Genomic DNA, 57,671 nt, shown 5'->3' with positions numbered 1-57,671 from the left:
GCAGGTACTGAAGTGGTTGAAGCAAAAGCAGGTGGTGGATCAGCGACCTTGTCTATGGGCCAAGCAGCTGCACGCTTCTGTTTATCACTAGTGTCAGCGATGCGCGGTGAAAACGTTGTTGAATATACCTATGTTGAAACAAACAGCGATGACGCACAGTTCTTCTCTCACCCAGTGCGCTTGGGTAAGAATGGTGTAGAAGAGATTTTACCTTATGGTGAATTGAGCGATTTCGAGCAAAAGGCTAAAGAGTCTATGCTTGAAGGCCTACGCGGTGACATCAAACTAGGTGTTGAATTCGTTAATAACTAATTCGTCCCTTAGATACAAAAAAACCAGCGCGAGCTGGTTTTTTTATACCTACTATTCAGCAAATTTATATTGCTGATGTTTTAGGCTGCCATTGGATCTTGACCTAGGGGTTTGGTAGGGCGTGTGGCGATATTCGGATCTTTAACCTGGCCTGCAGTGCCTGCAACAAGTGGTGTATTTGCTGACGCAATACGTACCGAAGCTAACTTCGCATCAATACACTGGCGTATATCGTTGGCGGTGTAGCCTGAGCGTACTTTAATGCGCACATGGGGAATACGTGCCGCATCTAGTGCGCCACTGACGAACCAATCTCGCTGGCGTTTGTAGCCATCTTTACCGTTTTGAGTTGCATGTACCAGATCAATGGCGATGACGGGTGACATATCTCCTTTGGCGCACAGCACAAAATCAAGATGGCGTCCGCTCGTGCGACTCAGGGCACTTTTGGCGGCTTTTTTGTTGAGACTGTCTCGGGTGGCAACGACATCAGAAAGCTTAACGCGGCACATGACTCTAAACTGATTGCCCACCGCTTCATCAATAAGCGCGAGAAAGCTACGTTCTACCGGGGTGAATAAATTTTGTTTTTTCTTAAACGGGAAGGTTAAGCTGGGTTCATTTAATTTTACCGCGCCAATTGCCACTACGATTAATATCATCATTAAGATAATTGCCAATTCCATACCTGCTCCTAGAGACCTGCCAAATATTTGACAGTTTTCGCCTGTGTTGATGTCTATAGGAGATATAGCAAAGAGAGTGCCAGAGCTATTTAATACCAATCCGCATTAATAAGTGACCTCCTCAGATTGCGTCCAGCGGTTTTTGATTAAGGCGTCGCTATGAAGTAATGGTTGTTCCCTTTCGAATAGTGAGAACGCAGAGCAAAAGCCGCTGGGGCATTCCTTGCAGGCGAGTTTTAAAAGGGCTTACACTGCGTTGCATGACTTCGAAAGAGAACAACTATTCATTCAGTCATGCGCCTTGTTTAAGCCCTTTTAAACTCTCGCTGAGTGATCACTTATTAACGTGGAATGGTATAAGTAAGAGTGAAATTGCTAGGGGTTAACGAGTATATCCACTTGGCTGCCAGTACCATCTGGCGAAATCACGATAATGGTCTGATCGTTTGCCTGACGCATTAAAATTCGATTCTGTGACAAGCTTTGATTTACTGGGCCGTCCATTTGTTGACGGAAAAAATGCTCAAGCTCATCGGATGTTTGCTTACTATGATAAGTAAGCGAAGCAGGAAGGTCATCAGCGAAAACATGACATGCACTCGCATCTGTTGTTAGCTGTACGCTATAAAAGTTTGAAGGACACGCAGATTCTGAGACACTCGTTGTTTTCTCGCTTCGACTTTCGCCGTGCAACGTATTCGAAAATAGCAAACTGATGAGTAAACCGCCTAGCGTACGTTTAACGAGTTCTGTTGTTAATAGCATAAGAAACCTTTTCTGATCGATCACCATAATAAATATCTCATGTATGACTGGCAAACTTTGATACCGTATCTTAGGTATAGGATCTTATTGATGGGTATGGCACCGATGAAGGAGGGGAAATGAATATTATTAGAGAGTATTTGCGCTTGGCGGTTTTTGCTATGGGTTTACTTTCAGGTGTGCAAATCCCAGCGTTTATCGACCAGTATCAAAAACGCGTTGACGCCCACTTACTCGAAGCACGACAAAATTTAGCTGGCTTTAAACAAACCGCAGAGCGCTATTTCGAGGGGGATATGACGGCGCTTATTCATCATTATCGTAGCAGCCCAGATGCTGTATTTCAGCAAGATGCTAAAAATGTTCAGCTTATCTATGAGCGAACCACGCTACTACAAAACCAGTGGGATAATTTAAACAGTGGGGTCGTTGAACGAGCTTATTATGTTGCGCGCCACTATAATCCACAGATTTTGCAGGAAACGATCAACCAATATAGTTATACCGTGCCTTTAGAGCCAGTCGCACTCGGATGGGGAATATGCATCGCATTATTATTCGCTGCTGTGTTTGATATATTCATAGGCTTAAGTGCTAAAACGTGTTCAGTGTGTTATCACGCCGCTCGGAATAAAGCGAAATTGAATCATTAATCCTGTCGCTATTTGTGTGTTGATATGAAAAAGCCGGCTCGCTTAGCGACGAGCCGGCCTAATTACCATTTAATTAATGGTGACTATGGTTAAAGACTATTCCGATTCGTGTGGATAACGAACTGAATAACGCATCGTTAATTGCTGTCCTTCAACAAAGGTTTTGTATTCCTGACGACTAATCTTGTCATCGCTGTCCACATCGGCGTTATCAAAGTGCTCTGATATTTCAGCGTCTTTTGCTTCACCTTTACTGATAAAGCCGTTGTTGTCTGAATCGACTTCAGCAAACGTTTGCTCGATAGGCGCTGGCTGTTCAGGGTCCTTTAATGCCGGATTATTACTTTCTAAATCAGAGCTGATCGTTACGTCTGCTGATTCAGCTAAGGTTTGTTCATTTTTACTGGCTTGCTCAGTCCCTTCTGACGACTGGTCTTCAAGCTCTTTATGGATGGCGTTTGCATTGTGGTCCACTGTATCTTGACCCTCAACACTAAGCTCTTTCGCATTATCTAATGCATTTTGCGCATTTGACTCTGCATCTTTCATCGCCATCTCACTATCTTTACTGGTGTTAACGTCATCATGAGCATCATGTTGAGTTAGCTGAGTATCGACTTTTGCATTACTGGTTTGTGCATTGGCGGAAATCGCATCTTGTTTAGCTTGGCTTAAGCCGTCAGTGGCTCGTTCGCCTTCTGCATTATCTATCGTGCTTTTCGCACCAGCCATAGCTTCAGCAGAGTTTGCTCCAGCGGTTTGTTCAAGCGTATCGCCTGCATCAGCTAAAGGCAGATCAGCTTCGCTGTAAATACTGGCATAGGTATTAAACTCTCTTGGGCTAAGTTGGCCGTCTTCGTCTTCGTCCACTTTGACAAAGTAAGTCCATACATTATCTTGGTTCGCTTCTCCCTGAGAAACAAACCCGTCTTTGTTGGTATCTAAGGCGGCAAATGTTTTGTCAGTAGGTGTTGATGCAGATTCTGATACTTCTACTTCCTGCTGTGCTGCTATTGCAGATGATGCCATTACACCCGTAATGATTGTTGCTAAGGTAAGTTTTTTCATAATTTGTTCCTCGGTTCGTGTATCTCCGTAAACCACAAGGAGAAGTTACTTTCAAAGAACTTAATTCATAACCCGTGCCATGAAATTATATTGTTTTATTTCAATGCGTTAGGTTTTGTCTTGCCATATTGTTAACGTTATGTTGCGTAAGTTTGGCGACAAAAAGTGAAAAAAATTCATAAAGGAAGAGGAGGGGGTAGAGGTAATATGAGTGCAAATGAGAGGGGGGAACGTGAGACACTAAAGTGATTGTCTCACGTGAATTTTAACCGAATTCATTTCAACCGAATTTAAACAGTAAACGACGCACCACAACCACAGGTTGTTGTCGCGTTAGGGTTATTCACTAAAAAGCGTGAACCTTCTAAACCTTCAGTGTAATCAACTTCTCCGCCTACTAAGTACTGTAGGCTCATTGGATCAACAACCAATGTCACTTGGTCTTTATCAATGGTGGTGTCGCCTTCGTTGACCTTTTCGTCGAAAGTAAAGCCATATTGAAAGCCGGAACATCCGCCACCGGTGACGTAAACACGTAATTTTAAATTTGGGTTTTCTTCTTCATCGACTAGCGCCTTAACTTTACGTGCGGCGGCGTCGGAGAATTCAATTGGAACTGCTGTTTGCACCGACATAAATTACCTCTGTGTATACAAATAAGTGAATGGGGGATAGCGCGGATCGCAAGATTTTACGGTAAGCGAGCTATATAATGGCGCCATTATCTAATACCTGACTAATCTAATCAACTATTCGCTGCTCGATAGTCGCCAATCGAAGGTTTTATTTAGTTCTCCGAGCTTGCGTTTATACTTATAAACGTCGGCGCTTATCACGACTTTTTCAACCAAGAAGTCTGCAGGTAAGGTAAATTCCTGTTCCAACATTTGAAAATATTTAAAGCGAAACTTGATCGGCGCACCTTGTTCGATCAGATTGGCTAGAGTGTAAGTCGTGGGCTGACCATTTTCACTACCATGCAAAACAATGTGCAAGCTACCATTAAGCGTGGCCTTAATTTTATCTTGTTGCAAGAGCACTAGCTTCAAACGGTAAAAGTGTTCGCTTAGGGTTTTTTCTATGGCAAAACCGTCAATGGCCAGACCCGTTGCACTTAATTCGGGGGCCATCACCTGTTGATAAAAAGTGAGTTCCTTACGCAATGATGCTTCCCTGGCTAATGCCTGTTCAATGGTATCGGTCAATTTATCTTGTGTTGTTTTTGCGATCTGTAATTCGACGCTCATCACGTTTACCTGCTGTGACAGAGCCGCATTCTCAATGCGTAGACTCTCGCTGCTACTATTAAGTTGCTTTAAATGGGTTTGTTGCTCGCTGCTGAATTTATGGCCTAAAGAAAAGGCTAAATAGGCAGTGAATATTAGAACAATTAAACAAAGGGCGTAAAATTGATAAGGGCCGTAACGCTGTTTTAACTCAGAATAATTTACCAATTGCTTAACCTTGCCCGCATAATAAAATCAAAAATTTAAGGTAACCCCTTACATTACAGCGGCTTGTGGTAAGATGATGCCATTCTATAAGGTATTAATAGCGCTAATATATGTCCCTAGATGCATTTCGACAAGAGCTGGCTACACCGCGAACCTCTATTCAGTTGTGTGCTCTAGGCATTATTGGTGGCGTTTGTGCTGCCTCTGTGATCATCTTATTCAGGTTAAGTGTTGAGTGGTTGCAACTCATGTACCTTGATGAGGTGAACGACTTCACATCATTGTCTGCGGCAGAGCGCTTGATCATGCCCATAATTGGTGTATTGCTTATTCTGTGTGTTGCCTACCTTACTGGCTTTAAACATTATCGTATGGGTATTCCATTCGTTATACATCGGGTTAAGCAACGTTTTGGGCACATACCGTTTCGTACCACTATCAATCAATTCTTTGGTGGGGCATTTGCCTTAGCGAGCGGCTTTTCCGTAGGACGTGAAGGGCCTTCGGTACATCTTGGTGCTGCTGGTAGTAGCTTCTTCGGACAATGGTTAAAGTTACCGCATAATAGCATTCGTATTTTGTCTGGTTGCGGAATTGCAGCGGGTATTTCTGCGTCATTTAACACGCCTTTTGCAGCGGTTATTTTTGTAATGGAAGTGGTGCTCAGAGAATACAAAATTCATATTTTCATTCCTATCATGCTGGCAGCCGCATGTGGAACCGTTATGACAAGAGCGGTCTTCGGCCAGGCACAAGAGATCGATTTTATTGAGTTCTTTGAATTTAGCCGCTGGATATACTTGTACTTGATCTTGTTTGGTATTTTGCTCGGTGGCCTGGCTACCTTGTTTAACAACGCGTTGATGAAAGTGATGTACATGTTTCAGCGCTTCAACATGATAAAGCGTTTACTGATCGCTGCATGTATCACTGGGGCTGTAGGTTATGTGTTGCCACAAGCGCTGGGAGCACACTTCTTTTCGGTGCACGATATGGTGTTACAGCAGCAGAATGTCATGTTGCTTGTGGCAGTCCTTTGCGCCAAGTTTTTCATAACGATTATTGCCATTGGCCTAGGTATTCCAGGCGGAATAATGGGGCCGGTATTTGTGCTTGGTATGCTAAGTGGCGCATTACTGGCTGCGCCGTTGGGCTTAGCCCTAGATAATATGGAGCAACTTAGCGGTAGCTTTGCTTTACTTGGAATGGCAGGGCTAATGACTTCAGTGGTGCATGCGCCACTTGCTGCGTTGTCGGCTGTGATGGAATTGTCTTATAGCCCAGAGCTAATACTGCCGGCTATTTTGGTCATTGTGCCGGCGTATGTAACTTCTACCCAATTTCTTGGTAACAGTTCTATCTTTATTCGCCAACTCGACTATCAAAAGTTGCCTTATAGTACGTCATCAGTCTTAGAGGCATTACAAAAAACTGGCGTGTTAGCGGTGATGGATAAAGAGTTCAAGCTATTTAACAATGCCCAGCAGCATAATATTTTGCAGTTTTTAGAAACCTCACCAACCCACCCTGTAGTGCAGCGCAACAGTGTAGAAATTGATGTGCAGTATGCATTGGTACAATACGACATTAGCCTTAGCCGTGAAGAGTCTTCCTTGGCATTCTTTACCATGCAAGGTGTGTCTTTTCAGTCAACGTTAGCCGAAGTTTACCAGATACTCCAAAGCAGCAGAGAAGGAGCGGTATACGTATATGAAAATGAGCCTAGCAATATTACAGGGGTAATTACTTGGAATATGCTGCGTAGCTATTTACATAAGGCGCAATACTAACACTGTTGTGAATTTATAATTTTCGGAGAACTTCTCTATGAGCATATTGTGGCTCAAAGCGTTACACCTATTTTTTATGATTGCTTGGATGGCTGGTATCTTCTACCTGCCAAGATTGTTCGTATACCACGCTGAAACTGATAACCAAGCGGTGCGTGACCAATTTAAGATTATGGAGCGCAAACTTTGGTTTTTTATTACGCCATTCGCTTTATTAACGTTAGTATTCGGCGTTAGCTTGATATACCAGTACGGCACGACTTGGTTAGCCAGTTCGGGATGGTTGCATGTTAAGCTGTTGCTGGTGGCGTTATTGTATGGTTATCATTTTTACCTGTTTTATTTACTAAAAGCCTTTGCCCGAGACGAGAACACCCACTCATCGCGTTTTTACCGTTTCTTAAATGAAGCGCCGGTGTTGGTTTTACTGGCAATTGTTAGTTTGGCTGTGGTTAAGTTTATTTAGCTTGGAAAGTAGGGACACAACGGCGTACAAAATTAAGTGTGTAAATATTTGTAAAACGAACACGATGAAGTTTGCGTTACATGTGGTTTTTGCTAATCTGAGATGGTGAAAAATTAATCAAGGAATGACATAATATGGATGTTGTACAGGTAAGATTACATACCCTTCTACGACAGACGGATATCGCATTTGAAGAGTATAAAAAACACCCAAACTCTACAGAGCGGGCAAAAGCCTATGAAGCGGCCAAATTAGCACTGGATGAACACATTGCCAGTATGCGCGTTTCTGTTGAGGCGCGTTTGAAATAATTATTCGGGGTGTAAGTTTTTGCTCTATCATCCCCTTGAGTATGTGGATCTACCCCCTCGATTACGTCAACCTTTCTCATCGACTACACAGATATAAGATTCGCCAAAGCGAATATGACATTGATGTGACATCAAGCATTTAACCCCCAGCTAAGAAAATGTTATCATCTGGCGATTATATGGCGCCAACGTATAGCCCTAACCACAAGTTAACTGCTCTGCAACGTCGCCCGTCTATTTCTAATTACAGAGTCAGATTTAATGTCAGAAGATTTAACCCAGCATTACTCGCAAATTCTATCGATTTTAGGTGAGGATACCCAGCGAGGTGGATTAGTAGATACGCCTAAGCGCGCAGCAAAAGCGATGCAGTTTTTAACCGATGGTTATGAAAAGAACCTTGATGACGTGGTTAACGGCGCGATTTTTGAAGCCGACACGGATGAAATGGTTGTTATTCAGAACATTGAATATTACTCATTGTGTGAACACCATATCTTACCCTTTATTGGTCAGTGTCATATTGCATACTTACCTAAGGGCAAAGTACTTGGTTTATCTAAGTTTGCTCGTATCGTGGATATGTACGCGCGCCGCTTACAAATCCAAGAAGGGTTAACTAAGCAAATAGCCGATGCAATTCAAGAAGTAACTGGTGCTGCTGGCGTTGGTGTGATTATGGAAGGTAAGCACATGTGCATGATGATGCGCGGTGTGCAAAAGCAGAACTCTTCAATGGTTACCTCTGTGATGTTAGGTGGAATGCGTAACTCTGACGCCACTCGCAATGAGTTTTTGCGTCTAATCGGTAAGTAACCTTTCAGCCAACGTAAATAGTCTTTTTATTCGTGCCGATATTGATTTAACTTCAGTATTGGCATGAATTTATCATGCGTGCTTCCCCAGCGCGTTTTTACTCGTAAACGACACACTTTTGCTCCAATCTGGTGCGCAGGCATCACTTCTGTATGGAAATTAACATGATATTGAAAACGACTCGTTTTATGCATCCTATTCGTCAAACCCTAAAAACTCTGCTTTTAATCACTGCAGTCGTCTTGCCTAGTGTCACATTGACAGGTCAAGTCAGCGCTAAACAAAGTGACACGTTGGATGAATATGGCCCAAGAACATTTAATGTTGAGAACAAATGGACAGCTATCGTTGCAGCCTATGAACCTGAAATTAAGGCAATTGATGCGGCGATAGCCAAATTACCGGATGCCAAAATCACTAAAACCATCACATTTCAGGGGGTTAAATATCAGTTAGGCACTTACAAAGGTGAGCCTATTGTTATTTTCACTACTGGTATCAGCGTGCCTAATGCAGCAATGACTATGCAAATGGCGTTAGATTATTTCCCCATTGATCGGGTGATTATGATGGGTATTGCTGGCGCGATTAGCAGCGAGTTCTCCCCTGGGGATATTGCTGTGCCAGCTAGATGGTATTTCCACGATGAGTCGGTGTACGTTAACCCCTCTATAGAAAATGATGGGGAATTTGTTTTGCCCGATTACTATGAAAAGTCATTGGCATCATTTCTAGAACGCCGTGAACAAGACCCTCATTCTCCAGCATATGAAAACTTTGGCTTTATTCACCCAGAGGAAATGGCCGTGATAAAAGAGGGGTGGGACAGCCCAAGACAAATGCCTTATTTTACCGCTTCCAGTGAGCTGCTTACATTGACGCAAAAGGCGCTGGAAAAAGTAAGCCCAATCGCCATGCCTTCCGGCAAAGCAATAAAAGTCAAAGTAGGTGGTAATGGGGTAACTGGCTCAGTGTTTTTAGATAACGCTGAATACCGCAAATGGGTGCGCCGTGTATTTAATGCAGATGTATCTGAAATGGAATCAGCAGCAGTGGCTCAGGTCTGTTTTGTGAATGATGTCGATTGGGTGGTTATTCGATCGATCAGTGATTTGGCTGGAGGCCAGCAAGGCAAGAATGTTGAAAACGTATTTGATGGCATTGCTTCAGGCACGGGGGCTAAATTGTTGCTTGGCGTTTTAGACGAAGTGGTGGCACTACCTGCTCAATAGGCTAAAAGATGTTTTATAACAAAAAACACCGTCATAGCGACGGTGTTTTTTTATTACACAATACGATTTATTAAAGCGTTAATTATGCGTCTTCGCGCTCTACTACTGCGTTGTGATATACATCTTGCACATCATCGCAATCTTCTAGCATGTCCATGAACTTGTCGAACGTAGCGACGTCTTCACCGGATACTACCGTTTCTGTTTGCGGCACAAAGGTAATTTCATCAGCGTCGAACTCTAGCTCTGGGTTATCATCAGTTAATGCTGTACGGGTTTTGAAATATTCTGTATGCGGAGCAAACACAGTGATTACGCCGTCTTCGCATTCTACTTCTGTTACGTCTACGTCTGCTTCCATTAGCACTTCTAGTACCGCATCTTCATCATCACCGGGGAAAGAAAATACCGCTTGATGATCAAACATATGGCTAACAGTGCCTGTTACACCGATCTTAGAATTTGTTTTGGTGAAACAGTTACGCACATCTGTAATGGTACGGTTATTATTATCAGTTAAGCAATCGACAATCACCATGCAGCCGCCCGGACCAAACCCTTCATAGCGGGCTGGAGTAAAGTCTTCACCGGCACCACCGGCGGCTTTATCAATTGCTTTGTCTATAACGTGACTAGGTACTTGGTCTTTTTTGGCTTTGTCGATTAATCGGCGCAAAGATAGATTTGCTTGGGGATCGGTGCCGCCGTTTTTAGCAACTACATAAATTTCTTTACCGTACTTAGAATAGACTTTGGTTTTAGCGCCAGCCGTTTTTGCCATGGCAACTTTACGTACTTCAAACTTTCTACCCATTTATGTTCTCTTCTTTATTATACAAATATAAGGATATGACTCAGATTTTACCGATAAATACGTGAATTGTACAAACGCCTTTGTGAGGCGCTTCGCCACGTTTGTATGCAAAATTTAAGGTAAATGCTCAGTCGCTAAATAATCATGTGATTGCATTTCTTTAAGTCTGCTCAGGCAGCGTCGAAATTCAAAGTTCAAGGCCCCCTGAGTGTAGAGTTCCTCAAGAGGTACTTCTGCTGACATGATCAGCTTAACGTTACGCTCGTAAAATTCATCTACCATAGCGATAAAGCGCCTAGCGATATCGTCTACGGCCTGTCCCATTTGCTCGACGTTGGCCAGTAAAATGGAGTGATAGCAGCGACTTAATTCCATGTAGTCTGTTTGGCTGCGGGGACCATCGCACAGTGCGCGAAACTCGAACATAGCGACGCCTTCGGCGTGATGAATAGCAGGGATCTGACGACCTTTTATGGTAATTGGCTCATTGTGTTGACACTCTTCAGGTGCGAGCTGAGTAAAATACATCGACAAGTTGTTGTTTGCTGTCTCATCAAGAGGATAGTGATAAATTTCGGCTTGTTCTAGTGTGCGCAAACGATAATCAATGCCACTATCGACATTCACTACTTGGGTGTGTTGATTTATCAAAGCTATAGCAGGTAAAAAACGAGCTCGCTGTAAGCCATTCCGGTACAGCTCGTCAGGAATGATATTAGATGTCGCTACCAACACTATCCCATGACTGAACATTTCCTCCATGAGTGTGCCTAAAATCATGGCATCAGTAATATCGGATACAAAAAACTCATCGAAGCAAATAACGTTGGCTTCACTGGCAAATTTAGCAGCAATAACTTTTAGAGGGTCAGATTTTCCACCAAGTGCTTTTAGCTCTTCGTGTACTCGGTGCATAAACCGATGGAAGTGCACGCGCATTTTCTTTTTAAAAGGCAGGCAATCATAAAATGTGTCGACCAAGTAGGTTTTGCCTCGGCCTACGCCCCCCCAAAAATATAAACCTTTGATTGTTTGTGCTGGTGTGTCTTTACCGAGTACGAATTTTATTTTCGCCCAAAGGCCCGGCTCTTTGTCAGGCGCCACAAGATCATCAAAAAGGCGTTGTAAATGTTTAACTGCATTGGCTTGGGCTGGGTCAGAATGAAAGTCGTCGCGTTGCAGATCCGATTGATATTTTTGCCAAGGGGTTAAAGCTGACATTAGGCGTGTCTTTTCCTTTTACTGAATGACCTTAAAAATCACTAAGCTATTCTTATTGAGGTATTGAATCCAAATTTAATGACCGCATAAATGCGTGACGGGGGTATAATATCAAAACGTGGTGTTTTTTGCGCTGTATGCCGTGCATAGATTGTTAAATAGTGCAGCTGGCTTTTGTAGATTGAAGTAATTGTGCGCATTATAGGTGCGTGTTGCTTTATAAGCTTATTATTGGAGTAAATATGGATTGGTTAATCGGTGTGGTTTTAGTGCTAGTTGGCGCAGTGCTGGGTTTCTTTGTAGCAAAATATGTCTATGTTGATAAAGAAAAGTCATCTAAAGACAGCCAGAAAGAACAAACATTGAAAGACGTAGTGATTCAACAATCATTAAATCACGTAGCAGAAAGTCGTAAAATTGCCGAGCAACTTGAAAAGCAATGCCAGGTGCTTACGCAAAATTTAGACAATTATGAAAGCTCGCTATCGCTGTTAAATACTGATGTTCAGAGCAATAACGTGAGTTTCTTTGGCGAGCATGCTTCTCCCTTTTTGCAAAATAAAGAGCAAAAAGTGAAACGAGAAAAAGACAGCGCAGATGTACAACCTTTAGATTTCTCGAATCAGAGTTCTGGTTTATTCAGTGGTAGTGACGATGTTCAACCTGAAAAGCAATCGAAATAACTGAACAGAGTGACCTAGGGAACTTTTTAAAGTGCAATGCAGTCTTTGTTGTGTTTATTAAGCTAATAAGTCATCCATGGAGTTATCGTTAAATGAGTAAAGTTATTAACCGCACTGTCATCACCAGTTGTGTTTTTGCGGCAAGCTTAATGATTGCCGGTTCTGCAAGCGCAGCCTTGCCATTTTTTTCAAGTGATAATGAACCCGTCACCAGTTTGGCTCCCATGTTGGAAAAAACCACGCCGGGTATCGTGACTATTTCTGTTGAGGGTACACAAGTATCTAGGCAACAGGTGCCTGAAATGTTTCGTCGGTTTTTTGGCGGAAATGGTGAGCAGGTACAAGAACGACCATTTAAAGGGTTAGGTTCAGGCGTTATCATTGATGCCGACAAAGGCTATATCGTCACCAATAACCATGTGGTCGACAACGCAGATGAAATCACCGTTAAGCTAAATGACGGCCGTGAAGTCAAAGCGAAAAAGTTGGGCGCAGATGAGCAAAGTGATATCGCGCTTTTGAAAGTCGATTCAGACAACTTGAACCTAGTGGCAGTTCCTCTAGCCGATTCTGACAAAGTACGCGTAGGTGACTTTGTGGTAGCGATAGGCAACCCCTTTGGTTTAAGCCAAACCGTTACCTCTGGTATCGTTAGTGCCCTGGGCCGTTCTGGTTTAAATATCGGTGGCTATGAAAACTTCATTCAAACTGATGCGGCCATTAACAGAGGGAACTCTGGTGGTGCATTGGTAAGTCTCAATGGCGAATTAGTCGGTATTAATACCGCTATCTTTGGCCCTAATGGCGGCAATGTAGGGATAGGTTTTGCTATACCAGCAAATATGATGAAAAGCCTTGTAGATCAAATCATCGAGTTTGGTGAAGTGCGTCGCGGCTTATTAGGTATTTTAGGTCAGGATGTTGACTCAGGGTTAGCTGAAGCAATGAACCTAGATGTCAGTCGAGGTGCATTCGTTAGTGAAGTGAATGAAGGTTCAGCCGCTGACATAGGTGGTATACAAGCCGGCGACATCATTATCGAGATTGAAGGACGACCTGTGACAAGTTTCCTTGAGTTGCGTGCAAAAATCGGTAGCAAAGGCGCTGGAACTAAAGTGAACCTAACACTATTGCGTAAAGGCAAAGAGAAAGACGTGCAAGTGACTCTTGGGGATGCAACCCAAAGCACGGTGGCAGCAAAAGAAATTCACCCTGCATTAGAAGGGGCTACGCTAACCAATGGTAAAACCAAGCAAGGCGTTGATGGCGTGGTAATTTCAGAGCTCACAGCGCGCTCACCTTCCGCGCTTATTGGCTTGCAAGACGGAGACGTAATTATTGGTGTTAATCGCCATAAAATCGATAACGTTATTGATTTGCGTAACGCACTTGACGAAGCAAAAGGTGTGATAGCGCTCAACGTTAAGCGCGGAGTTTCAACGCTTTATCTTGTGATCCGCTAGTTTTATTAAATTAATAGCAGCCCTAACACTGGGCTGCTATTAACTTTTTCCCTTCAGTGTTATTCTTAACCTCTGATAAGTAAGCTTTTATTAGCAGGTCCCTTGAAAGATTCATTAACGTTTTTGATTAAATCGGCCTTTGTCGGTGCCATCATCTCTGGGGTGATACTCCTTCTGGTGCCTGATTTACGCCATGGCAGCAGCTTAAACCTATCTATGTTCAACCCCGTTAGGCAGACTTCTGACAAGCTCAGTTTCAATCACGCGGTTAATGTTTCAGGCCCAGCTGTGGTAAATATTTACAGCCAATCAATAGAAAGCGGCAGTATATATAATCGCAGCCAAGCGGTTGAACGCACAAGTCTAGGCTCTGGCGTTATCATGAGTGAAGACGGGCTTATTTTGACGTGTCTCCATGTGATTGCCAATGCCAATAGCATTCTGGTTGGCTTACAGGATGGACGTCGAGCAGAAGCACAGATAATTGGGTACGACCCTTATACTGACCTAGCTGTGCTTAAGGTAGCCGAAGACAATCTTCACGTGATCCCCCAATTAGATGACCCAGGTACTCGGGTGGGCGACTTAGTACTTGCCATTGGTAACCCATATAATTTGGGCCAAACTATCACGCAGGGCGTTGTAAGCCGCGTTGGGCGTAACGGATTAGCTGCGTATTTTGATTTTATTCAAATGGATGCAGTGCTCAACGAAGGTAATTCAGGTGGCGCTCTTATCGACAGTAACGGCTATTTAATCGGTATTAATAACGCCAATTTCAAAACATTGGACAGCCAGCGCCGAGTAAAAGAAGTTGATGGTGTTTCGTTTGCTATCCCTTATGGGCTTGCCAAGAAAGTGATGGATGAAATTGTCGCAAATGGGCGCGTTACCAGAGGGCAGCTTGGTGTAGGCGCTGCAGAGGTTTATGGGCGCTCTGGTATATTGATTACCAGCGTGACGCCAGGCAGTTCTGCTGATAAAGGCGGTATTCAAACGAATGACGTCATGCTTGCGATAAATGGCCAACCTACAGATAGCGTCACCCAAACGTTAGACTTTATTGCTGAAACGAAACCAGGTACTGAGCTTGAAATTGAAGTAAGCCGTGGTGGACAGTTAGTCAACTTAACAGTCGTTGTTGCTGAACTAGGCGCTCAATAAGAGCGCGGCTAGGCTTAAAAAGCTTGGCGTTTAGTGAGTTGTTAGCCAAGCATTTTTCTACGCTATAATTTTATAAGTTATTGAATACGCTGTATATTTGCACCCAAACCATTGAGCTTGGTTTCAATGTGCTCATAGCCGCGATCTAAATGATAAATGCGATCGACTATGGTTTCCCCTTCAGCCACTAGGCCTGCAATGACTAAACTCGCAGAGGCACGTAAATCTGTTGCCATAACCTGTGCCCCTTTTAGGCTGGATATGCCATGACACACCGCACTGTTGGTTTCTAAATCAATTTTAGCGCCCATCCGTTGTAATTCAGGCACGTGCATAAAGCGGTTCTCGAAAATATTTTCTGTGACGACACCAGTACCTTCCGCTACGCAGTTAAGTGCGACAAACTGGGCCTGCATGTCAGTGGGAAAGCCCGGATGAGGAGCTGTTTTAATATTGACGCTTTTTAGAGGATGGCCTTGCATATCTAGCTCAATCCAATCGGCGCCCGTGGTGATCACTGCACCCGCCATAACGAGTTTATCAAGTACGGCATCAAGTGTGTCAGGGGCAGCATTTTCACAGCGAATTTTTCCTCCCGTGACGGCCGCGGCGATAAGAAAGGTGCCGGTCTCTATACGGTCAGGCAAAACGGCGTAACGGCTGCCTTGCAGTCGCTCGACACCCTGTATGCGAATTTTATCACTGCCGGCATGTTTGACCTTTGCACCCATTGCATTTAAGCAATTGGCCAAATCGACAATTTCTGGCTCTCGGGCGGCATTCTCGAGCACGGTTTCACCTTCAGCTAAACAGGCTGCCATCATCAGGTTTTCCGTCGCGCCAACGCTCACCATATCCATAAAGATGTTTGCGCCTTTAAGGCGGCCATCCACTTTTGCGCGAATGTAGCCTGCTTCAACCTCTATTTTGGCGCCCATTTTTTCTAAGCCTTGCAGATGCAAATTAACCGGACGCGCCCCGATAGCGCAGCCACCAGGTAAAGACACGTTGGCTTCGCCATATTTTGCTAATAAAGGACCCAGCACTAGAATCGATGCTCGCATGGTTTTGACGAGATCGTAGGAGGCATTGCAATTATTAATCCCGCTGGGATCAATTACCACTGAATGGCCTGAAATACGTTTCGCGTCAGCACCCAACTCAGCCAATAAGGCTAGGCTGGTATTAATGTCTCTAAGCTCAGGTACGTTATCAAAGTAGCACGTAGAATCGGCTAAAATACTCGACATTAATATTGGGAGTGCTGCGTTTTTAGCGCCTGAAATGCGCACTGAACCTTGTAACGGCTTAGACGCTTTTATGAGTAATTTATCCATGAAAATGCTCTTTTGAATGGTACACGAAGGTAAATAGTAGGGGTGACTTGATGTTGCTAAAGTCGCCTATTGAGGCATATTAAGTAGACGTTCTCGCTTCCATTGCTTTTCAGAGAAGGTTTTAATCGAGATTGCATGCATGGTACCTTGCGCGATAATGTCGCTTAAAGGAGCATAAACAAATTGTTGTCTCTTCACTCGGCTCATATCGTCAAATTGATCACTGACAGCAATAATCTGAAAATGCGAACCATCACCTGTGACGTGAACTTCTGCTAAGCCAAGTTTTTCCATAAGTAATTGTTCTATTTCTGAATTTTGCATAGCGTTCCTAAGAGTAAAATTAAACGGTTATTGTATCGGTAAAAAGCGCTCTACGTCGCTAATTTTAGCTAAATTTAACAATGTAGCGGGTGGGTTGGCTATTTTAAACTGAATATTTTTTTGCTTGGTGTCACGTATTAGGTTCATTATCCAAGCTAAGCCTGCGGTATCAATGTGTTCTACATTATGTAAATCAAGCATCAGCGGTTTATCATCGCTTTGTGCACTAGCAAGCTGTTGCAGGCTATTGCGCCAAAAATAAGGGACAGTATCACGATTTAAACTTCCCGAGAGCACAAAGCACTCTGGGGAAGCAGGATCGTTATCAACAGTCATGCGTGATGTGTTTGAATCACTCACTTAGATTTCCTTTTTGGCTTGCTCAAGGCTGATGGGTTGAGCAATTTTTTCTTTCATAATATCGATCACTTTTTGAATACCATCTTGGCGCAAAATAGATTCATATTCACTTTGTTTGCTAGACAACAAGCTAATGCCTTCAGCAACCATATCATAGGCTTTCCATTCATTCGTTTTGGTATTTTTACGCAGCTTGAATGAAATCTTGATATCCGGACGGCCGTCTTCTTTTACAACGGCGCGCACGGTGGCGGTTTTGTCTTCTGGTGCATCACGCAGCGGCTGAAAGACAACCTCTTGGCCATTGTAGTAAGTCAATGCAAGTGCGTAGGTGGTAATTAAATACTGACGGAAGACTTGAATAAATTCAGGGATCTTATCTTTGGGTACCGTTCTGAAATGTTTACCTAATACTTTAAGTGCTGCAAAGTTGTAATCGATATGCGGCAGTAAATCCTGCTCAATGATATCTCTTAAAATTTCGGGGTTTTTCTGAATTTCAGCGTGCTGGTCTTTTATCCTAGCAAAGGTTTCAGAGGCGACATCTTCCAATAATTTGTATGGGTTAACTTCTTCAGCGGTGGCAACACTGCTAAACATTAATATAAGTACTGCACTAAATATTCGGGTTATTTGTTTCATAAGGTATCTTTAATCCAACGTTATCAATTAATCATTTTTACTGAACAGGAACTGGCCAATTAAGTCTTCTAGTACTAGGGCTGATTTCGTATCGGAAATGTAATCACCCTCTCCGAGATCGGCTATACCGTCAATACTGAAGCCAGGTTGAAAGCCTACATACTGTTCACCTAGCAACCCTGACGTCAAAATTGATACTGAGCTTGTTTCGGGGAACTTGTTGTATTCCTGAGAAATCTTTAACGCGACCACAGGCGTATAACCGTCTGGGTCAAGGCTAATGCTATCAACGCGACCCACTATTACGCCCCCCACCTTAACGGCAGAGCGGGCTTTAAGGCCGCCAATATTATCGAACTTGGCATATAAAGTATAAGTTTCAGCGCCATTTGACATGCCTTGATTGACCGCTTTTAGCGCTAGCAATAGCCCAGCCGCTAAGGTCAATACCACAAACAAGCCAACCATAATTTCCACTTTCCGTGACGACATTACTTTCTACTCCTACTCTATACCAAACATTAATGCAGTTAGGATAAAGTCCAGACCTAACACTGCTAAAGATGAAAATACCACTGTTTCTGTGGTGGCTTTGCTTATCCCTTCAGATGTCGGGATGGCGTCGTACCCTTTGAATATTGCGATCCAGGTAATGACGAAGGCAAATACAAAGGTTTTTATAATGCCGTTGACGACATCTTCGTTCCAATCAACACTCGATTGCATGATAGACCAATAACTGCCGGCATCGACTCCTAACCAATCAACACCAACAACGTGGCCACCTAATATCCCCACAGCGCTGAAAATTATTGCTAACATTGGCATTGATATGATGCCTGCCCATAGGCGTGGAGCAACTATTCGGCGCAATGGGTCAACGGCCATCATTTCTAAACTGCTAAGTTGTTCTGTGGCTTTCATTAAACCAATTTCTGCAGTCAACGCTGAGCCGGCGCGCCCTGCAAATAGCAGTGCAGTGACCACAGGACCTAGTTCACGTAGTAAAGACAGAGCAACCATGGGTCCTAAACTACCTTCGGCGCCGTAGCCTACCAAGATAGTATAGCCTTGAAGTGCCATCACCATGCCGATGAATAATCCTGATACCACTATGATTAACAGAGACTGAACACCGACCACATATATTTGTTTAATGGTCAAAGGAGTATTTTTTATCAGCTGCGGCTTTGCGATAACCGCGCCAAGTAACATTAAAAATGCGCGCCCAAAAGCACCAACCGTGTCGATCGTGTTTCGCCCTATACTCGCTAGCCACTGCATTTATTTCGCTCCTAGAAAAGTGTGTTCAATATCATCACTCGGGTAATGAAAAGGAACAGGACCGTCCGCTTGGCCCTTCAAAAACTGTTGCACTAAGGGAGAATCACTTTGTTTTATTTGTTCAGGTGTACCACTGCCGATAACTTTCTTTTCAGCTAAGATATAAATGTAATCAGCGATAGTGAGTACCTCAGTCACGTCATGGGTAACCACTACGCTGGTAAGTTGTAGCGCGTCGTTTAGCGCCTTAATTAGCTTAACCAACACACCCATTGAAATGGGATCTTGTCCAGCAAACGGCTCATCATACATGATAAGTTCTGGGTCAAGGGCTATCGCTCTAGCCAATGCTGCTCGGCGCGCCATACCACCTGATAATTCGGCCGGCATTAATTGTGCGGCACCGCGTAATCCTACAGCCTGTAATTTTAACAAGACTAAGGTTTTTATCACTGATTCTGATAACTTGGTGTGTTCGCGTAACGGAAAGGCAATGTTGTCGAACACTGTCATATCAGTAAACAGAGCACCGCTTTGAAACAACATGCTCATTTGACGTCTGACAGTAAACAGACGGTTACGTTTCATGCTTTGAATAGACTCGCCCCTAAAACGTATATCGCCGCTATCGGGTTTCAGCTGACCCCCCATCAAACGCAACATGGTGGTTTTGCCGATACCACTTGGGCCCATAATGGCGGTGGTTTTACCTTTCACTATGCGCAGGGAGATATCATCATAGATAATGCGTCCACTTCGAGAAAAGGTTAAGTTGTCTATTTCTAGCAAATTTTCCATTAAGCCTGTTGTCTTCCTATCAGATGAACCAAATACTAAGCATACGCGGATGCGTTAAATTGGCGGCATTATACGTTTTTTCAAGAGCAAACCTCAAAATCTAAAAGTAACAAGTTATATTCGATTTTTAAGAACATTCGGCGTATTGGCATTTTTGCTATGCCTGATGTGGCTCTTGAACTCAACTAGATGACCGACAAATGAGTTTTTTCGTTCATTTTATTTGTGTAGGGCAAGTTTATTTGTCTCACAATGAATAGGCAAAGGCAGTGCTTTTTGCGACAATTAGATATTGGTATAAAAACAAGTGAGTTTTCGTGATAGTTGAAGCGTTATTATTTTTGGTGTGGTTAGTTGTATTGAGTTGGGGAGCGGACCGATTTGTCTTTGGGTCATCCGCTTTGGCTCGAAATATGGGCATTTCGCCGATGATTATTGGTTTGACCATAGTGGCTATGGGCTCATCTGCGCCGGAAATCATGGTATCCGCAACCGCTTCATTCAGTGGCAACACAGATACGGCCGTTGGTAACGCTATTGGTTCTAACATAGCGAATATCGCACTGGTGCTTGGTTTAACCGCATTGCTCAAACCATTGACTGTTGCCTCTACGACACTAAAGCGCGAAATGCCGGTGATGTTAGCTGTGTCTTTACTCGCGACTTACTTCTTAGCTGATTTGTATTTATCACTCAGTGAAGGTGTCATGCTATTTGTCTTATTCTTCATCACTATTGGCGGCTTAGCGTGGATGTCATTCTATATTGAGAAGGGCGACCCATTAACCCAAGAAACTCACGATGAAGTACCTGATGGCGTGCCAACCAAGAAGGCCGTCATTTGGCTTTTAGTTGGTTTAGTATTATTGCCGCTTAGCGCGCATTTTATGGTTGAATCAGCGGTTGAAATTGCCCATTACTTTGGTTTAAGTGATTTGGTGATTGGTTTGACTATCATTGCAATTGGTACCAGTCTGCCTGAGCTCGCAGCCAGCATAGCGGGTGTGCTTAAAGGTGAAGATGATCTTGCACTGGGTAATATTATTGGTTCGAACATCTTTAATATACTCGCTGTTATGGCCATGCCGGGGTTAATCGCACCAGGCAATATTGACCCGGACGCAGCAGGTCGAGATATATACACCATGCTTGGTTTAAGCTTCTTATTGGTTATTTTTTGTTTTAATTTACGAGGTACAAGGCGGATTAATCGCTTTGAAGCACTGGCGTTTCTAGCCTGCTTTTTGGGGTATCAGTACATTGTTTTCAACCAAGGTTAACGTTCAATGAGTCAGCAAGAATATATTCAATCTGCATTGCGAGTATTAAAGATTGAAGGTCAAGCGATTGAACAACTAGCACAATATATTGATAGTAACTTTATTGCTGCGTGCGAGTTGATGAAAAACTGCAAAGGCAAAGTGGTTGTCTGTGGTATGGGCAAGTCTGGGCACATAGGGCATAAAATATCTGCTACGTTAGCCAGTACTGGGACGCCAGCTTTTTTTATGCACCCAGGTGAAGCCAACCATGGTGACTTGGGTATGCTTACCGAGCAGGATGTATTGCTGGCCATTTCCAACTCTGGTGAAACGTCTGAACTTCTGGCGTTGTTACCCGTGGTGAAACGCCGTGGTATTGCCATTATTGCCTTGTCAAACAACCCGCAAAGCTCGCTTGGTAAACACGCAGATGTGAACCTTTGTATTAAAGTAGAGAAAGAAGCCTGTTCACTAGGTTTAGCCCCGACAGCGAGCACTACAGCGACGCTTGTTATGGGGGACGCGCTCGCTGTTGCATTACTCGACGCACGAGGATTTACCCCAGATGACTTTGCCTTGTCGCACCCCGGCGGAGCGTTAGGACGTAAGTTGTTACTCAAGCTTGACGACATTATGTGCCAAGGCGAATTGATGCCGTTAGTGAGTACTACGCATACTATCAGTCAGGCCTTGCTCGAAATATCTCGTAAGGGGTTGGGCATGGCAGGCATCGTTGGCGAAGACGGGCGTTTATTAGGTATTTTTACAGACGGTGACTTACGCCGAGTTCTCGATGCCAGAGTAGACATTCACAGCGTCAGCATCGAAAGTGTTATGACTGCTAATTGTGTTACTGCATCTCAAGGAACATTGGCCGCAGAAGTATTAAATGTCATGCAAAAACGTAAAATCAGTTCATTGTTTATCGTTGATGATAACCACCAACCTGTTGGTGCGATTAACATGCAAACTTTGTTATCAGCAGGAGTTATCTAATGGGCGACATCAATACTCTTTACGGTGCTAAATCATCTGCGCTGATGGATAAGTTTTCGCGTATTAAGCTTCTGGCTTGTGATGTGGATGGCGTCTTCTCAGATGGCCGTATTTATATGGGCAATGATGGTGAAGAGCTAAAAGCTTTTCATACCAAAGACGGTTTTGGGATAAAAGCCTTATTAAAAATAGGGGTTCATGTTGCTGTCATTACTGGCCGTGAATCAAATATTGTGCACAAGCGCATGTCTGCTCTAGGAGTCGAGCATATTATTCAAGGCTGTGAACAAAAAAATGACGCGCTTTTAGCGCTGCAAAAGCAATTAAAAATAGGCAAAGAAGCCACGGCTTCTATGGGTGATGATATGCCGGACGTTGGTATGTTTAGTTTGAGTCATGTTGCTATTGCCACTTGTGATGCGCATCCGTTTGTGAAAAAACAAGCGCTTTATACCACAACGATTAATGGCGGATTTGGTGCAGTGCGCGAAGTGTGCGATTTGATTCTGCACGCTAAGGGACAGCTCAATAAAGTCAGCGGAAGTAGTGTATGAACCGAGTTACCCTAAGTATAGGCTTATTGTTTATCTTGGTTATTGCCACAAACTTACCTGAGTGGTTGGCGGATGACGATATAATACCGCAAACGGAAACTGAGTCAGCTTGGCAACCCAACTACCAAGCCAGTGAAATGTTGAGTACCTTGTTTGATGATGAAGGGCGCCTGAGCCACCAGGTATTTGCCAGTAAAATGGAGCATTTCGACTTACTTGGATTCACTTTGTTTAAACAACCTCAGTATACGATTTTTGTCGAATCGCAGACAACGCCTTGGCAAGTCTCAGCCAAAGACGGCACTTTGTATGAAGACAATCGGATCCAATTAGAGAATAATGTCGAGATACGCAATCAAGATGAGCAAGGATTTGCTCGCACCATTCGCACGGATTTCATCGAAATAAACTTGATAGAAAAAACCATGGAGTCTGACCAACCTGTAAAAATATTCGGTCAACACTATGTGATTAACAGTAACGGTTTTAAAGCCAACTTAACCACCCAACAATATGAGCTACTTGATCATGTGCAAACCATTTATCAACCTCAGCCTTAGCTTAGTTGCAATAGCAACCTTGTCATTCTCTCCTTTAAGCATGGCGGGCAAAGAAGATTTCACACAGGCCATAAAAGTGGACTCTAAGTTTCAGTTTGGTGATGGCAAAACCAAAAAGTCAATTTTTCGCGAAGACGTGCATATTAATCAAGGTAGCTTGAATGTATACGCAGATGAGGTAGAAGTTGACGCCAGTAAAGGCGAAGGGAATGAAATATTCATCGCCACAGGCAACCCAGCTAAGTATTCACAAGAACAAGAGCAGGGGGGCAGTATTGAAGCGTCGGCCAATCGCATCGAATATCGTAGGGATCAGCGTACGCTAACCCTAGAGGGTGATGCGCAGTTGAAGCAAAATAACAGCAGTGTTAAAGGCGAGTCGATTGTTTTCAACATGGAGCTAGAGCAAATTGTCGCCCAAGGAGAAGGTGAAAACCAAGACAGTGGACGTGTTACGACTATTTTTCAGCCTTCAAAGAAATCGGCAAGCCAACAGAAAAAAACGGATGATAATAAAAACGCCGAGCCTAGCGAACAACTTGAACAAGAAGAGCAACCGTAATGGCGACATTGAAAGCCACACACTTGGCTAAATCTTATAAGTCGCGCCAAGTTGTACGTGATGTTAGCCTAGAGGTATCAACTGGACAAATCGTTGGTTTACTTGGGCCTAATGGCGCAGGCAAAACCACCACTTTTTATATGATTGTCGGCTTGGTACCCTTAGACAAAGGTGAAATTTGTATCGATCAGCAAGATCTTACGTTGCAGCCCATGCACATGCGGGCGCGGTTAGGGATAGGCTATTTACCTCAAGAAGCGTCTATTTTTCGTAAATTGACCGTACACCAAAACTTGATGGCAATCTTACAAACACGTAAAGAGTTAAGTTCAGAACAAAAAGAACAGCAGGCCGACTCACTGCTTGATGAGTTCAATATTAACCATATCCGCAACAGTGCAGGTATGAGTTTGTCAGGCGGGGAAAGGCGTCGCGTTGAAATAGCCCGGGCCCTTGCCGCTGATCCTGAATTTATCCTACTTGATGAGCCTTTTGCTGGGGTTGACCCTATTTCAGTTAACGATATTAAAAAAATTATTCAACATTTACGTGACCGAGGTATTGGTGTTTTGATAACTGACCACAATGTAAGAGAGACACTCGATGTTTGCGAGAAAGCTTATATTGTAAGTCATGGTGAGCTCATAGCTTCTGGCACGGCAGAAGAAGTATTAAGTGATCAACGTGTAAGAGATGTATACCTAGGCGAACAATTCAGGCTATAGTTAAGCTTAGATAGCCGCTTATTTTATCGAGTTAATACTCAGGCGCTTGGTGAGACATTTACAGTCAATCGAATCAACCACAGCATATTTATTAGTTTGCAACGGACAGAATAAAGAAGTAAATGAAACCCTCTTTACAATTAAAATTTAGTCAATCACTTACTATGACGCCACAATTGCAGCAAGCGATACGCTTACTGCAATTGTCTACGTTAGATTTACAACAAGAGATTCAAGAGGCCTTGGATTCGAATCCGCTATTGGAAATTGAAGAGCCGGTAGATCAAGAATCTGGCGATAGCGCATTAAATGATAAATCTCTCGACCCTTCCTCTAAAGATAGTAATGAGATAGTTGACACAAGCAGCGACACATTAGACTCAAGTGAAGCATTTGAGAAAAACGAAATTCCTGAAGATTTACCCACAGACACTACATGGGATGAGTACATTAGTGCTTCTTCGGCGCCTGCCTCGAGCATCTCTAATGGTGCAGGCGGTGATGATGAACAGATTTTCCAAGGTGAAACCACAGACGATATTCAAGAGCATTTGTTATGGCAAATGCGTTTGACCCACTTTAGTGATACCGATGTGGCCATCGCGACCGCCATCATTGACTCAATTGATGAGTCAGGTTATTTGACCATGAGCGTTGAAGATGTGCTGGCCAGCATGGATGATGAAGAAATAGAGCTGGATGAAGTCGAATGCGTGCTTAAACGGATTCAAATGTTCGATCCCGTGGGTTCTGGTTCTCGTTCACCACAAGAGTGCTTATTGGTTCAACTGCGTCAGTTTGCCCCAGATACCCCCTGGCTTGAAGAAGCGAAAACCTTAATTAGTGAATACGCAGATTTATTGAGCAGCAAGGACTATCGTACCTTAATGCGTAAGTCACGTCTCAAGGAAGATGACCTTCGTGAGGTTATGCGCTTACTTAAAACACTCAACCCGCGTCCTGGCAGCGCTTTAATTAAAGGTGAGCCAGAATACGTGATACCTGATGTGTCAGTCAGCAAAAAGAACGGCCGCTGGACGGTTGAGCTTAATCCCGATAGTTTGCCTAAGTTGAACGTGAATCAGCAATATGCTGCCATGAGCCGCAGTGCTAAGAATACTAGCGACAGTCAATTTATTCGTTCTCACATGCAAGAAGCCAAATGGTTTATAAAAAGTGTAGAGAGCCGCAACGATACGTTATTGAAAGTGTCAAATTGCATAGTGCAACAGCAAATGGGCTTTTTTGAACACGGTCCAGAAATGATGAAGCCTATGGTGTTGAATGATGTTGCTGAAATGGTCGATATGCATGAATCCACCATTTCACGTGTTACCACGCAAAAGTATATGCATACCCCAAGAGGGATATTTGAGCTGAAGTATTTCTTCTCTAGCCATGTTGCTACTGAGACAGGCGGAGAATGTTCTTCAACAGCAATACGTGCGTTGATTAAAAAGCTGGTCGCGGCTGAAAAACCCAGTAAGCCGTTAAGTGACAGCAAGATTGCTCAATTGTTGGCTGAGCAAGGCATTATGGTTGCTAGGCGAACAATAGCAAAGTACCGGGAATCTCTGATGATACCCCCGTCGAACCAACGAAAAAGCCTATTGTAGGCTGATTAAAGAAGGAAGAGGCGATATGCAAATTAATATTACTGGTCACCATGTGGATGTAACAGATTCACTAAAAGATTATGTCGATACTAAATTTACCAAGCTAGAACGGCACTTCGATCAGATCAACAATGTTCACGTTATTCTCAATGTAGAGAAGCTCAATCAAAAAGCTGAAGCAACAATACATTTGAATGGTGCAGATGTTTTTGCGACCATGGAACATAATGACATGTATGCTGCGATAGACGGCTTAATCGATAAACTCGATCGGCAAGTTATTAAGCATAAAGAGAAAGCTAAACGCCATTAACCCATCAGGTAAATAATGGAAATATCAAGTATTCTTCACCCTGACTGCGTAGTATGCGCAGTTCAGGGCTCTAGTAAAAAACGTATTCTAGAACTTATCAGCCAAGTGGCCTCACAACACCTAGTTGAGGTAGATCAAGCGACAATTCTAGCGAGCTTAAGTGGTCGCGAAAAAATGGGTTGTACAGGCATTGGTGGTGGTATTGCATTACCCCACGGCCGAATAAAAGGATTAGAGTCTGCCCTTGCTGTTTTAGTCACGTGCCAACCACCGGTTCAATACGATGCGCTGGATAATATGCCAGTGGATATCTTCTTCGCTATTTTAGTCCCAGAAGAAAAAGCGCAAGAGCACTTGGAAACACTGTCTGCTATTGCTAAAAAATTCTGCGACAAAGATATATTAAGTAGACTACGTAGCGCGACTACCGACCAAGAATTATTTCAGGTAATCAGTTGATATGAAGCTTATCATCATAAGTGGCCGCTCCGGTTCAGGGAAGTCCATTGTTTTAAGGTCATTGGAAGATTTAGGCTATTACTGTGTTGATAATATCCCAGTTAACTTATTACCCACATTGACCCATACCGTAGCAGATGAGTACGATCAGGTAGCCGTCAGTATTGACGTGCGTAACTTACCTAAAGATCCGAATGAGTTGGTTGAAATACTCGACTACCTGCCAGCCACATGGGAAATGACCATCCTATACTTAGATGCCAGCGATGACGTACTCATTAAGCGTTTCAGCGAAACACGCCGCTTGCATCCATTATCCAAGCAAAACAAATCTTTGGCTGGGGCTATTCAAGCGGAGAGTCAGTTATTAGCTCCGATAGCAGAACGCGCTGATTTGTACATAGATACGGATCAGTTATCGATTCACCAGTTAGCTGAGTTGGTACGTGAACGCATTTTGGGCAAAAAAAGCTCTCGTCTGGTTTTGGTTTTTGAAAGCTTTGGTTTTAAACACGGTATTCCAAAAGATGCAGATTATGTGTTTGACGCTCGCTTTTTACCCAACCCCCACTGGGAGCCCGATTTGAAACCGCTTACGGGGCTTGATTCACCCGTAGAAATATTTTTAGGCTCACAACCGATAGTGACTAAATTTATTTGGCAAATTCAGAATTTGATTTCGACCTGGCTGCCACATTTAGAGCGCAACAACCGTAGCTATGTAACGATTGCCATAGGTTGTACAGGTGGGCAACACCGTTCTGTGTACGTGGTTGAGATGCTAGCGAAAACCTTCAGTACCTCTCATCCAGATGTGCAAATACGTCATAGAGAGTTAAACCGATGAGTATGCGGTTAGAAAAATCGTTACTCATAGTGAACAAGCTCGGATTGCATGCAAGAGCAGCGACCCAACTAGTGAAGCTTACTAATCAATTTGAAGCCGAAGTGACCATTGTACAAGGTGATAAGAGCGCCTCTGCTAGCAGCGTATTAGGGTTAATGATGCTAGAGAGTGGGCAAGGCAAGGAAATACAAGTGATTTCTGAGGGTAAAGATGCTCAACAAGCCATGGATGCAGTAGAAGAATTGATCGTCGGTAAATTCAACGAAAGCGAATAGCTTAGCTGCTTACCTTAACCTACATTATTTTACTTACTCTCGTCTTCTGCTGCGGGCAAAATTGGCTGTTATTTTGCGTCTTCTGTTTTAATTTCCTTTTTTTGACTTGGTTTAATCAGCTTGTTTTTCATATCGATGACTTTGCCTACACCAGAGCCTAGCTTCATTAAAGTGCCCAGTGTATCTGGATTCATTTGCTGCAATTCACTTGTCCATTTACTGATGGTTTCAAGTAAATCGTGGATTTCTTGCAGGCGCTGCTGTGCGTAGACTTCTTCCGGGCTATCGGGGTTTTCCAAGATAATACCGCGTAGCAAACTTAGGGTAGGGTCCATTTCACGTTTGCGTCTTTCTTCGAAAACCTTATTGGCCATTTCCCAGATAGTACCAGCGCTTTGATAGTACTCTTTACGATCACCAGCAATATGGTGCTGCTTAATCAGCTGCCACGATTGTAATTCCTTTAACCCCATACTGACGTTGCCTCTAGAAACACTTAGGGCCTCTGCAATTTGATTGGCGCTGAGGGGGGCTTCGCTGATGACCAAAAGTGCATACATTTGTCCAACTGTACGATTGAAGCCCCAGCGGCTGCCCATTTCACCAAAGTGCATAACAAAGGACTCGATCATTGGTGTCATTTGCATAGATTTATCTTTTATATAGAAGTTTCAGTAATGATTGAAATCTAAACCTGCACTGTTTGTTTGTCAAATAAACTAAAGGCTAATATCAGCAAATCGCTGGCTTTAGTCTCTTCATTTGACCTTGGCTAAGCGTATATTTTATTGTTATTTCGGTCTAAAAGGAGACGACATACGTATCCTATCAACTGACTAACTATAAAAAGGATATTAATTATGGGAGTTCCCTTGACTCAATTTGGGCCTATCACTTTGTTACTCAAGAGTAAGAATAGGTTGGTTTTTTTATTCGTCGCTTTGTTGCTTACTGGGTGTACGTCTATTCCTTCAGGAATTGAGCCGGTTCAAGATTTCAATTTACAGCGCTATCTTGGCAAGTGGTATGAAGTAGCACGCTATGACCATTCCTTCGAACAGGGCCTCGAACAAGTTACTGCGCAATACAGCTTGCGAAATGATGGCGGGGTAAAAGTCGTTAACAGAGGATTTAATCAGCAAGAGCAGGCATGGGAAGAGGCTGTGGGTAAGGCTTACTTTGTTGATGATGAAAGTACTGGTCACTTGAAGGTGTCTTTCTTTGGACCCTTTTATGCAAGTTATGTGATCTTTTCGTTAGACATTCAAGACTATGATTATGCGATGATCACTGGACCGAATCGAGATTACTTATGGATTTTGGCTCGCCAGCCAAAACTACCGCCTGAGGTAATGCAAAACCTGCTTGAGAAAGCCGGCGATGCGGGCTTTGATACCCAAAAGTTGATATTCGTGGATCACTGAAGATTGACTATTGAGTGAATAATATTTTTTGAAATGTTCTGCGCTTCGATAGGGTCTTTTAACAGTAGCTTTGAGAAGTAACAGGAATCCTATGCTCAGCGACAATCAGGCATTGAAAAGCCATTTAGAAACTATCGAGCAAGCTAGAACGTTTTTGCAACATATATCACTCCATGCATATCAAAAAGTGATGGCTCCTTATGTTGCAAGTAGCGCCGGTGCGCACATGCGTCACGTTATTGATCACTACTTAGCGCTTAAACAGGGGGCAAAAGAGGGGGTGGTTGATTATAACCAGCGTCACAGAGACTCGGATGCTGCTCACTCAACGACATCTGCTTTACAAGCATGGGATGATATCGAAAGTTGGTTAGTGAGTGTCTATCAAAACGACATGCATACTAGGTTAACCGTACTAAGTGAAACCTCCGTAAAAGAGTTGTATGTGGATGAAGTCAGCTCAACATTAGGCCGCGAATTGTTATTCGTGTCTAGTCATGCCATTCATCATTTTTCCTTGTTAGCGATTATCGTCTCTTTGCAAGGGCAAACAACACCATCATTGTTTGGCGTTGCGCCTTCAACTGCTACGTATCAGCGAACTCACGCCTAAAATAGAAATTTGGTATTTTTAAATTTTTGTGGATAATAATGCCAAATTTCGCTTGGTTATCTACGGATCGTATATTGTTTCGTGAGGCAAGCATGATTCTTAGCTAACAAAGGACACCTCATGAGTAGTTTACCCAATTGTACGGCGTGTAATTCAGAATACACCTATGAAGATGGCAATATGTTTGTTTGCCCAGAGTGTGGCCACGAATGGGCGCAAGGTGATGTTGCATCAGAAGATGACACCCCTGTCAGTAAAGATTCAAACGGCAACACGCTCAACGACGGTGATACAATTACCGTTATCAAAGATTTAAAAGTCAAAGGCTCTTCACTGGTGGTAAAAGTTGGCACTAAAGTCAAAAACATACGTCTGGTTGATGGCGATCATGACATTGATTGTAAAATTGATGGGGTAGGGGCTATGAAACTCAAATCGGAGTTTGTGAAAAAGGTGTAAGCGCTTTTTTTCGTTTACTGATATCGCCCTCGATTCTTTGATAATACACAGAACTCCTTCCTAAGCATCAATATCACTAACGCTAACAACTATAATGGCTCTGTATATAATTTTTCAGAGCCATTATTGAATGTTAAATCTACTTCTCTTTATAATTTTTGTATGTTTCCCATCCATCACCTAAATATAATTTACCTAGCTTTTCTGGGGCGTTGGCAAGCTCAACACTGAGCAGCAAGCCTGGAGTGTAATTAAAATTACTGTCGATGCCTAAGCAATGAAATGTAGCCCCTAGCTTTTGATAATGTTTGAGCAGGATAGGGATATCTTTACCATCCTTTTCTATTCCTGCGAGTAAACTCGTTAGATGGTTCGCTAATGGGTACTGCCGAGCAAAATCAGCTATTTCCGCCGACACCGGAAAGCCGAGTTGAGTACGCGCGGTTGCATTAGGTGTAGGGGTAACTAAGGCGTGTTCAATCAGGCTAACACTGCGGGGGTCATAAAGTTTGCTCAGAGAAACAGTACCATACAGGGTGCGATATTGAGGAAATTGACAAACAAAACGACCAATCCCGCGCCACAGCAGTAACAGTCCTTGAAAGCTATTTTGGTATTCTGGAATTAAAAATGATCGTCCCATTTCTAAACAGGGCTCTTTTCGGTTAATGAAGTCAGACGAAAAGTTAAACATAGCGCTTAAGTAAAAAGGATCTGTTTTCCCACTAGCGCCTGATAACAATCTATCCGATTGACCCATACGATAGGCGCCAATAATGCGTCCTGCATCACGTTCAACGATGAATAAATGGGTGTAAGTCTGGTCAAAATCATCTGTGTCTAGTGAATTACCGCTACCCTCATCATGTTCTCGAAAGACTGACTCACGCAGTCGTGCGATTTCTTTTACGGTTTGCGGTATTTGTTCTTGATAGGCGTAATACACATCTAAATTGCGGTAGCTTAATAGTGTTTGATTTTCAGCTAACTTCTCAAGTTCGGATTTGATTACGCTGCCAGAAACTTGATCAATTAGGCGCTTGAGTTTTACCACATTCGACTCGGGCCACGTATGTCGCCAAGCGGGATCTTGAGCGTAACTTTGAATTCGTTGCAGGGCGGTTTGTTCTATATCACTACTATCTGCACGAAATGCGTTGGCCGGAATACATGAGCCTGCACTAATTTCGATACTCGAATTGCGTTTGTTGAGCAACTCTCTTGGAAGCATCAACATACGTAAACGATAATAGATCCGGCCTAGGCGGTAAAACAAAGGGCTATTTTGACCGCTAACAAAAACGGGTAAGTAATGCGCATGGGACCGAGTTACCAAATTCGCAACAATACGATTCCATTGATGTTCACTAATGCGCTTTTTATCGGCCTGATAATAAGACACGCGCCCCGCTGGAAATATCAGTAACGCACCACCTTGTTTCACATGACGCAAGCTTGCTCTTAGGGATGGTCCGTTCTTTGGATCGCGTTCAGACAGGGGGTTTGTAAAAATAAAATAGTCTCTTAGTTCGCTAAAAAGTTGCAAGCCTTGATTCGCGAGTACTTTTAAATCCGCTCTGATTTGCCCAATAACATAGGCTAATATTACGCCCTCTATTCCGCCAAAAGGGTGATTACTGGCAATAACCAGCGCCCCTTTTTGCGGCACTTTTTGTTGAAGCGATTGGGCGCCTTCGATGGTGACATTCAGTGCTTCGAGTAAGGCCAATGCGAATTCTTCTTTACTCTTTCCAGTTAACTGATGCTCGCGATACAAATGATCTAAACGATGAATGGCGAGTAATCTGTCAATCAGCCCCATGACCCCGGCTAAAACGGCATTATGTTTTTCTAGGGGCACAAGTTTAAGTAAGGAAATGGCTGTTGTCATGGGCGGTCCAAGCTCTATGGCTAATCGTTTCTGCACATTATTTATGCGTTAATTTTATTAATAGACCGAGAACCCAAGTTTTTCTATTCAGTCAATTAAGGTGTATTTTGGCTATTATATCTAAGTGCGATTTGCGGCATACTATGGCTGAACAATGTCCTAATACAATATGACTTAAGGCTAAAACATGCAGCAAATCACCTTGACCCAGCCAGACGATTGGCATTTACACTTCCGCGACAATGATATGTTGCTTGAAACCGTGCCAGCCACCGCCAGGACATTTAAACGCGCCATTGTTATGCCTAATTTGGTGCCGCCTGTTGTTAATGCAGAGTTGGCTAGCGCCTATCGCGAGCGGATATTAGCGGCGCGACCACAAGGCAGTGATTTCGAACCTTTAATGACACTTTTTTTAACCAATAATACGACGGTTGAAGATATTCGAGCGGCAAAAAAAGCGGGAGTCGTTGCGGCTAAATTGTACCCAGCTGGGGCTACAACGAATTCAGATGCTGCAGTGAAAGGGATTGAGGCGTTATTCCCCGTTTTCGCAGAAATGGCTGAGCAGGGGTTGTTGCTGCTCATTCATGGTGAAGTTACCGAAAGTCACGTGGATATTTTTGACCGTGAAAAGTTATTTATTGAGAAGTTTTTAGTGAAAATTGTGGACCAGTTTCCGCAATTAAAAGTGGTCTTTGAACACATCACCACGAGCGACGCGGTGGACTTTGTCAATACCAGTTCTCAGAATGTCGCTGCTACGATTACGCCTCAACACCTTTTATTAAACCGTAATGATTTATTGGTAGGCGGTGTACGACCACATAATTTTTGTTTACCCGTATTGAAGCGCAGCACACATCAGCAAGCCTTGCGCAAAGCTGTTGCGACCGGCTCTAGTAAGTTCTTTTTAGGGACAGATTCTGCTCCACATGAAAAGCAAGCCAAAGAGTCTGCTTGCGGCTGCGCCGGTTGTTATAGCGCATGGAGCGCATTAGAGCTGTATGCACAGGTGTTCGAGGAGTTAGACGCTTTAGATAAACTTGAAGGGTTTGCCAGTCATCATGGGGCGGATTTTTATGGTTTGCCACGCAATACAAAAAAAATCACCTTAGTCAAAGACGCATGGCAAGTACCGGAGTCGATTACCTTGCCTAACGGCGAGCTGATAGTACCTTTCTTTGCAGGGCAAACTGTACAGTGGGCGCTTAAGTAAACATGGCTTTTAAGCAGGCGCTTGGGCTATTTTTATTCGGGTTAGTATTCAGCTTGATGCTAAATACCCGAGCGCTTGCGCAAGTGAACACAGCCGAGCCAGATTTCTGGGTACTTACCTCCCTTGAGCCCCCTTTTAGTTTGCGTAATGAAAGAGGGCAGCTTGAAGGGTACTTAATTGAGGTGGTGCAGGGGATATTAGCAGAAGCTGATATTCAACAAGAGATCCTAGCGGCGCCTTGGGAGCGCTTAATCCAAGAATCTAAAAACAAACCAAATGTGTTGGTTTTTCCTCTGGCTCGTACACCCGAGCGTGAAGAGGATTTTCATTGGGTGTTACCCCTTACCTCCAATGTATACGGTGTGCTGGGTAACCCTTCAAGTGATAAGCCCATTGCTACATTATCTGATGTTAACAATGTCACACCCATAGGTGTGCTTGAAAGTGACTTTCGGCATAAAGTGTTGATAGCAGAAAGTATTCGAGATGTGGCGCCATATGATGATTATGATTCTGCTGTATCTCACCTACTAGCAGGTAAGTTGCGTTCGTTGTTTTTTTCCGATGCGGGTCTGCGTTATTTTTGCTTTAAGCAAGACGCAGATTGCTCGCGTTTCGAGTTGCTATATCAATACGATGTCCTCACTAGTTATATCGCTATGTCTAAAAACAGCGATACTCGACACATTGATAAATTGAACGCAGCCGCTGAGCGGTTCCTAAACAGTGCTGAGTTTCATCGAATTCAGCAAAACTGGCTAACTAGGTTACAGGAGCAAGGACCTTTTAAGTTACATATTGAAAACGGTGTTTTGAACCTGTGGTAGCGGTTTTTTTGTTTCTTTCTTACATACTCAGTATGTGAAAATTTCCACGTATATCTGCAATTGATTTGAAGCAATTCATTAAAGTGATAGCCATCAGTTTCACATCTCATTACACTGAGTCACTCTGACATTCATCCATATTAATGAGGGTATACCTCAATGCGCAAGAGTCCATCAGGTGTTTTGTAACAGGCTTTTCTTCCTCTTTTTTTGTTTGCTGGTGAGCAAGCCTGGATATACTAAAAGCCATTCTCAAGAGCTGGTTGTCGCGGTTGTGTACTCTGAGAGCTTACCGTTTTACAGTTATGATCAACAAACGCATAGCGAACAAGGCTTGTACACAGATATATTGCGCTACATCGGGCAGTCACTTGACCTTGAAGTACGCTATCTACCCACCGCAAGAAATAAAATTGATCAAGATATTCTCGAGCACAAGGCTGATGCCGGTTTTATCGCCAGAAAATGGTTAGCATCACCTAATTCGTTTGTGCTCAGCGGCACAGTATTTAGTTATAACCATGCGTTTTATGGGCTTGAGCAACCAGCACCTAAAACTGATGTGCTTTCTAAGGTTAAAGGTAAATCGGTGTGTTTACGCGAGAATTATCAATACCCAGAACTGACTCAGTGGTTAAGCGCTGGCATGATCTCGCCCATTTATGTGAGCAGCCATACCCGATTATTCGAATTACTTCAGCAGTCTAGATGCGATCTTATTTATACCAATACATATCGTGCCACCTGGACTATAGATTCGCGCAATGATCAAAAGCCTGTGTATTACCTTGGCGGTTTAGGGGAGAAAGATGAAATACCATTAGCGTTTTCACCTGAGTGGGCCCAAAGAATGCCAGAGGTGAATGCTGCTATTGCTGAAATGCATCGCTCAGGTGAAATGCAGCGCATCATTAATAAAAACGTAGGCTTGATGGCGATTAATGAGCCTTAATGGGCCCCAATGAGCTAAGCGCTATAACAATTCGCGCCTCAGACAATTTACCTAAAACATAAAAATAAAAGGAACCAACATGACTGATTTAGTGCAATACCAATGTGATGACAAGGTTGCAACAATTACTCTAAACAATGGCAAAGTGAATGCTTTTTCTCATGATATGATCGATGCACTGAATGCCGCTTTAGACAAAGCTATCGTTGATGAAGCCGTGGTGGTGTTAAAAGGCCAGCCAGGTATGTTTTCTGCTGGCTATGATTTATCAGTTATGCAAGAAAGTATGGAAGCGGCAATGAAATTAGTTGAGAAAGGTTCGACGTTGACGCGTAGAATGCTTTCTTTTGATTATCCTATCATTGCTGCCTGTACTGGGCATGCAGTCGCTAAAGGGGCATTTGTACTTTTGGCGTCAGATTACCGTATTGGGATTCAAGGTAAATTTAAGATTGGTTTAAACGAAGTCGCCATTGGTATGACTATGCATCAAGCAGGATTAGAGTTAGCGCGGGGGCGATTAGCGCCAGTTTTCTTTAATCGCTCGGTCATTTTAGCTGAAATGGTATCGGTTGATGACGCAGTTACCGCCGGCTTCCTAGATGTCGCTGTAGCACCAGAAGCCTTTGAGCAAACTGTTGCAGCTACCGCGCAAGCGATGACCAAATTGAATATGAAAGCCCATAGACAAACTAAGTTAAAAGCTCGTGCCGGACTGTTAGACGCGCTAGATAAAGCGATTGAAGTTGACCGTGGCGGGAGTCTTTAGCGATTAATATATAAATGAGAGAGTGTTGTGAGTAAGGAATTTTCTTCCCTGGGGCTTGAGCCAGCCTTGCTAGATAATTTGCAAAGTATGGGTTTCAGTCAAATGACTGATATTCAAGCTGATACATTGCCTGCCATATTGGCTGGGCGAGACGTAGTAGCGAAAGCGAAAACCGGTAGTGGTAAAACTGCGGCATTTGGATTGGCGCTGTTACACAATTTAGATGTAAAGCGTTTTCGCGTTCAGGCCCTCGTGATGTGCCCAACAAGAGAATTGGCCGAGCAAGTTGCTCTAGAGATCCGTCGTTTAGGGCGGGCTATTCACAACATTAAAGTTTTGACCTTATGTGGTGGCACACCCATGGGCCCACAAATTGGCTCGCTAGAACATGGTGCCCACATCATAGTGGGAACGCCTGGTCGAATAATGGATCATCTTTATAAACGCCGATTGGACCTATCTGAAGTCAATACTTTGGTGCTGGATGAAGCGGATCGCATGCTCGATATGGGGTTCGAAGATGAAATGGATGCCGTTATTAAAAGCGTGCCTGCACAGCGTCAAACGTTACTTTTTTCTGCTACTTATCCGGAATCGATAGCAGCGATAAGTGGTCAAGTGCAAAAAGATCCCTTAGAAGTGACTGTCGAGTCAACCCATGACACAGATTCGATTCAACAAGTATTTTTTGAAGTAGACGATGCGCATCGAACCAAGGCAACAGCTGCTCTTTTAAGTCATTATCAGCCTGAATCCGCGATTGTTTTTTGCAATACTAAAATCGCGTGTCAGGAAGTGGCTGATAGTTTGCAATCACTAGGTGTGTCAGTGCTGGCTTTGCATGGTGACTTAGAGCAGCGTGAGCGTAACCAGGTGTTGGTGCGCTTTGCCAATAAAAGTGTATCGGTATTGGTGGCCACCGATGTTGCTTCTCGCGGGCTAGATATAAAAGAAGTCAATGCGGTGATCAGTTATCACATCACGCCTGACCCTGAGGTGCACATCCACCGAATTGGTAGAACTGGACGAGCGGAATCTAAAGGGGTTGCACTGACGCTGGTGGCGCCTGATGAAATGGCTAGGGCCAATGCAATCGAAGACTATCAAAAAGCTAAATTGAAGTGGACTGGCATTCAGGCCATGCGTTTTCATGTGAATCGTCTTGTTCAACCTCAGTATGCGACCTTATGTGTTGATGGTGGGAAAAAAGCGAAATTGCGACCTGGCGACCTCCTTGGGGCATTGACTAAGCAAGCAGAAATTCCGGGTGATGATATAGGGAAAATACATATTACTGAGTTTCATGCTTATGTGGCGGTCAAAACGCGCAGCGTGAAGCGCGCCATGCGCCAGTTAGGCGAAGGGAAAATTAAAGGTAAGAAGTTCAAAGTACGTAAATTCAACTAGGGTACTAAATTTGAATATGAAAAAGGCGCTAAGTGAAGAACTCAGCGCCTTTTTTGCTTTAATTTCGCTAGGAAAAATAGTTAACTCGAAAAGATTCTACTTCTATGCTTTTTAGGCATCTTCTTATGCAGCATCTGCCTAAACTCATCAGAATCGTAGGCAAACAAAACGCCAATACCTTCTTGGCTGCAATGGGTAATCAAGCCTTTTTGCAGTAAGTAGGCATTGTCATTTTTTTCATCCATAAAATACATTTCAATAAAATCATCTGTGCTTAATGTTGGTTCTGGCATTTCAATGAATGCACCGAAAGGGCTTATATTGCGAGTACAGGAGTCACCCATCTCTTTTCCCATATGACGAATTCTGACATCCAGAGCGAGTGGCGCCCTGTTGCTGGTACGATGATACAAGGACATTCAAACCTCTCTTTTTGACGTTACGTAACAGGCTTTGTAAGTATACAAAACTTATAACAAACGTCATGTTTTTTCGGGATTAAAATTGACCTTGAACAATATAGCGTCCATTTGTGTCATGTATGTAGCCTATGGCGCTAAATTTGCCTCAAAGCTTAGTAAATTTATACACAAATCGATCTGTTGTACCGCGCACACTGGGGTCAAACACTAACGTATTCAAATCATCATTAGGATTGCGCAGATAAAAGGCCTCTTCGATGAGTTTGAATCCAGCTTCTTGCATTTGGAATTTAACCACCGCAGGATCGATTCGATGTAAATTGTTGGCTGCATCATAACCAGAGCCTGGAGTAGCTGCGTGGTCAATAATGACGAAAACAGCGTCTTCCTTCATTGCATCTTTGATCTTGTTGAGTGCTGCTTTATAGTCAACTATGGTGTCTCTAAGCATGACATTTTTACCGTTTTCGGTGCTGTGCGTAAAGAATAAGTCATGATAGTTAAGGGCGGTAAAAACTAAATCTAGGCTGTTTTCAGGGATCGTCATATCCACAATCGGCATATTATCGAACCGCACTAGATTGTTAAGTCTGTTTTGTTTCGTTCGCTCATTTAACCCTTTTTCTGCAAAACGCCATATCACTTCGTCATTCTGTACATAAACTTTGCCCTGAGCCTCTACCGCTTTAGAAAATAGCTCGCTGTACCAGCCACCCCCAGCGAAAAAGTCAAGCACGTGCTGACCTGCACCCACGCCGGTAAATGCCAATATTTTTTCAGGTTGTCTTGACTCGTCTCTCGCAGCATCCTGTACAGGACGTTCTGCAGACGACAGTAATGCGCTAATTTGCTCAGAGGACAAAGTCGTTTTAGCGTGTGTGATAAAGCTCGATAAAATGAAAGCTGCCAGTAGAGTAAGAGTTGCTTTGGTTCGCATGTTAATCCTTAAAAGTACAGTGTGTTCAGCGTTATGGATATTGTGTATGTTGGCAATTAGCGGATGCCAGCGTCGGGTAAACGAGATACTATTTATGATAGATAGGAACAAGGTTCAAAGAATTTCAATTACGTTGATTTATACCTAGCAAAGGTATCGAGTAAACCTGCTAGGTGTATATAGTTTCATTAAGCACGAGTGCTTAATGAAACCATGATAGAACGAATTAACGTGCGGTGAGTAAATAAAAATATAGGGTGATATATGTTAACCATGGCGGATTTTGTAAAAGTGTCTCCCTGTGAATACTCAGAAGGGTTGGGGCGTGAGCAGTTTGTAGATGGAGCAATTCGTGAATTGTGGCCACAAATGCCACGTATAGCGGGCCCAGCATTTACGGTTAAATGCGCAAAGGGTGATCACTTAAGCCTACATGCGGCAATATATCGCGCTGCGCCAGGGGATATTATCGTAGTGCAAGCCGATCCAGATTTTGCTAGTGCAGGCGGAAACGTCTGCGCTATTGCCCAGCAGCGTGGAATTGCCGGCTTTGTTATCGATGGGGTTATTCGCGACTTAGCTGAAGTAAGAGAGTTGCAATTTCCTGTTTATGCTCGTGGCGTAATGCCGAAACCCGCTAAAAAAGAACAGATCCTTCCGTTTAATCAACCGATTGTATGTGGTGGGGTAAGAGTTTGCGCTGGAGACATTATCGTCGCTGATGAAGAAGGGATTGCGGTTATTCCACAAGATCTAGCGGAAGAAGCTTATCGTTTAGGCAAAGCCAGAACAGACAAAGACGCTGCTATGTCGTTAAGTGAGTGGCGAGCCGCACATGAGGCCAAGATCGAAGCGACGTTAAAAGCGCTAGGCTTTGAAGATTAATTATTCCCGAATAAGTTGTTGATATGTTTTCATTTTTTGAACGGCTAGTAGAGCCGTTTCCCCAAGATATGCCCGAGCAGCCCCCAAAAGGGTTAGTGGCGTTCTGTCGTTATTACTCCAAAGGCATGTGGCCGGCGATTTTTGCTGTATCAATACTTGCCGCCGCCATTGCTATGTTAGAAGTGTCGTTATTTGGCTTTGTGGGGCAGTTAGTTGATTGGTTGGCTTCTAAAGATCCTGATACGTTTTTATCGGAAGAAAGAAGCAGTCTAATATGGATGGGCACCGTGGTGTTGATCATCTTACCGAGCTGCGTGGCATTGCAATCTTTGATTAACCATCAAACGCTGATGGGCAATTATCCCATGCGCATACGATGGCAAGCGCATCGGTACTTAATTGGCCAAAGTGTGAGTTTTTTTCAAAATGAATTCGCCGGGCGCATAGCAACGAAAGTGATGCAAACGGCTTTGTCTGTTCGTCAGTCTGTGATGCAACTGCTGAATTTGCTGGTTTATATCAGTGTCTATTTCCTTAGCATCGTTGTCATGGTCTTTACAATTGATTGGCGTTTGAGCTTACCGTTAATTATTTGGTTGTGTGTTTATATCTGTGTACTTCGCTATTTTGTGCCGCGATTGAAGCGCGTTGCCCAAAGACAAGCCGACGCACGTAGCGTGATGACAGGCCGAATCGTAGACAGTTATAGCAATATCGCCACGGTGAAGCTTTTCTCACATACCAGTCGCGAAGCCGATTACGCCTATGAGGGCATGAATGGCTTCTTACAAACCGTGCACCCGCAAATGCGCTTGGTGACGTTGCTCAATACCTGTGTGTGGTTTAGTAATGCTTTGCTGGTTTTCTCAATCAGTACCTTGGCTATCTTTCTTTGGTTAGAAAAAATCGTGACCCCAGGAGATATCGCGATTGCCATAACTTTGTGTTTACGTTTAAACGGTATGTCGCAGTGGATCATGTGGGAGGTGTCATCACTTTTTGAGAATATCGGTACGGTACAAGACGGCATCAATACCTTGTCTAAGCCGACCGCAGTAAAAGATGTTGAGAATGCTCAGCCGCTGAATGTTAGTGGTGGTGCGATTACCTTTGCTGATGTGTGTTTTCATTATCCTGGGCCTGAAAACAAACAAATTGAGGTCTTCAATAAGCTAAATATTGATATTAAGCCAGGAGAAAAAGTCGGGTTAGTGGGGCGCTCTGGCGCGGGTAAATCAACGCTAGTCAATTTGCTCCTGCGTTTCTTTGATGTGCAAAGTGGTAAAATATTGATTGATGGGCAAGACGTCAGCGAAATTAGCCAAGAGAGTCTGCGCTCGCACATAAGTATGGTGACCCAGGACACTTCGTTACTGCATCGCTCGGTACGAGACAACATTCTCTATGGGCGCTTAGGGGCAAGCGAAGAGGAAATGTTAGCTGCTGCTAAACAGGCCGAATCTCATGAATTCATCCAGAACTTATCTGATCTACACGGCCAAACAGGCTATGACGCCCAAGTAGGTGAACGTGGTGTGAAGCTTTCTGGGGGGCAGCGCCAGCGAATTGCAATAGCAAGAGTGATGCTCAAAGACGCACCCATTCTAATATTAGATGAGGCTACCTCGGCACTAGATTCAGAGGTAGAAGCAGCAATACAAGAGTGCTTGAATAAAGTAATGGAAGAGAAAACCGTGCTCGCCATTGCCCACCGATTGTCTACGATTGCACAAATGGATAGATTGTTGGTGCTAGACGAGGGGCGAATTGTAGAGTCAGGCACACATAACGAGTTGCTTGCTCAGCAAGGAATTTATGCCAAGTTGTGGGCTCACCAAACCGGTGGTTTTATCGGCGTTGAATGATGTATTCGATAAAGCATACTTTGAGGGTATGCTTTATCCTTGTTTGCATCTTGTATAACACGGACTAATAAGTATAATACGCCTCCCTCCTTATTGGTGATTCTAAATTTTTCCACAAAAAATCTAAGACGTCACAAGGATGGTGTAAGCAAATTTAATCTCTCAATTTAGATGATAGGTGAGGGGTTAAAGCAGTATTTTAGGGGTGTAGTTCCAATTGGTAGAACAGCGGTCTCCAAAACCGATGGCTGGGGGTTCGAATCCCTCCACCCCTGCCAAATTAAGTAAAAGCATAGTCGCGTAATACTGCGACTGAGTAGTGCAAATGTAGAAGGTTGAGGGATGAGAAAGCCCACGGGTTCGGCAAGTCATCTGGAATGATTTGAACCGCGTCAGCGCCGCTTGCGGTCAGTTACAAGGACGTAACTGAGATCATCCCTCCGCCCCTGCCACTTTTGGCATTGAAACTAAGTGTATAGGCAGACGATTGTCCCATTGATAACGTCGCGATTAAGTTAGTATTAGGTAATAGCATGAGCGAAAAAGCGGAAAATAGTTCAAATCCATTAGACTTAGTTAAATGGCTAGTTGTTTTGGTTTTGTTGGGTGGTGCTGTTGCAGCAAATTCCATCTATGAAGATATATCAGTACTTTATCGCGCACTTGGTGTGGTCGCAGCTGTTCTTGTTGCCGGTTTTATTGCCGCTTCAACAGAAAAAGGTAGCAGCTTTTTGACATTCGCTAAAGATGCTCGCACAGAAGTACGGAAAGTAGTGTGGCCAACGCGCCAAGAAGCAACGCAAACGACGATTATCGTTTTAGTTGCTACTGCTTTCATGTCACTCGTGCTTTGGGGGCTTGACCTCATTATTGTACAGTTAGTTTCTTTCATTACCGGCTTAGGAATTTAATCATGTCAGAAGTTACAGAAAATCCAGACGTGCCAGAAAAGTCAGATAAAAAGTGGTATGTAGTTCAGGCGTTCTCTCAATATGAAGGGCGCGTGAAAAAGACACTTCTTGAATACATTAAAATGCATGAGATGGAAGATTATTTCGGTGAAATCTTAGTTCCGACCGAAGAAGTCATTGAAATGCGTTCTGGCCAACAGCGTAAAAGCGAACGTAAATTTTTCCCTGGCTATGTGTTAGTGCAAATGGATATGAATGAAGACTCGTGGCACTTAGTGAAAAGTGTACCTCGTGTTCTTGGGTTCATTGGTGGAACATCTGACCGTCCAGCGCCTATTACGAACAAAGAAGCGAATGCGATTTTGAACCGTCTTGAAGAAGGCGTTGATAAGCCAAAACCAAAAACATTGTTCGAGCCTGGCGAAGTGGTACGAGTTACCGATGGTCCGTTTGCTGACTTTAACGGTGTGGTTGAAGAAGTGGATTATGAAAAGAGCCGCTTAAAAGTATCAGTGCTTATTTTCGGTCGTTCAACACCAGTAGAATTAGAATTCGGCCAAGTCGAGAAGGGTTAATCCAGTCTCTTTAGGTGCACTGCGCCGCCTGGATTAACGGCAAACCTTCGGATGGTTTGACTGGCAATTGGCGCCAAGGATGGCGTCGAAGAAATTAAAATAAAGATGCTTAATTAGGCATCTTTTTTGTTTTTAAAGAAGAATTTTATTCAATATCGAAGTGACGATAAATTGGATAAAGTTCGTACATAATGGTTGCGAAGGGCTAATAAGTCGTCTATAATTCGCGGCCCTTTTTGTTGAACGGGGAGCCAATTAAGCAAACATTCTCAGTGTTTGCGAGGCGTTTGACCCATTAATTGAGAGTATTATCATGGCTAAAAAAGTCACAGGCATTATCAAATTACAGGTTGCGGCTGGTGCTGCTAACCCTAGTCCGCCAGTTGGCCCTGCATTAGGTGCTAAAGGCGTTAACATCATGGAATTCTGTAAAGCATTCAACGCTAAAACAGGTGACATGGAAAAAGGTTCTCCCGTTCCAGTAGAAATTACTGTTTACGAAGACCGTTCTTTTACCTTCGTTACTAAGACATCACCTGCTTCTTATATGCTTAAGAAAGCGGCTGGTATCAAAAGTGGTTCTGGTCGTCCTAACACTGAAAAAGTGGGTAAAGTGACGCTTGCGCAACTAGAAGAAATTGCTAAAGCGAAAGAACCAGATCTAACTGCAGCTGACTTAGAAGCAGCTGTTCGTACCATCGCTGGCTCTGCACGCAGCATGGGCTTGGTAGTAGAGGGATAAGAAATGGCTAAATTAACTAAACGCGCTCGTCTTATACGTGAAAAAGTTGAAGCGACTAAAGAATATGAATTCAACGAAGCTGTTTCTTTGTTGAAAGAGTTTGCTACTGCAAAATTCGCTGAAAGTGTTGATGTGGCTGTAAAGCTTGGTATCGACGCACGTAAATCTGACCAAAACGTACGTGGCGCAACAGTGCTACCTAACGGTACTGGTAAAGAAGTACGTGTTGCTGTTTTCACTCAAGGTGCAAACGCTGAAGCCGCTAAAGAAGCTGGTGCTGACATCGTCGGTATGGAAGACTTAGCTGAGCAAGTGAAAAAAGGCGAAATGAACTTCGACGTTGTTGTTGCTTCTCCTGACGCAATGCGTGTTGTAGGTATGTTAGGTCAAATCTTAGGCCCACGTGGTTTAATGCCTAACCCTAAAACAGGTACAGTAACTCCAGATGTTGCTACAGCGGTTAAAAACGCTAAAGCGGGTCAAGTTCGTTACCGTAACGATAAGAATGGTATCATTCACGCTAGCATCGGTAAGATTGCTTTTGAAAGCAACCAAATCGAAGAAAACTTAGCTGCACTAATTGAAGCAGTTAAGAAAGCTAAGCCTTCATCGGCTAAAGGCGTATATATCAAGAAAATTAGCTTAAGCACGACTATGGGCGCGGGTATTACCATCGACCAAGCTAGTCTGACTGCAGCAAGCTAATTTTTTGCCTTAGTTTAGCTAAGGCACTTGTAAGTGACTGAAATATCGGTTACTTATTCTCTCTAGAAAGGTATGGGTTGGAGTCATTATTGTTTTCAATATATGACTCCCGTCCAAGACCGCAGGCGTAAAGCAGTGACTGAAGTAAGAGAGCAGTCACACTGATTGAAAGATCATAAATGCTTTACTTAAAACAATAGCCTGCGCAGACGGTGATTTCGACTCAGACTCTCTGGGATTAACGAACACCGTAGAGCGGTAAAATATTCATTGTTGGGTAACCAATAATGAGCGTTTTATCAATCTGTGAATCCTGAAAAGTGTTATTAAGTAATAGGCTTTTCAGACTTAAAGAAGGTGAACACAGTGGCACTAGGCTTAGCAGCAAAGAAAGAGATCGTCGCAGAAGTTAGCGAAGTTGCATCTCAAGCTCTATCCGTTGCCGTTGCTGAATACCGTGGTATGGAAGTATCAGAACTAACTGAACTTCGTGTTAAAGCTCGCGAGCAAGGCGTATTTCTTAAAGTTGTAAGAAACACTCTAGCAAAACGTGCCTTAGCCGACACTCAGTTTGCTGATTTGGAAAGTGCCTTAACTGGTCCGTTAATTTACGGATTTTCGATTGAAGCACCTGGTGGTGCGGCGCGTCTTTTTAAAGATTTCGCTAAAACGAATGACAAGTTAAACGTAACTGCCCTTTCTATTGGTAGTGGTCTTTTGGGTCCAGAGAAATTGGACGCAGTAGCAGCATTGCCTACCCGCGACGAAGCGCTTGCAAGACTACTTGCAACCTTCAAAGCACCTGTTGGGAAATTCGTTCAAACTATCAACGAAGTTCCTTCCAAGTTTGTGCGTGTATTGGCGGCGATCAAAGAAACCAAATAATTTGGTTCCTTTGTACATTTAAATTTTTAATCATTAAACCCAGGAGTTTAGAGAAATGGCTCTAACCAAAGAAGATATTTTAAACGCAATTGCTGAAATGCCAGTAATGGACCTTGTTGAGCTTATCGAAGCTGCAGAAGAAAAATTCGGTGTAACAGCTACTGCTGCTGTTGCTGCCGCTGCTCCTGCTGCTGCTGGTGAAGCTGCTGCAGAACAAACTGAATTCGATGTTGTTTTGACATCTTTCGGTGGTAACAAAGTTGCTGTAATCAAAGCGGTACGTGGCGCAACTGGTCTTGGCTTGAAAGAAGCTAAAGAAGTAGTTGAAGCTGCTCCGAAAGCGATTAAAGAAGGCGTTGCTAAAGAAGAAGCTGAAGAACTTAAGAAGACGCTTGAAGAAGCTGGCGCTGAAGTTGAGCTTAAGTAATCTGTCTAACGACAGGTTACTAGCCTGAAAAGGCTTAGGCTGGTGATTTTATAATCACCAGCCTTTTTGCGCTGTAGGATAAAGTATTTTCATCCTTTAAAATTTATTCTATTTGTTAGCGCAAATTACATTTAAACCTAAATAAAACCAATAAGTTAAGTAAGCCTCTTAATGACTTTGGTAAACGGTTAAAGTGTAAAATAAAGGGTGCTGGAAGTTTGCTTTATAGACAATCTATTTAGCAAGTTGGGTCAAAAATCGGCAGGCTGAGGAACCCATGGTTTACTCTTATAGCGAAAAGAAACGTATCCGTAAGGATTTTGGCAAACGCCCACAGGTATTGGAAATACCGTATCTACTTTCAATCCAGCTAGATTCTTTTAAAAAGTTTATTGACCTTGACGTCGATGGTCAGCATGGACTGGAAGCAGCATTTCGATCAGTTTTCCCAATAAAAAGTTACTCTGGTAACGCAGAATTACAGTACGTAAGTTACCGTTTAGGTGAGCCCGTATTTGACGTAAAAGAATGTCAAATCCGTGGTGTTACCTTTTCAGCGCCTTTGCGTGTTAAGTTGCGTTTAGTGTTGTTCGATCGTGAAGCAGCACCGGGCACAGTAAAAGACATCAAAGAGCAAGAAGTTTACATGGGCGAAATTCCGCTCATGACTGAAAATGGAACTTTCGTCATTAACGGTACTGAGCGAGTCATCGTATCTCAGTTACACCGTTCGCCAGGCGTATTCTTTGATCACGATAAAGGTAAAACTCACTCATCAGGTAAAGTGTTATATAACGCCCGCGTTATTCCTTACCGTGGTTCGTGGTTAGACTTTGAATTTGACCCTAAAGATAACCTTTATGTTCGTATAGATAGACGCCGCAAATTGCCCGCGACTATCATGCTACGTGCATTAGAAATTCCTACCGAAGAAATTCTTGGTATGTTCTTCGAGAAGAACCAAGTACGTATCGACGGTAATCGTTTCATGTCTGATATCGTGCCAGATCGCCTTCGTGGTGAAACTGCGCAATTCGATATTTTAGACTCGGATGGCAATGTGCTTGTAGAAGCAGGCCGTCGTATTTCAGCTCGTCATACCCGTGCGCTTGAAAAAGCCGGTATCGTTGAACTTGAAGTACCAGCTGAATACCTAGTTGGCCGAGTATTCGCGTGTGATTACGTGGATCAAGAAACCGGTGAACTCGTTGTCGCTGCAAACGATTTATTAACACTTGAAAATGTTTTGGCCCTTAAAGAGGCCGGATATACAACGTTTGAAACTTTGTATATTAACGAACTTGATCACGGTGCTTATATCTCTGATACCTTACGCATTGATAGTTCAACTAACCGCTTAGAAGCCTTGGTTGAAATTTATCGTATGATGCGTCCTGGTGAGCCACCAACGAAAGACGCAGCAGAAACGTTATTTACTAACTTGTTCTTCTCCGAAGATCGCTACGATTTATCCTCTGTTGGACGTATGAAGTTCAACCGTCGTTTAGGTCGTGAAACATCAATCGGTGCTGGTACATTAGATAAAGACGACATCGTTGACGTAATGAAGCAACTGATCACCATTCGTGACGGTAAAGACGACGTGGATGATATCGATCATTTGGGTAACCGTCGTATTCGTTCTGTTGGCGAAATGGCTGAAAACCAATTCCGTGTTGGTCTAGTGCGTGTTGAGCGTGCCGTTAAGGAACGTTTAAGCTTAGGCGATTTAGATGCGGTTATGCCTCAAGACTTGATTAACGCTAAGCCTATTTCGGCTGCGGTTAAAGAGTTCTTTGGTTCAAGCCAATTGTCACAGTTTATGGATCAGAACAACCCGTTGTCTGAAGTTACCCATAAGCGTCGTATTTCAGCCTTAGGCCCAGGCGGTCTAACACGTGAACGTGCAGGCTTTGAAGTACGAGATGTACACCCGACTCACTATGGTCGTGTATGTCCAATTGAAACACCTGAGGGACCAAACATTGGTTTGATCAACTCATTGGCGAGCTTTGCTCGTACAAATGACTTTGGTTTCCTTGAAACGCCATACCGTAAAATCGTTGACGGTGTAGTGACTGACGAAATCGATTACTTATCAGCAATCGAAGAAGGTCAATTCTCAATTGCACAGGCTAACGTTGTTCTTGATGAGAACGGTCGCCTTGCTGATGATTTGATCCCTTGTCGTCACCGCGGTGAAACGACATTGAAAGAAAGCTCTGAGATCACCTACATGGATGTTTCTCCGCAGCAAATCGTTTCAATCGCTGCCAGCATTATCCCGTTCCTAGAACACGATGATGCTAACCGAGCTTTGATGGGTGCAAACATGCAACGTCAAGCAGTACCAACGCTTATCGCTGATAAGCCTCTTGTTGGTACCGGTATGGAAAAAACAGTTGCCGTTGATTCTGGCGTTACTGTTGTTGCTAAACGTGGTGGACGAGTCGACTACGTAGATGCAAGCCGTATTGTTATAAAAGTTAATGAAGAAGAAACCGTTGCCGGCGAAGCGGGCATCGATATCTACAACTTAACCAAGTACACCCGTTCTAACCAGAACACCTGTATCAATCAGCGTCCTACGTGTAACGTTGGTGAGCCGATTGTTGCTGGTGACGTACTGGCTGACGGCCCATCTACTGATTTGGGTGAGCTAGCACTAGGGCAAAATATGCGTATCGCATTCATGCCTTGGAACGGTTACAACTTCGAAGATTCAATCTTGATCTCTGAGCGCGTAGCTATGGAAGATCGTTTCACCACAATTCATATTCAAGAATTGAGCTGTGTGGCACGTGATACCAAGTTAGGGCCTGAAGAAATCAGTTCTGATATTCCAAACGTAGGTGAATCTGCGTTAGGTAAATTAGATGAATCAGGTGTTGTTTACATCGGTGCTGAAGTTAAAGGTGGCGACATCTTAGTGGGTAAAGTTACTCCTAAAGGTGAAACGCAACTAACGCCAGAAGAGAAACTTTTACGAGCTATCTTCGGTGAAAAAGCATCAGACGTTAAAGATACTTCATTGCGTGTGCCTAACAGCGTTCGCGGTACCGTAATTGACGTACAAGTATTTACCCGTGATGGCGTAGAAAAAGATAAGCGTGCACTTGAAATTGAAGGCATGCAGTTACGTCAAGTGAAGAAAGATTTATCAGACGAATTCAATATTCTTGCTGATGGTATCTTCGCTCGTGCTAAAAACTTGTTGGTTAAATCAGGTATCGAAGAGTCTCGTTTAGAGTCTGCTCAACGCGAAAAATGGTTCGACCTGACGCTGACAGATGAAGACGCCCAAACTGAGCTTGATCAAATCGCTGAGCAGTTTGTTGAAATCAAAGCTGATTTCGATAAGAAGTTCGAAATTAAGCGACGCAAGATCACTCAAGGCGATGATCTTCAACCAGGCGTTCTTAAAATCGTTAAGGTTTACTTGGCCGTTAAACGTCAAATTCAACCTGGTGATAAGATGGCTGGTCGTCACGGTAACAAAGGTGTTATTTCAACCATTAAACCCGTTGAAGACATGCCTTACGATGTAAACGGTACGCCGGTAGACATCGTATTGAACCCGTTGGGTGTACCGTCACGTATGAACATCGGTCAGATCCTTGAGACTCACCTTGGTATGGCTGCACATGGTATCGGTGTGAAAATCGACCGCATGCTCAAAGAGCATGAAGAGATGGCTAAGCTACGTGGCTTCCTTAAAGAAGTTTACGGCGCCGGCACAACTGACCAAGAAGTGGATCTTGATAGCTTCAGCGATGACGAAATTACTCGTCTTGCAGACAACTTGCGTAAAGGTGTGCCTATGGCAACACCAGTATTTGATGGTGCTACTGAAGCTGAAATCAAACATATGCTTACGCTTGCTGATCTTCCTGAAAGTGGACAAATCGCTTTGTTTGACGGCCGTACAGGACGTGAATTTGAACGTCCTGTAACTGTTGGCTACATGTATATGTTGAAACTGAATCACTTAGTTGATGACAAAATGCATGCTCGTTCAACTGGTTCGTACAGCTTGGTTACACAGCAACCGTTGGGTGGTAAAGCTCAATTCGGTGGTCAGCGCTTCGGTGAGATGGAAGTATGGGCACTGGAAGCATACGGTGCTGCTTATACCTTGCAAGAAATGTTGACAGTGAAATCTGATGACGTGAATGGTCGTACTAAGATGTATAAAAACATCGTCGACGGCGACCATCGCATGGAACCTGGTATGCCTGAATCATTCAACGTATTGTTGAAAGAGATTCGCTCACTGGGTATCAACATCGAGCTGGAAGAACAATAAGCCGCGTCTGCAGTGCTTATAGACAGGATAGTCTGATGGGTGTTAATCCATCCATCAGGCTTTTTCAACTGACTCCGCTGGGAGAGTAATGTGAAAGACTTATTAAAGTTTCTTAAACAACAACACAAGTCCGAAGAATTCGATAATATCCGAATTGGTCTTGCGTCACCTGACATGATCCGTTCATGGTCTTTTGGTGAAGTTAAGAAGCCAGAAACCATTAACTACCGTACATTTAAGCCTGAGCGTGATGGCTTATTCTGTGCGCGTATTTTTGGACCGGTTAAAGACTACGAGTGTTTATGTGGCAAATATAAGCGCCTTAAGCACCGTGGTGTTATATGTGAAAAATGTGGCGTTGAAGTAACGTTAACCAAAGTACGTCGTGAGCGTATGGGCCACATTGAACTGGCAAGCCCAGTTGCACATATTTGGTTCCTTAAATCATTACCGTCACGTATCGGCTTGATGCTTGATATGACACTTCGTGATATCGAACGTGTGCTTTATTTTGAATCATATGTTGTTGCCGAGCCTGGCATGACGACGCTTGAGCGCAGCCAACTTCTTTCTGAAGAAGAATACTTGGACGCGTTAGAAGAGCATGGTGATGAATTTGAAGCGAAAATGGGTGCAGAAGCGGTTTTCGAATTGCTAAAAGCCCTAGACGTCGATGCTGATGTTGCTGCTATGCGTGAAGAATTGCCTAGCATTAACTCTGAGACACGTCGTAAGAAAATCACCAAGCGCTTGAAACTGCTTGAATCTTTCCAATTATCTGGTAACAAGCCAGAGTGGATGATTCTGACTGTTTTACCAGTATTGCCACCTGATTTACGTCCGTTGGTACCGCTTGATGGTGGTCGTTTTGCAACATCTGACTTGAACGATTTGTATCGTCGAGTGATTAACCGTAACAACCGTTTGAAGCGTCTTCTAGACCTTGCTGCACCTGACATTATTGTGCGCAACGAAAAACGTATGTTACAAGAAGCGGTTGATGCCTTGTTAGATAACGGTCGTCGTGGTCGTGCTATCACAGGCTCAAACAAGCGTCCTCTTAAATCTTTGGCTGATATGATCAAAGGTAAGCAAGGTCGTTTCCGTCAAAACTTATTGGGTAAACGTGTAGATTACTCAGGTCGTTCGGTTATCACCGTTGGTCCTACTCTACGTTTGCACCAGTGTGGTCTTCCTAAGAAGATGGCACTTGAGCTATTCAAACCGTTCATCTACGGAAAGTTAGAAGGACGCGGATTAGCTACCACTATTAAAGCAGCTAAAAAATTAGTTGAACGTGAAGATCCGGAAGTATGGGACGTTCTAGACGAAGTTATTCGTGAACACCCTGTATTACTTAACCGTGCGCCTACACTTCACCGTTTGGGTATTCAGGCGTTTGAGCCAACCCTAATCGAAGGTAAAGCGATCCAATTGCACCCATTAGTATGTGCGGCCTATAACGCCGACTTCGATGGTGACCAAATGGCGGTACACGTTCCGTTGACAATCGAAGCACAGCTAGAAGCGCGTGCGTTAATGATGTCAACTAACAACATCTTATCACCAGCTAACGGTGAGCCTATCATCGTTCCTTCACAGGATGTTGTATTAGGTCTTTACTATCTAACGCGTGACCGTGTAAATGGTCTTGGCGAAGCAATGGTATTTACTAGCCCGCACGAAGCTGAAAAAGCGTACCGCACAGGTAATGCTGAACTTCATGCTCGCGTTAAAGTACGTATCACTGAGTATGATGTTGCTGAAGATGGTTCAAAAACCGAAAAAGTGACCCTAACAGATACTACTGTTGGACGCGCAATCTTCTCATTGATTCTGCCTAAAGGCTTGCCTTTTGAGCTAATCAACCAAGCCATGGGTAAAAAGCAAATTTCACGCTTGTTGAATGCTTGTTACCGTACACTTGGTTTGAAAGATACCGTTATTGCTGCTGACCAAATCATGTATACCGGTTTCCATTACGCGATGATCGCGGGTGCGTCTGTTGGTATTGATGACATGGTTATCCCTGACGCTAAGAAAGATATTATCGAAGGCGCAGAAGCAGAAGTACGTGAAATCCAAGAGCAATTCCAATCTGGTCTTGTTACAGCGGGTGAGCGTTACAACAAAGTAATTGATATCTGGTCTAACGCCAACGAAAAAGTCGCTAAGGCGATGATGTCGAACTTATCGAAAGAAACGGTTATGAATCGTGACGGTGAAATGGAAGAGCAAGATTCTTTCAACTCTGTTTACATGATGGCCGATTCTGGAGCTCGTGGTAGTGCCGCTCAGATTCGTCAGTTGGCGGGTATGCGTGGTCTGATGGCGAAACCAGATGGTTCAATCATCGAAACACCTATCACGGCTAACTTCCGCGAAGGTCTAAACGTACTTCAGTACTTTATTTCGACTCACGGTGCTCGTAAAGGCTTGGCCGATACGGCATTGAAAACAGCTAACTCAGGTTACTTGACGCGTCGTTTGGTGGATGTTGCACAAGATTTGGTTATCAATAACGAAGATTGTGGCACATTCGAAGGTGTTAAAATGACACCGTTAATCGAAGGTGGTGACGTTGTTGAGCCGCTTCGTGAGCGAGTACTTGGTCGTACCGTTGCCGAAGACGTCTTAAAGCCTGGTACCAACGAAATTCTAGTAGAACGTAACGTGTTACTAGATGAAGCATTGGTTGATATGCTTGAGTCTAACTCGGTTGATCAAATCCAAGTTCGCTCGGTTATTACCTGTGAAAATGACTTTGGTGTATGTGCTAAGTGTTACGGTCGTGACCTTGCACGTGGTCACATGGTCGGTCACGGTGAAGCGGTTGGTGTTATTGCAGCACAATCAATCGGTGAGCCGGGTACACAGCTTACCATGCGTACGTTCCACATCGGTGGGGCGGCATCACGAGCGTCTGCAGAAAACAGCGTACAGGTGAAAACCACAGGTACATTGAAACTGCATAACGCTAAGTATGTTCGCAACACAGACGACAAAGTTGTTATCGTTTCTCGTTCAACTGAGATCACCATTATTGATGATCAAGGTCGTGAGAAAGAGCGTTATAAAGTACCTTACGGTGCTATCTTGACCACAGACGATAACTCAACTGTTACCAGTGGCGAAGTTGTCGCTAACTGGGACCCGCATTCGCATCCAATCGTTACAGAGCGTCAGGCGAAAATCAGCTTTGCTGACATCGATGACAGTAACACTGAAATGCAACAGGATGAGTTGACGGGTCTAACACGTATCGTTGTTAATGACTTATCTAAAGCGAATGCGAAAGAGCCTAAGCTAATCCTTGAAAGTGATGAGCACGGGTTACAAGAAATTCGTTTACCTAGTTTCACCACGATTGAAGCAACCGACGGTATGCAGGCTAAGCCTGGTGATGTGTTAGCGCGTATTCCTCAAGAAAGCTCGAAAACACGTGATATTACCGGTGGTCTTCCTCGCGTTGCTGACTTGTTTGAAGCTCGTAAGCCTAAAGAGCCAGCTATCTTAGCTGAAGTATCAGGTACCATTGGTTGGGGTAAAGAAACCAAAGGTAAGAAACGTCTAGTTATCACGCCGAAAGACGCTGATGCATACGAAGAGATGATTCCTAAGTGGCGTCAACTTAACGTATTCGAAGGTGAAAACGTTGAGAAAGGTGAAGTTATTGCTGATGGCCCAGAGTCTCCGCATGACATCTTACGCCTACGTGGTATTAGTGCAGTTTCTAACTACATCGTTAATGAAGTACAAGAAGTTTACCGCCTACAAGGGGTAAAAATTAACGATAAGCACATCGAAGTGGTTATTCGTCAAATGCTACGTAAGTGTCTTATCACTTATGCAGGTGACAGTAACTTCCTAGAAGGTGAGCAAGTAGAAGTTTCAAACGTGAAAATCGCTAACCGTGAATTGGAAAAGCAAGGCAAAATCCCTGCTCAGTACGAAACACAGTTATTGGGTATCACGAAAGCGTCGTTGTCCACTGAGTCATTTATCTCAGCGGCATCTTTCCAAGAAACAACTCGTGTACTTACCGAAGCAGCAGTGCAAGGTAAAGAAGACGAATTACGTGGCTTGAAAGAGAACGTTATTGTAGGCCGTTTGATACCAGCCGGTACCGGTTTTGCGTATCACCAAAAACGAACTGCAAGAAAACTAGCAGAGCGTCAGGCAGTTGAAGAACTATCTGTATCTGCAGCAGATGCTGAGCAAGCCTTAACTGAAGCACTAAATGCTGAAGTTATGGATACGCCATCATCTGATGAGTAAAAAATAAGATCATTTGTTAACCCAGATGGTATAGACGCCAATTTAGGCCTTAATCAGTCTTTATTGGCGTTCTAGCTTGACAGGTCAAACTTTGGTCATTAGACTTCCGCGACCCGAAATTTGGTAACAGAAATTGGGTCGCGGATTTTTCGCGTTTTATATCCTATGTAAGGATATTCTCAGTCGTAATTTTAACCAGGAGCTAGTTAATGGCAACAGTTAACCAGTTAGTGCGCAAGCCACGCCAAAAGCCCGATGCGAAGAGCAACGTAGCGGCATTGCAGGCCTGTCCACAACGCCGTGGTGTATGTACTCGTGTATATACCACCACTCCAAAGAAGCCAAACTCTGCATTACGTAAAGTTTGTCGTGTTCGTTTAACCAACGGTTTTGAAGTTTCTTCATACATCGGTGGTGAAGGCCATAACCTACAAGAGCACAGTGTTGTTCTTATCCGTGGTGGTCGTGTTAAAGATTTACCAGGTGTTCGTTACCACACTGTTCGCGGTACATTAGACTGCGCAGGCGTAAGTTCACGTAAACAAGCCCGTTCTAAGTACGGCGCAAAAAGGCCTAAGTCTTAACGGTTCTCCGTTAGTAAGGCCAAACTAAAGTATTAATTGAGTTTTGGGATATTCCTGAATTCTACGGAGAATTAAGATGCCAAGAAGAAGAGTTGTAGGTCAACGCAAAATCCTACCGGATCCTAAGTTCGGATCGCAGTTACTTGCAAAATTTATGAACGTTGTCATGTTAGATGGCAAAAAATCGACTGCTGAAAAAATCGTTTACGGTGCACTCGACATTGTTGCTGATAAAGCTGGCAAGTCACACCTAGAAATTTTCGAAGACGCTTTGGACAACATCCGTCCTACGGTAGAGGTTAAATCTCGCCGTGTGGGTGGTTCTACGTACCAAGTACCAGTAGAAGTTCGTCCTGTTCGTCGTAATGCCCTAGGTATGCGCTGGTTAGTTGACGCTGCTCGTAAACGTGGTGAAAAATCAATGGCTCAACGCCTTGCAGCTGAAATGCTCGACGCTGCAGAAAACAAAGGTTCTGCGGTTAAGAAACGTGAAGACGTTCACCGTATGGCCGAAGCCAACAAAGCCTTCGCTCACTACCGTTGGTAATAAGAGAAAGCTATGGCTCGTAAAACGCCTATCAATCGCTATCGAAATATTGGTATCGTGGCTCACGTCGACGCGGGTAAAACCACGACGACTGAGCGTGTTTTGTTCTATACCGGTTTGTCACATAAAATCGGTGAAGTTCATGATGGTGCTGCCACCATGGACTGGATGGAGCAAGAACAAGAACGCGGTATTACCATTACTTCGGCGGCTACGACCTGCTTTTGGGCAGGTATGGATAAGCAATACGACCAACACCGCATAAACATCATTGACACGCCTGGACACGTTGACTTCACCATTGAAGTAGAACGTTCTTTGCGTGTTCTTGATGGTGCCGTTGTCGTATTTTGTGGTTCTTCTGGTGTAGAACCCCAATCAGAAACCGTCTGGCGTCAAGCTGACAAATATCAAGTCCCTCGGGTGGTGTTTGTTAACAAGATGGACAGAGCGGGCGCAGATTTTGAACGAGTGGTTGGCCAAATACGCAAACGACTCGGTGCTAACTGTGTTCCTATTCACCTCAATATCGGTTCAGAAGAGAACTTCAGAGGTGTTATCGATTTGATTAAGATGAAAGCCATTAATTGGAATGAATCTGATCAAGGCATGACATTTACCTATGAAGGTATCCCAGCTGATTTGCAAGACCGTGCAGAAGCGCTTCGCACTGAACTTGTAGAAGCCGCCGCAGAAGCCAATGACGAATTGATGGACAAGTACTTGGAAGGCGAAGAGCTAACCGAAGAAGAAATCAAAACAGCATTGCGCCAGCGTACTATTAATAATGAAATAGTATTAGCGACCTGTGGTTCAGCTTTCAAGAATAAAGGTGTGCAAGCCGTCTTAGATGCGGTAGTTGAATTTTTACCTGCACCTATAGATGTTCCTGCAATTACTGGTGTTCTAGATGACAATGCTGAAACAGAAGCTTCACGTCCAGCGGATGATGACGCACCTTTTTCTGCACTAGCATTTAAAATCGCAACCGACCCTTTTGTAGGGACTTTGACTTTTTTCCGTTGTTATTCAGGTGTGGTTAACACAGGTGACAGCGTTTATAACCCAGTCAAAGCTAAACGTGAACGCTTTGGTCGTATCGTGCAGATGCACGCTAAGGACCGAGAGGAACTTAAAGAAGTTCGAGCAGGTGACATCGCCGCGGCGATTGGTCTTAAAGATGTGACTACCGGAGATACCTTGTGTGATCCGAATCATATCATTACACTCGAACGGATGGACTTCCCAGAGCCGGTTATTTCCATTGCAGTAGAGCCTCGCTCTCAAGCCGATCAAGAGAAAATGGCATTGGCACTAGGTAAGCTGGCAGCTGAAGATCCATCATTTAAAGTTAAAACTGACGAAGAGTCAGGACAAACAATTATATCTGGGATGGGTGAACTTCATCTTGATATCATTGTAGATCGCATGAGACGCGAGTTCAGTGTCGAATGCAATGTAGGTAAACCTCAAGTTGCTTACCGCGAAACTATTCGTGGCAAAGTCGACGTTGAAGGTAAGTTTGTTCGCCAATCCGGTGGCCGTGGTCAATTCGGGCATGTTTGGTTAACAATCGAGCCTAATGAAGAAGGGGCTGGGTACGAATTTATTAACAATATAGTCGGTGGTGCAATTCCAAAAGAATTCATTCCGTCTGTTGATAAAGGTATCCACGAACAGATGCAAAATGGTGTGCTTGCAGGTTATCCTGTACTTGATGTAAAGGTAACTTTGTTCGACGGTTCATATCATGATGTTGACTCTTCTGAAATGGCGTTTAAAATCGCTGGTTCAATGGGTTTTAGAAAGGGCGCTGCTGAGGCAAAACCTGTATTGCTTGAACCCACAATGAAAGTTGAAGTTACCACTCCAGAAGACTGGATGGGTGATGTTGTTGGTGATTTAAATCGCCGACGCGGTGTAATAGAAGGTATGGAAGACGGTGTCGCTGGGATCAAGATTGTTCTTGCTAAAGTGCCATTATCAGAAATGTTCGGCTATTCCACTGACTTGCGTTCAGCTACGCAAGGAAGAGCATCATATTCAATGGAATTTTTTAATTATTCAGAAGCGCCTAATAATGTTGCGAAAGCCATTATTGACGCTCGTCAATCTTAATAAAGGTCTGGTCCGGTTTACTACATGAGTAGGGCCGGGTTTTTAACTTAGGAAATTTGTAAAATGGCAAAAGCAAAGTTTGAACGTACTAAACCCCATGTAAACGTTGGC

At 43.6% G+C, this 57,671-nt stretch carries 60 protein-coding genes and 1 tRNA gene (1 of these 61 running past the window's edge); 43 read left to right on the top strand and 18 right to left on the bottom strand.

Going from position 1 to position 57,671, the window contains the following annotated elements; all coding sequences use genetic code 11:
• Window positions 1–312 carry the final stretch of a malate dehydrogenase gene (gene mdh / locus GCHA_RS16430; RefSeq protein ID WP_007990234.1) on the top strand. 624 nt of this gene lie to the left of the window's left edge, so only the last 312 of its 936 coding nucleotides appear in the window; its start codon lies beyond the left edge, outside the window; the stop codon is at window positions 310–312.
• A gap of 80 nt (window positions 313–392) precedes the next feature.
• Here the strand turns inward: mdh and GCHA_RS16425 are convergent, their stop codons facing one another.
• Window positions 393–998, bottom strand: a complete 606-nt coding sequence (locus GCHA_RS16425; protein WP_007990232.1) for a DUF2726 domain-containing protein — start codon at window positions 996–998, stop codon at window positions 393–395.
• A gap of 375 nt (window positions 999–1,373) precedes the next feature.
• Window positions 1,374–1,763: a hypothetical protein gene (locus GCHA_RS16420; RefSeq protein ID WP_007990230.1), complete on the bottom strand. Its 390-nt coding sequence runs from the start codon at window positions 1,761–1,763 to the stop codon at window positions 1,374–1,376.
• Between the two features lie 119 nt (window positions 1,764–1,882).
• Between GCHA_RS16420 and GCHA_RS16415 the strand changes: the two genes are divergently transcribed.
• On the top strand, window positions 1,883–2,416 hold the full coding sequence (locus GCHA_RS16415; RefSeq protein WP_007990228.1) for a DUF2937 family protein: 534 nt from the start codon (window positions 1,883–1,885) through the stop codon (window positions 2,414–2,416).
• A gap of 96 nt (window positions 2,417–2,512) precedes the next feature.
• On the opposite strand, the gene GCHA_RS16410 is transcribed toward GCHA_RS16415, so the two are convergent.
• The 3 genes from GCHA_RS16410 to GCHA_RS16400 form a co-directional block, all read right to left on the bottom strand.
• Entirely contained in the window at window positions 2,513–3,484 is a 972-nt protein-coding gene (locus GCHA_RS16410; protein WP_007990226.1) for an EF-hand domain-containing protein, read from the bottom strand.
• 290 nt (window positions 3,485–3,774) lie between these two features.
• Complete coding sequence (erpA, locus tag GCHA_RS16405; RefSeq protein ID WP_007990224.1) at window positions 3,775–4,119, bottom strand: iron-sulfur cluster insertion protein ErpA; 345 nt, start codon at window positions 4,117–4,119, stop codon at window positions 3,775–3,777.
• A gap of 114 nt (window positions 4,120–4,233) precedes the next feature.
• Window positions 4,234–4,938: a DUF6776 family protein gene (locus GCHA_RS16400; protein ID WP_007990222.1), complete on the bottom strand. Its 705-nt coding sequence runs from the start codon at window positions 4,936–4,938 to the stop codon at window positions 4,234–4,236.
• 110 nt (window positions 4,939–5,048) lie between these two features.
• Here GCHA_RS16400 and GCHA_RS16395 point away from each other — a divergent pair, with 110 nt between their 5' ends.
• From GCHA_RS16395 to GCHA_RS16380, 5 genes are all read left to right on the top strand, one after another.
• Window positions 5,049–6,728 carry a chloride channel protein gene (locus GCHA_RS16395; protein ID WP_007990220.1) on the top strand — a complete coding sequence of 560 codons (1,680 nt, stop codon included), beginning with the start codon at window positions 5,049–5,051 and terminating at the stop codon, window positions 6,726–6,728.
• A gap of 37 nt (window positions 6,729–6,765) precedes the next feature.
• The gene (locus GCHA_RS16390; protein WP_007990219.1) at window positions 6,766–7,194 is read left to right on the top strand and encodes a CopD family protein; all 429 of its coding nucleotides are present in this window, start codon (window positions 6,766–6,768) and stop codon (window positions 7,192–7,194) included.
• A 134-nt stretch (window positions 7,195–7,328) separates the two neighbouring features.
• Entirely contained in the window at window positions 7,329–7,505 is a 177-nt protein-coding gene (locus GCHA_RS23060; RefSeq protein WP_007990217.1) for a hypothetical protein, read from the top strand.
• A gap of 261 nt (window positions 7,506–7,766) precedes the next feature.
• Window positions 7,767–8,321, top strand: coding sequence for a GTP cyclohydrolase I FolE (gene folE / locus GCHA_RS16385; RefSeq protein ID WP_007990215.1), 555 nt, complete (start codon window positions 7,767–7,769; stop codon window positions 8,319–8,321).
• 164 nt (window positions 8,322–8,485) lie between these two features.
• The gene (locus GCHA_RS16380; protein WP_007990214.1) at window positions 8,486–9,553 is read left to right on the top strand and encodes a 5'-methylthioadenosine/S-adenosylhomocysteine nucleosidase family protein; all 1,068 of its coding nucleotides are present in this window, start codon (window positions 8,486–8,488) and stop codon (window positions 9,551–9,553) included.
• Window positions 9,554–9,635: 82 nt separating this feature from the next.
• Here the strand turns inward: GCHA_RS16380 and GCHA_RS16375 are convergent, their stop codons facing one another.
• Complete coding sequence (locus tag GCHA_RS16375) at window positions 9,636–10,367, bottom strand: YebC/PmpR family DNA-binding transcriptional regulator (RefSeq protein WP_007990212.1); 732 nt, start codon at window positions 10,365–10,367, stop codon at window positions 9,636–9,638.
• Window positions 10,368–10,481: 114 nt separating this feature from the next.
• Window positions 10,482–11,588 (bottom strand): cell division protein ZapE, encoded by a 1,107-nt coding sequence (gene zapE / locus GCHA_RS16370; protein ID WP_007990211.1) that lies wholly within the window; start codon window positions 11,586–11,588, stop codon window positions 10,482–10,484.
• Window positions 11,589–11,830: 242 nt separating this feature from the next.
• On the opposite strand from zapE, the gene GCHA_RS16365 reads away from it, so the two are divergent.
• The 3 genes from GCHA_RS16365 to GCHA_RS16355 all read left to right on the top strand — a co-directional run bounded on the left by GCHA_RS16365 (window position 11,831) and on the right by GCHA_RS16355 (window position 14,898).
• On the top strand, window positions 11,831–12,271 hold the full coding sequence (locus GCHA_RS16365) for a ZapG family protein (protein WP_007990209.1): 441 nt from the start codon (window positions 11,831–11,833) through the stop codon (window positions 12,269–12,271).
• Between the two features lie 92 nt (window positions 12,272–12,363).
• Window positions 12,364–13,734 carry a DegQ family serine endoprotease gene (locus GCHA_RS16360; RefSeq protein WP_007990207.1) on the top strand — a complete coding sequence of 457 codons (1,371 nt, stop codon included), beginning with the start codon at window positions 12,364–12,366 and terminating at the stop codon, window positions 13,732–13,734.
• Between the two features lie 102 nt (window positions 13,735–13,836).
• On the top strand, window positions 13,837–14,898 hold the full coding sequence (locus GCHA_RS16355) for a trypsin-like peptidase domain-containing protein (RefSeq protein ID WP_007990205.1): 1,062 nt from the start codon (window positions 13,837–13,839) through the stop codon (window positions 14,896–14,898).
• A 77-nt stretch (window positions 14,899–14,975) separates the two neighbouring features.
• Here GCHA_RS16355 and murA read toward each other — a convergent pair whose 3' ends face one another.
• From murA to GCHA_RS16320, 7 genes are all read right to left on the bottom strand, one after another.
• Window positions 14,976–16,235 carry a UDP-N-acetylglucosamine 1-carboxyvinyltransferase gene (gene murA / locus GCHA_RS16350; RefSeq protein WP_007990203.1) on the bottom strand — a complete coding sequence of 420 codons (1,260 nt, stop codon included), beginning with the start codon at window positions 16,233–16,235 and terminating at the stop codon, window positions 14,976–14,978.
• A 66-nt stretch (window positions 16,236–16,301) separates the two neighbouring features.
• On the bottom strand, window positions 16,302–16,559 hold the full coding sequence (locus tag GCHA_RS16345; protein WP_007990200.1) for a BolA family protein: 258 nt from the start codon (window positions 16,557–16,559) through the stop codon (window positions 16,302–16,304).
• Window positions 16,560–16,586: 27 nt separating this feature from the next.
• Window positions 16,587–16,919, bottom strand: coding sequence for an STAS domain-containing protein (locus tag GCHA_RS16340; protein WP_007990198.1), 333 nt, complete (start codon window positions 16,917–16,919; stop codon window positions 16,587–16,589).
• Window positions 16,920–17,561, bottom strand: a complete 642-nt coding sequence (locus GCHA_RS16335; protein ID WP_007990197.1) for an MlaC/ttg2D family ABC transporter substrate-binding protein — start codon at window positions 17,559–17,561, stop codon at window positions 16,920–16,922. It lies immediately after the preceding gene.
• Between the two features lie 27 nt (window positions 17,562–17,588).
• The gene (gene mlaD / locus GCHA_RS16330) at window positions 17,589–18,053 is read right to left on the bottom strand and encodes an outer membrane lipid asymmetry maintenance protein MlaD (protein WP_013752846.1); all 465 of its coding nucleotides are present in this window, start codon (window positions 18,051–18,053) and stop codon (window positions 17,589–17,591) included.
• Between the two features lie 12 nt (window positions 18,054–18,065).
• Window positions 18,066–18,845, bottom strand: coding sequence for a lipid asymmetry maintenance ABC transporter permease subunit MlaE (gene mlaE / locus GCHA_RS16325; RefSeq protein ID WP_007990192.1), 780 nt, complete (start codon window positions 18,843–18,845; stop codon window positions 18,066–18,068).
• Window positions 18,846–19,643 (bottom strand): ATP-binding cassette domain-containing protein, encoded by a 798-nt coding sequence (locus GCHA_RS16320; RefSeq protein WP_007990191.1) that lies wholly within the window; start codon window positions 19,641–19,643, stop codon window positions 18,846–18,848.
• Between the two features lie 317 nt (window positions 19,644–19,960).
• Between GCHA_RS16320 and GCHA_RS16315 the strand changes: the two genes are divergently transcribed.
• The 11 genes from GCHA_RS16315 (at window position 19,961) to GCHA_RS16265 (ending at window position 27,812) form a co-directional block, all read left to right on the top strand.
• A complete protein-coding gene (locus tag GCHA_RS16315; RefSeq protein WP_007990190.1) occupies window positions 19,961–20,923 on the top strand; it encodes a calcium/sodium antiporter in 963 nt (320 codons plus the stop codon).
• Window positions 20,924–20,929: 6 nt separating this feature from the next.
• Window positions 20,930–21,901 carry a KpsF/GutQ family sugar-phosphate isomerase gene (locus GCHA_RS16310; protein ID WP_007990189.1) on the top strand — a complete coding sequence of 324 codons (972 nt, stop codon included), beginning with the start codon at window positions 20,930–20,932 and terminating at the stop codon, window positions 21,899–21,901.
• Window positions 21,901–22,455 carry a 3-deoxy-manno-octulosonate-8-phosphatase KdsC gene (gene kdsC, locus GCHA_RS16305; RefSeq protein ID WP_007990188.1) on the top strand — a complete coding sequence of 185 codons (555 nt, stop codon included), beginning with the start codon at window positions 21,901–21,903 and terminating at the stop codon, window positions 22,453–22,455. Before GCHA_RS16310 ends, kdsC begins: the two co-directional genes overlap by 1 nt.
• A complete protein-coding gene (lptC, locus tag GCHA_RS16300) occupies window positions 22,452–23,015 on the top strand; it encodes an LPS export ABC transporter periplasmic protein LptC (RefSeq protein WP_007990187.1) in 564 nt (187 codons plus the stop codon). The genes kdsC and lptC overlap by 4 nt, the downstream gene beginning before the upstream one ends.
• A 40-nt stretch (window positions 23,016–23,055) precedes the next feature.
• Entirely contained in the window at window positions 23,056–23,577 is a 522-nt protein-coding gene (gene lptA / locus GCHA_RS16295) for a lipopolysaccharide transport periplasmic protein LptA (RefSeq protein WP_007990186.1), read from the top strand.
• Window positions 23,577–24,302 carry an LPS export ABC transporter ATP-binding protein gene (lptB, locus tag GCHA_RS16290; protein ID WP_007990185.1) on the top strand — a complete coding sequence of 242 codons (726 nt, stop codon included), beginning with the start codon at window positions 23,577–23,579 and terminating at the stop codon, window positions 24,300–24,302. Before lptA ends, lptB begins: the two co-directional genes overlap by 1 nt.
• 122 nt (window positions 24,303–24,424) lie before the next feature.
• Entirely contained in the window at window positions 24,425–25,918 is a 1,494-nt protein-coding gene (locus tag GCHA_RS16285) for an RNA polymerase factor sigma-54 (protein WP_007990182.1), read from the top strand.
• 25 nt (window positions 25,919–25,943) lie between these two features.
• Window positions 25,944–26,231, top strand: coding sequence for a ribosome hibernation promoting factor (gene hpf / locus GCHA_RS16280; protein ID WP_006992775.1), 288 nt, complete (start codon window positions 25,944–25,946; stop codon window positions 26,229–26,231).
• Between the two features lie 15 nt (window positions 26,232–26,246).
• Window positions 26,247–26,690 (top strand): PTS IIA-like nitrogen regulatory protein PtsN, encoded by a 444-nt coding sequence (gene ptsN / locus GCHA_RS16275; RefSeq protein ID WP_007990178.1) that lies wholly within the window; start codon window positions 26,247–26,249, stop codon window positions 26,688–26,690.
• A gap of 1 nt (window position 26,691) precedes the next feature.
• The gene (gene rapZ, locus GCHA_RS16270; RefSeq protein ID WP_007990176.1) at window positions 26,692–27,537 is read left to right on the top strand and encodes an RNase adapter RapZ; all 846 of its coding nucleotides are present in this window, start codon (window positions 26,692–26,694) and stop codon (window positions 27,535–27,537) included.
• Window positions 27,534–27,812 (top strand): HPr family phosphocarrier protein, encoded by a 279-nt coding sequence (locus tag GCHA_RS16265; protein WP_007990175.1) that lies wholly within the window; start codon window positions 27,534–27,536, stop codon window positions 27,810–27,812. Before rapZ ends, GCHA_RS16265 begins: the two co-directional genes overlap by 4 nt.
• 68 nt (window positions 27,813–27,880) lie before the next feature.
• Here GCHA_RS16265 and GCHA_RS16260 read toward each other — a convergent pair whose 3' ends face one another.
• Window positions 27,881–28,459, bottom strand: coding sequence for a GbsR/MarR family transcriptional regulator (locus GCHA_RS16260; RefSeq protein WP_007990173.1), 579 nt, complete (start codon window positions 28,457–28,459; stop codon window positions 27,881–27,883).
• Window positions 28,460–28,672: 213 nt separating this feature from the next.
• Here GCHA_RS16260 and GCHA_RS16255 point away from each other — a divergent pair, with 213 nt between their 5' ends.
• From GCHA_RS16255 to GCHA_RS16245, 3 genes are all read left to right on the top strand, one after another.
• Complete coding sequence (locus GCHA_RS16255; protein ID WP_007990171.1) at window positions 28,673–29,236, top strand: lipocalin family protein; 564 nt, start codon at window positions 28,673–28,675, stop codon at window positions 29,234–29,236.
• Between the two features lie 91 nt (window positions 29,237–29,327).
• Entirely contained in the window at window positions 29,328–29,849 is a 522-nt protein-coding gene (locus tag GCHA_RS16250) for a hypothetical protein (protein WP_007990168.1), read from the top strand.
• Window positions 29,850–29,969: 120 nt separating this feature from the next.
• Window positions 29,970–30,308 (top strand): zinc ribbon domain-containing protein YjdM, encoded by a 339-nt coding sequence (locus tag GCHA_RS16245; protein ID WP_007990166.1) that lies wholly within the window; start codon window positions 29,970–29,972, stop codon window positions 30,306–30,308.
• A 139-nt stretch (window positions 30,309–30,447) separates the two neighbouring features.
• On the opposite strand, the gene GCHA_RS16240 is transcribed toward GCHA_RS16245, so the two are convergent.
• Window positions 30,448–32,199, bottom strand: a complete 1,752-nt coding sequence (locus tag GCHA_RS16240) for a bifunctional lysophospholipid acyltransferase family protein/GNAT family N-acetyltransferase (protein ID WP_007990165.1) — start codon at window positions 32,197–32,199, stop codon at window positions 30,448–30,450.
• A gap of 187 nt (window positions 32,200–32,386) precedes the next feature.
• Here GCHA_RS16240 and pyrC point away from each other — a divergent pair, with 187 nt between their 5' ends.
• The 5 genes from pyrC to dbpA all read left to right on the top strand — a co-directional run bounded on the left by pyrC (window position 32,387) and on the right by dbpA (window position 37,373).
• Window positions 32,387–33,418, top strand: coding sequence for a dihydroorotase (gene pyrC, locus GCHA_RS16235; protein ID WP_007990163.1), 1,032 nt, complete (start codon window positions 32,387–32,389; stop codon window positions 33,416–33,418).
• 2 nt (window positions 33,419–33,420) lie between these two features.
• A complete protein-coding gene (locus GCHA_RS16230) occupies window positions 33,421–34,245 on the top strand; it encodes a substrate-binding periplasmic protein (RefSeq protein ID WP_007990161.1) in 825 nt (274 codons plus the stop codon).
• Between the two features lie 220 nt (window positions 34,246–34,465).
• A complete protein-coding gene (locus GCHA_RS16225; RefSeq protein ID WP_007990159.1) occupies window positions 34,466–35,197 on the top strand; it encodes a substrate-binding periplasmic protein in 732 nt (243 codons plus the stop codon).
• A gap of 79 nt (window positions 35,198–35,276) precedes the next feature.
• Window positions 35,277–35,966, top strand: coding sequence for a crotonase/enoyl-CoA hydratase family protein (locus tag GCHA_RS16220; RefSeq protein ID WP_007990157.1), 690 nt, complete (start codon window positions 35,277–35,279; stop codon window positions 35,964–35,966).
• 27 nt (window positions 35,967–35,993) lie between these two features.
• A complete protein-coding gene (gene dbpA, locus GCHA_RS16215; protein ID WP_007990154.1) occupies window positions 35,994–37,373 on the top strand; it encodes an ATP-dependent RNA helicase DbpA in 1,380 nt (459 codons plus the stop codon).
• A gap of 80 nt (window positions 37,374–37,453) precedes the next feature.
• On the opposite strand, the gene GCHA_RS16210 is transcribed toward dbpA, so the two are convergent.
• Both GCHA_RS16210 and GCHA_RS16205 read right to left on the bottom strand, forming a co-directional pair.
• Entirely contained in the window at window positions 37,454–37,792 is a 339-nt protein-coding gene (locus GCHA_RS16210) for a PilZ domain-containing protein (protein ID WP_013752858.1), read from the bottom strand.
• A 148-nt stretch (window positions 37,793–37,940) separates the two neighbouring features.
• On the bottom strand, window positions 37,941–38,732 hold the full coding sequence (locus GCHA_RS16205; RefSeq protein ID WP_007990150.1) for a class I SAM-dependent methyltransferase: 792 nt from the start codon (window positions 38,730–38,732) through the stop codon (window positions 37,941–37,943).
• 264 nt (window positions 38,733–38,996) lie between these two features.
• Between GCHA_RS16205 and GCHA_RS16200 the strand changes: the two genes are divergently transcribed.
• From GCHA_RS16200 to fusA, 14 genes are all read left to right on the top strand, one after another.
• Window positions 38,997–39,617, top strand: coding sequence for an RraA family protein (locus tag GCHA_RS16200; protein ID WP_007990148.1), 621 nt, complete (start codon window positions 38,997–38,999; stop codon window positions 39,615–39,617).
• A gap of 23 nt (window positions 39,618–39,640) precedes the next feature.
• A complete protein-coding gene (locus GCHA_RS16195; protein WP_007990146.1) occupies window positions 39,641–41,482 on the top strand; it encodes an ABC transporter ATP-binding protein in 1,842 nt (613 codons plus the stop codon).
• Window positions 41,483–41,683: 201 nt separating this feature from the next.
• Window positions 41,684–41,760: transfer RNA gene (locus GCHA_RS16190), tRNA-Trp, on the top strand.
• A 255-nt stretch (window positions 41,761–42,015) separates the two neighbouring features.
• Window positions 42,016–42,393 carry a preprotein translocase subunit SecE gene (gene secE, locus GCHA_RS16185; protein ID WP_006992801.1) on the top strand — a complete coding sequence of 126 codons (378 nt, stop codon included), beginning with the start codon at window positions 42,016–42,018 and terminating at the stop codon, window positions 42,391–42,393.
• 2 nt (window positions 42,394–42,395) lie between these two features.
• A complete protein-coding gene (gene nusG, locus GCHA_RS16180; protein ID WP_007990143.1) occupies window positions 42,396–42,968 on the top strand; it encodes a transcription termination/antitermination protein NusG in 573 nt (190 codons plus the stop codon).
• Between the two features lie 313 nt (window positions 42,969–43,281).
• Window positions 43,282–43,710 carry a 50S ribosomal protein L11 gene (rplK, locus tag GCHA_RS16175; RefSeq protein ID WP_007990141.1) on the top strand — a complete coding sequence of 143 codons (429 nt, stop codon included), beginning with the start codon at window positions 43,282–43,284 and terminating at the stop codon, window positions 43,708–43,710.
• Window positions 43,711–43,713: 3 nt separating this feature from the next.
• Window positions 43,714–44,415 (top strand): 50S ribosomal protein L1, encoded by a 702-nt coding sequence (rplA, locus tag GCHA_RS16170; protein WP_007990139.1) that lies wholly within the window; start codon window positions 43,714–43,716, stop codon window positions 44,413–44,415.
• A 366-nt stretch (window positions 44,416–44,781) separates the two neighbouring features.
• A complete protein-coding gene (rplJ, locus tag GCHA_RS16165) occupies window positions 44,782–45,300 on the top strand; it encodes a 50S ribosomal protein L10 (protein WP_007990137.1) in 519 nt (172 codons plus the stop codon).
• A gap of 55 nt (window positions 45,301–45,355) precedes the next feature.
• Entirely contained in the window at window positions 45,356–45,727 is a 372-nt protein-coding gene (gene rplL / locus GCHA_RS16160) for a 50S ribosomal protein L7/L12 (protein ID WP_007990135.1), read from the top strand.
• Between the two features lie 277 nt (window positions 45,728–46,004).
• Window positions 46,005–50,033 (top strand): DNA-directed RNA polymerase subunit beta, encoded by a 4,029-nt coding sequence (gene rpoB, locus GCHA_RS16155; RefSeq protein ID WP_007990133.1) that lies wholly within the window; start codon window positions 46,005–46,007, stop codon window positions 50,031–50,033.
• A gap of 90 nt (window positions 50,034–50,123) precedes the next feature.
• Window positions 50,124–54,311, top strand: a complete 4,188-nt coding sequence (rpoC, locus tag GCHA_RS16150) for a DNA-directed RNA polymerase subunit beta' (RefSeq protein WP_007990130.1) — start codon at window positions 50,124–50,126, stop codon at window positions 54,309–54,311.
• A gap of 209 nt (window positions 54,312–54,520) precedes the next feature.
• On the top strand, window positions 54,521–54,895 hold the full coding sequence (gene rpsL / locus GCHA_RS16145) for a 30S ribosomal protein S12 (RefSeq protein WP_006992809.1): 375 nt from the start codon (window positions 54,521–54,523) through the stop codon (window positions 54,893–54,895).
• 76 nt (window positions 54,896–54,971) lie between these two features.
• Window positions 54,972–55,442 carry a 30S ribosomal protein S7 gene (gene rpsG, locus GCHA_RS16140; protein ID WP_011573499.1) on the top strand — a complete coding sequence of 157 codons (471 nt, stop codon included), beginning with the start codon at window positions 54,972–54,974 and terminating at the stop codon, window positions 55,440–55,442.
• Between the two features lie 12 nt (window positions 55,443–55,454).
• Window positions 55,455–57,560, top strand: coding sequence for an elongation factor G (gene fusA, locus GCHA_RS16135; RefSeq protein WP_007990123.1), 2,106 nt, complete (start codon window positions 55,455–55,457; stop codon window positions 57,558–57,560).
• The last annotated feature ends 111 nt before the right edge of the window (window positions 57,561–57,671 follow it).

Origin of the sequence: Paraglaciecola chathamensis S18K6 (genome assembly GCA_000314955.1) — a bacterium.
Taxonomy (GTDB): Bacteria; Pseudomonadota; Gammaproteobacteria; order Enterobacterales; family Alteromonadaceae; genus Paraglaciecola; species Paraglaciecola chathamensis.
The sequence above is the reverse complement of the archived record's forward strand: the minus strand, read 5'-3'. Positions and strand labels throughout refer to the sequence as shown.

Coding starts and splice junctions, on each gene's coding strand:
- rpsG (WP_011573499.1), top strand. CDS start 54,972: ATGCCAAGAAGAAGAGTTGTAGGTCAACGCAAAATCCTACCGGATCCT.
- hpf (WP_006992775.1), top strand. CDS start 25,944: ATGCAAATTAATATTACTGGTCACCATGTGGATGTAACAGATTCACTA.
- GCHA_RS16310 (WP_007990189.1), top strand. CDS start 20,930: ATGAGTCAGCAAGAATATATTCAATCTGCATTGCGAGTATTAAAGATT.
- murA (WP_007990203.1), bottom strand. CDS start 16,235: ATGGATAAATTACTCATAAAAGCGTCTAAGCCGTTACAAGGTTCAGTG.
- GCHA_RS16200 (WP_007990148.1), top strand. CDS start 38,997: ATGTTAACCATGGCGGATTTTGTAAAAGTGTCTCCCTGTGAATACTCA.
- GCHA_RS16390 (WP_007990219.1), top strand. CDS start 6,766: ATGAGCATATTGTGGCTCAAAGCGTTACACCTATTTTTTATGATTGCT.
- GCHA_RS16410 (WP_007990226.1), bottom strand. CDS start 3,484: ATGAAAAAACTTACCTTAGCAACAATCATTACGGGTGTAATGGCATCA.
- mlaD (WP_013752846.1), bottom strand. CDS start 18,053: ATGTCGTCACGGAAAGTGGAAATTATGGTTGGCTTGTTTGTGGTATTG.
- GCHA_RS16255 (WP_007990171.1), top strand. CDS start 28,673: ATGGGAGTTCCCTTGACTCAATTTGGGCCTATCACTTTGTTACTCAAG.
- GCHA_RS16220 (WP_007990157.1), top strand. CDS start 35,277: ATGACTGATTTAGTGCAATACCAATGTGATGACAAGGTTGCAACAATT.
- kdsC (WP_007990188.1), top strand. CDS start 21,901: ATGGGCGACATCAATACTCTTTACGGTGCTAAATCATCTGCGCTGATG.
- GCHA_RS16365 (WP_007990209.1), top strand. CDS start 11,831: ATGGATTGGTTAATCGGTGTGGTTTTAGTGCTAGTTGGCGCAGTGCTG.
- GCHA_RS16230 (WP_007990161.1), top strand. CDS start 33,421: ATGGCTTTTAAGCAGGCGCTTGGGCTATTTTTATTCGGGTTAGTATTC.
- GCHA_RS16335 (WP_007990197.1), bottom strand. CDS start 17,561: ATGAAACAAATAACCCGAATATTTAGTGCAGTACTTATATTAATGTTT.
- GCHA_RS16375 (WP_007990212.1), bottom strand. CDS start 10,367: ATGGGTAGAAAGTTTGAAGTACGTAAAGTTGCCATGGCAAAAACGGCT.
- GCHA_RS16285 (WP_007990182.1), top strand. CDS start 24,425: ATGAAACCCTCTTTACAATTAAAATTTAGTCAATCACTTACTATGACG.
- lptC (WP_007990187.1), top strand. CDS start 22,452: ATGAACCGAGTTACCCTAAGTATAGGCTTATTGTTTATCTTGGTTATT.
- GCHA_RS16360 (WP_007990207.1), top strand. CDS start 12,364: ATGAGTAAAGTTATTAACCGCACTGTCATCACCAGTTGTGTTTTTGCG.
- GCHA_RS16345 (WP_007990200.1), bottom strand. CDS start 16,559: ATGCAAAATTCAGAAATAGAACAATTACTTATGGAAAAACTTGGCTTA.
- GCHA_RS16195 (WP_007990146.1), top strand. CDS start 39,641: ATGTTTTCATTTTTTGAACGGCTAGTAGAGCCGTTTCCCCAAGATATG.
- rpsL (WP_006992809.1), top strand. CDS start 54,521: ATGGCAACAGTTAACCAGTTAGTGCGCAAGCCACGCCAAAAGCCCGAT.
- lptB (WP_007990185.1), top strand. CDS start 23,577: ATGGCGACATTGAAAGCCACACACTTGGCTAAATCTTATAAGTCGCGC.
- nusG (WP_007990143.1), top strand. CDS start 42,396: ATGTCAGAAGTTACAGAAAATCCAGACGTGCCAGAAAAGTCAGATAAA.
- GCHA_RS16425 (WP_007990232.1), bottom strand. CDS start 998: ATGGAATTGGCAATTATCTTAATGATGATATTAATCGTAGTGGCAATT.
- rpoB (WP_007990133.1), top strand. CDS start 46,005: ATGGTTTACTCTTATAGCGAAAAGAAACGTATCCGTAAGGATTTTGGC.
- GCHA_RS16415 (WP_007990228.1), top strand. CDS start 1,883: ATGAATATTATTAGAGAGTATTTGCGCTTGGCGGTTTTTGCTATGGGT.
- GCHA_RS16250 (WP_007990168.1), top strand. CDS start 29,328: ATGCTCAGCGACAATCAGGCATTGAAAAGCCATTTAGAAACTATCGAG.
- zapE (WP_007990211.1), bottom strand. CDS start 11,588: ATGTCAGCTTTAACCCCTTGGCAAAAATATCAATCGGATCTGCAACGC.
- GCHA_RS16420 (WP_007990230.1), bottom strand. CDS start 1,763: ATGCTATTAACAACAGAACTCGTTAAACGTACGCTAGGCGGTTTACTC.
- GCHA_RS23060 (WP_007990217.1), top strand. CDS start 7,329: ATGGATGTTGTACAGGTAAGATTACATACCCTTCTACGACAGACGGAT.
- GCHA_RS16260 (WP_007990173.1), bottom strand. CDS start 28,459: ATGCAAATGACACCAATGATCGAGTCCTTTGTTATGCACTTTGGTGAA.
- rplL (WP_007990135.1), top strand. CDS start 45,356: ATGGCTCTAACCAAAGAAGATATTTTAAACGCAATTGCTGAAATGCCA.
- GCHA_RS16320 (WP_007990191.1), bottom strand. CDS start 19,643: ATGGAAAATTTGCTAGAAATAGACAACTTAACCTTTTCTCGAAGTGGA.
- GCHA_RS16205 (WP_007990150.1), bottom strand. CDS start 38,732: ATGCGAACCAAAGCAACTCTTACTCTACTGGCAGCTTTCATTTTATCG.
- GCHA_RS16245 (WP_007990166.1), top strand. CDS start 29,970: ATGAGTAGTTTACCCAATTGTACGGCGTGTAATTCAGAATACACCTAT.
- GCHA_RS16240 (WP_007990165.1), bottom strand. CDS start 32,199: ATGACAACAGCCATTTCCTTACTTAAACTTGTGCCCCTAGAAAAACAT.
- fusA (WP_007990123.1), top strand. CDS start 55,455: ATGGCTCGTAAAACGCCTATCAATCGCTATCGAAATATTGGTATCGTG.
- GCHA_RS16265 (WP_007990175.1), top strand. CDS start 27,534: ATGAGTATGCGGTTAGAAAAATCGTTACTCATAGTGAACAAGCTCGGA.
- folE (WP_007990215.1), top strand. CDS start 7,767: ATGTCAGAAGATTTAACCCAGCATTACTCGCAAATTCTATCGATTTTA.
- erpA (WP_007990224.1), bottom strand. CDS start 4,119: ATGTCGGTGCAAACAGCAGTTCCAATTGAATTCTCCGACGCCGCCGCA.
- rplA (WP_007990139.1), top strand. CDS start 43,714: ATGGCTAAATTAACTAAACGCGCTCGTCTTATACGTGAAAAAGTTGAA.
- rplK (WP_007990141.1), top strand. CDS start 43,282: ATGGCTAAAAAAGTCACAGGCATTATCAAATTACAGGTTGCGGCTGGT.
- secE (WP_006992801.1), top strand. CDS start 42,016: ATGAGCGAAAAAGCGGAAAATAGTTCAAATCCATTAGACTTAGTTAAA.
- mlaE (WP_007990192.1), bottom strand. CDS start 18,845: ATGCAGTGGCTAGCGAGTATAGGGCGAAACACGATCGACACGGTTGGT.
- pyrC (WP_007990163.1), top strand. CDS start 32,387: ATGCAGCAAATCACCTTGACCCAGCCAGACGATTGGCATTTACACTTC.
- GCHA_RS16380 (WP_007990214.1), top strand. CDS start 8,486: ATGATATTGAAAACGACTCGTTTTATGCATCCTATTCGTCAAACCCTA.
- GCHA_RS16395 (WP_007990220.1), top strand. CDS start 5,049: ATGTCCCTAGATGCATTTCGACAAGAGCTGGCTACACCGCGAACCTCT.
- ptsN (WP_007990178.1), top strand. CDS start 26,247: ATGGAAATATCAAGTATTCTTCACCCTGACTGCGTAGTATGCGCAGTT.
- GCHA_RS16210 (WP_013752858.1), bottom strand. CDS start 37,792: ATGTCCTTGTATCATCGTACCAGCAACAGGGCGCCACTCGCTCTGGAT.
- lptA (WP_007990186.1), top strand. CDS start 23,056: ATGGCGGGCAAAGAAGATTTCACACAGGCCATAAAAGTGGACTCTAAG.
- rapZ (WP_007990176.1), top strand. CDS start 26,692: ATGAAGCTTATCATCATAAGTGGCCGCTCCGGTTCAGGGAAGTCCATT.